The sequence below is a fragment of the Pantoea agglomerans genome (assembly GCF_021397715.1).
GTDB classification, from domain to species: Bacteria; Pseudomonadota; Gammaproteobacteria; order Enterobacterales; family Enterobacteriaceae; genus Pantoea; species Pantoea astica.
Genome location: NZ_CP090207.1, coordinates 2694665 through 2750969 on the forward strand (window position 1 = coordinate 2694665; position 56305 = coordinate 2750969).

Below are 56305 nucleotides of genomic sequence, written 5' to 3' on the forward strand. Positions count from 1 at the left end.
GTTCACAAAACCCCGGATGATTTTTCGCTGTAATCCCGACTCCACGGAGGGAGTCACTCTGCCTTTTTCTGGTATCTTCGCCCTTCGCCCGGTAACATCTGCCTCTCACTGTTTATCCTGACTTTCTCGCCCTTCGCGCGAGAGCAAAACAAAATAAGAGCCTGCAACCTTTTATGACCCAATCAAATGATGTCGCTGCAACGCCTGTTGTAGCGAGTGATATCAGTGTCGGCCGCGTACTGCGCTCACCGGCACTGCTGACCCGCGAATGCCTGGCCGGTGTGATCACCGCGCTGGCCCTGATCCCTGAAGTGATCTCCTTTTCCGTTATTGCTGGCGTTGACCCGAAAGTCAGCCTGGTTGCCTCAGTGGTGCTCTGTCTGACCCTGTCGATTCTCGGTGGACGTCCGGCGATGGTCACCGCTGCGGCCGGTTCGGTGGCGCTGGTCATCGGTCCGATGGTGCATCTGCATGGGGTTGAATATATTTTGCCGGCGGTAGTGATGGGCGGCGTGATTCAGATCCTGTTTGGGGTAGCCGGACTGGCGCGCATGATGCGCTACATTCCACGCTCGGTGATGCTGGGATTTGTGAACGCGCTGGGCGTGCTGATTTTCTTTGCGCAGGTTCCGCATGTCTGGGGACAATCTTCGCTGGTGTGGATCTTCTTTGCCGTGACGCTGGCCATCGTGCTGCTGCTGCCACGTCTGGTGAAAAGCGTCCCCTCACCGCTGGTTGCCATTGTCGTGGTGACCGCCGTTGCCCTGCTGATGGGCTATCGGATGCCGAACGTCGGTGATGAAGGACCAATGAGCCCCGGCCTGCCCGGTTTTAACAGCCTGATGGTGCCGCTGAATCTGCAAACCCTGCAGATTATCTGGCCTACCGCGCTGAGTATCGCTTTTGTCGGGCTGATGGAGTCGCTGCTGACCGCCAAGCTGGTTGATGATCTGACCGATACGCCTTCCAGCAAGCGGCGGGAATCCTGGGGTCTGGGCGTCGCCAATATTTTTGCCGGTTTTTATGGTGGCATCGCCGGTTGTGCCATGATTGGCCAGACCATCGTTAACGTGGAGCTGGGCAAGGCGCGCAGTCGGGTCTCGACGATTGCTGCCGGACTGGTGCTGCTGCTGCTGGTCACCGGCCTGAGCCAGATTATGGCGCAAATCCCCATGGTGGTGCTGGCGGGGATCATGATGGTGGTGGCGGTAAAAACCGTTAACTGGCACAGCCTGCAACCGGCAACCCTGAAACGCATGCCGTGGTCGGAAACGCTGATTATGCTATTAACGGTGGTGGTGACGGTCTGGACCGGAAACCTGGCGCTGGGCGTGCTGGCCGGAGTGATTGTCGCGATGATGCTGTTTGCCCGCCGTATTGCGCATGTCATTCACGCGGAGCGTCAACTGAGTGAAGATGGCGAGTCGGTACGTTATACGGTGCGGGGGCCCCTGTTTTTTGCCAGCAGTAACGATCTGTTTGAGCATTTTGATTATGCCCACGATCCGAAGAGCGTAATTATCGATTTAACTCATGCGCAAATCTGGGATGCGTCGAGCGTGGCGGCACTGGATGGCATTGAATATCGCTATCAGCGCTATGGCACAGAGGTCACCATTGTGGGACTGGATAACCGTAGCACTGACTTCCACCGCCGGTTGACCGGTAATTTCGGTTAGCCTTGCGGTTGCCCCTGACCGATCGGCTGTCTGATGGACAGCCGATCGGATTCAGGCCTGTTGCCGGCGCGCTTTGTAGCGGGCCACCATCGTCACCAGCGCCTGATAGATCAGACCGGCGTAGAGACTCATCAGAATCGCCATTGCTGGCTCTTTGCCCTGCTGCTGCCATGACATAAACCACATGAACACGCCCCACAGAACAGAGAACACCAGCCAGCCGCGGACGAACTTCACGATGCCATTCATAACCACTCCTCTTAAATGAAGCGCTACCTTAGCGGTGTTCGGCACAAAACGCATTGTTGTCATAGCTGAGTTGAGAGGCGCCTCAAATAAAACCGACCCCGATTTCGTTCTGGCGGGCGCAGCGTGGTGAGCCAGGTGATTCCCGGTCGCTTTTCTATACTCAATGCACCGTCTGAACTTTCAGGATATTTTGATGAAACGTTGCGCTTTATTACTGTCAGCTTTTGCCATTATCACCACCCTTTCCGCCTGCGCGCCTCCGTCGCCTGGCAGAGATGCGCCACCGCCGCCCTCACCGCCAGGCGGTCAGCAGCCGGTTGGAGCGCCCGGTGGCAGTGGACCGGTTGGGCAGCCACAATCCTGAACCGGTGCCACTGAGCACAGGCTATTCCGCCCGGTACGCGATGCTTCAGACGCCGGGCGTTCTAATGCCGATGGGCACATCCGCACTCAGACATTTCGCCCGGTCTCTGTTTGCCAAAATGGGAGTGGCGAATCTTTAACACGCCTTCACGCTCCTCGGCTTCTTCTGCTGCCACTGTTCCGAGCAGATGATTCAGCGCGTGGCTAATGCGCCAGCCGATATTGTCGGCCCAGGTGGTCAGATGCCAGGTAGAGGAGCGCGCTTCGTCAACATCGCCAAATCCCGCCACCGCAATGTGCGCACCCTGACCAAAATCACGGATCGCCTGCATGGCACCAAATGCCAGTAAATCACTTTCGCAGAAAAGCGCCTGAATGCGCTCGGCCGCGCGGGTCTGTTTCAGGTAACGGGTCACAGCCTGATAAGCCTGTTCGCGATCGCTGCCATCTGCCAGCAGTTCGACCGCAAGGGTGTGGTTCGCCGTCATCAGGCTGGCGTGATAGCCTTGCATTTGCGGCGATCTGCCTGGATGACGCTGCAGAGAGCCAAAACGCTGGTGCCCCTCAGCCAGCAACAGACGGCCCATCTCCTCGCCCGCCCGTCGGGCATCGTGCTGCACGTCCGGCTCAGCATCTGGCCGAATTACCGGCAGCGAGCTGGCCGCAAGCGCCTCATCCCATTGCCGATCACTTACCCCGTCGGACAATACCAGTAAACCGCGTAGCCCTAATGGTGCAGCCTGCGTTAACTGTGCGGTTAGCGTCTGTCCGGTGTCGGCGGGTAATAGCAGCATCAGCGCGCCGCGTGTGTTGAGCTGGCGCGCCAGTTCGTTGAGGACATTCTGATGACAGGGAGCGAGTAACGGGCTGGTGACTACGCCAATCATCATGGGAAATGCGGCTTCAGGCTGTCGGGAAGGGGAAAGCGTCATCATCAGTGTCCTGACTTCTCTGCGGCTAAGAACAATAGCCCCTACCATACTGGAAATAGCTGACTTTCAACAGGTTACAAAGCCAGAGCCAGGCCGCAAAAATGCGTGAAAAATAATGTAATGGGCGGGCAGCGACCAGAGGACCCAGGGAAGCCTGGCGGCATGTGATTTCGCCTTCAGGCGGGTCCGGCCGGCCATCAGCTGCACTCGGTGTTATTTCATCCCGAGAGATGCGTTTGCCGCTGAATACGTTTTGGCTGCTGAGAAAACGGATTTTTCAGTGCGTTAGCACTCGCATCAGAATAGTGACGCCAGATAAGAAATCTATTTCTCTGTCATCAGCACACCCTATTAATAAGCCAGCCGCCAGAATCAATTATTGGCGCGCTTTAATATCCGCATAATTCTGCACAACTCCCCACAATGCGACGCGATGCGAAAAAGAGAAGCCGTACGCGCATCGGTTATTATTGTCAGGCCGCTCCTGTCATAAGCATATTCCGCCGAAACGTTCCGGTCAGCACCGCTTTGATGGCACCCTGATTCAGCCTGCATCTGCACGGGAAAACGTAGCGCCTGACCCACAGTCAAGGCCAGGGCGTTTCAGCCGGTCAGTGCGGGAAGTGTGTTGGCGGCGGTCCGGCGGGCGACAGCAGGACCGGGCAGCAGGAGTTGAACCTGCATCGGCAACCCACCAGGAGTTGCAGTAATACCGTTATACCATGCCCGTAGGGTCACGTGCCGCGTGAAGGTTTTTTCTCTGGTATAGGTGCCTGCTGCTCTGTCTGCCCTGCCCCATAATCTGTCTGACGCGCATAGGCGGAATAGGGAAAACAGGACGCTATCGTCAGCGGATTTTTACACTGCGCGCAAACGGCGCCGTGGTGGCCCGACTCCGTTTCATCACAGGCGGTAAAGCGGAATTTTCTGCAGCCACATGAAGGACATTTAAAGGTTAGCATGCCGATTATTCCACTGGCTTTTACTGCCGCAATGATGCCTGATTAAATAAAGGGTAGTGCCCGCTAATTAGGCTGCAAGCGCAAGCGGTGACAATTTGATAAAACCGTGCAGGTCGTAAAAATTATTTACTGTGGCTTTTAATAAGTGATTATTCAGCTAGCCTTACTATCCAGCCTGTCGGGAAGACTATTCCGGCGCAGATGACTGTATTAAGCGAAGAGGTAAGTACCATGCCCTCAGGACAATTTTATATTATTGATCATCCCGAACTGACGTTCACCGCCAGTTACCATATTGATACCGTCAATGAAAAACCGTTTAAATCGCGTATGGTGCTTGAGATCCAGAAGCAACTGCAGCCGACAGAGGCGTTTGATACGGCCCGTATCGGTCAGGAGGTCACCTTTGTCTCTTCCAGCGGCGAAGCGCAGCGCCTCTATCTGATCAGTAACACTGACGATCGGCTGGTGTTCAGTTCCCGTGCCTGAAGGTGAGGCAGTTTTTACCGGGCATAATGGCAGTGGCGTCTGAACGGAAAAGTGGGCCGTATTGCAAATCGCAGGCACAAAAAAACCGCCTCTGAGGGGCGGTCATACGACACTGCTTATCATTGATTTTATTGGTAATTCGATATGGTGCCCGGGGCGGGACTTGAACCCGCACAGCCTTACAGCCGAGGGATTTTAAATCCCTTGTGTCTACCGATTTCACCACCCGGGCAGGGTGTAACTGGAGGCGCGTCCCGGAGTCGAACCGAGGTACACGGATTTGCAATCCGCTGCATAGCCACTCTGCCAACGCGCCTTAAACTGATGTGCCGTCAGGTTAACCTGACCTGCGAATCTGGAGCGGGAAACGAGACTCGAACTCGCGACCCCGACCTTGGCAAGGTCGTGCTCTACCAACTGAGCTATTCCCGCATTTTTCAGCAACTGCATCGAACTTGCTGATTTTATTTACCTTCTGGCAGACTGGCTGCCGTTCGATGCGATGCATTCTACTGACCTCACGCAATGAGTCAATAAAATTATCCTCACTGTGTGTCTGTTTGCTGCTTTTTGAATCGCATCGATCACGGTTCGAGCAGATCGCCGCGTGCAGCACTCAGATACTGGAACATCGACCAGAACGTCAGCACCGCTGCAATGTATAACGCCACCACGCCAATCCCGACCACGGTGCTGTCAGGACGCCACAGCAGGGCAAACAGTGACAGCATCTGGGCAGTGGTTTTCACTTTGCCAATCCATGAAACGGAGACGCTACTGCGTTTGCCAATCTCAGCCATCCACTCACGTAGCGCGGAGATGATAATTTCGCGGGCAATCATGGTGGCGGCAGGCAGGGTAATCCACCAGGCGTGGAAATATTCCGCCACCAGCACCAGCGCCATGGCCACCATCACTTTATCCGCTACCGGATCAAGAAAGGCACCAAAGCGCGTGGTCTGTTTCCAGCGGCGCGCCAGAAAGCCGTCAAACCAGTCGGTGACGGCGGCGAAAATGAAGATCAATGCGGTAGCCAGCGGCGCCCAGTGAAACGGCAGATAGAAAGCCAGCACAAAGAACGGGATGAGGACGACTCGGAACAGGGTGAGACACGTCGGAATGTTAAATTGCATATGCCGGTAACTGTCTGGAATGGGTAGAATTTAACGTATGTTCCTACATTGCCCCCCCCGTTTCAATGCTAGTGTTTCAACGAGTAGTATATTTTTTCTGCCAGCGCGTGTGAGATACCCGGTACATTGGCGATCTCTTCCACCGATGCATTCATCAGCGGTTGCAGGCCCCCCATATACTTGAGCAGTTGCTGACGCCGTTTCGGCCCTACCCCTTCGATGCTTTCCAGCGCACTGGTGTTCTTGACCTTAGCCCGTTTTTTGCGGTGGCCCGAAATTGCATGATTGTGAGCGTCGTCACGAATATGCTGGATGACATGCAGCGCAGGCGCATCCGGCGGCAGCGATACCCCCTCGCCTTCCGCTTCAAAGAACAGCGTTTCCAGACCGGCTTTACGATCGCTGCCTTTGGCGACACCCAATAGAATCGGGTGGGATTTATCCCAGGGCACATCCAGTTCGGCAAACACCTGTTTTGCCTGTGCCAGCTGCCCTTTCCCGCCATCGATCAGGATCACATCGGGGATCTTATCCTCTTCGATGGCTTTACCATAACGTCGGCGCAGCACCTGATTCATCGCCGCATAGTCATCGCCCGGCGTGATGCCGCTGATGTTATAGCGGCGGTAATCGGCACGCAGCGGACCGTTCTGATCAAACACCACGCAGGAAGCGATCGTCTGTTCGCCCATGGTGTGACTGATATCGAAACACTCCATGCGGGTAATTTTGTCGAGTTCAAGAAACTCTGCCAGCGCCGCCAGACGCTGATGAATGGTCGAGTGTTGCGACAGCCGGGTGGTTAACGCGGTTGCGGCGTTGGTCCGCGCCAGTTTCAGATAACGGGCACGGTCACCGCGCGGTTTACTCTGAATCGAGACGCGACGACCAGCCAGTTCACTCAGCGAGTCAGCCAGCAGTTCGCGCTCCGGCAGCGTAAAGTCGAGCAGGATATCGCCCGGTAAGGTGCGCGCTTCACTGCCCTGCAGATAGAACTGCCCGACAAAGGTTTGCACCACTTCGGCCAGATCGGTATCCGCCGGCACTTTCGGGAAGTAGCTGCGGCTGCCTAACACTTTGCCCTGACGAATAAACAGCACATGCAGACAGGCCATACCCGCCTCATAGGCTACGCCCATCACGTCCAGATCATCGCCCTGATTAGAGACAAACTGCTTCTCGGTAATCCGACGTACCGCCTGAATCTGATCGCGCAGGCGCGCCGCTTCTTCAAATCGCAGCCCGACGCTGGCCTCTTCCATCCGCTTCACCAGCAGATTCAGCACCTGGTCATCTTTGCCCGCCAGGAACAACCGCACATAATCGGTTTGCTGCGCGTACTCCTCTTCGCTCACCAGACCGGCAACGCACGGCCCAAGGCAACGCCCAATCTGGTATTGCAGACAGGGACGTGATCGGTTGCGATAGACGCTGTTTTCACACTGGCGGATCGGGAACACCTTTTGCAGCAGCGCTAAAGTTTCACGCACCGCATAGCCGTTGGGAAACGGACCGAAGTATTCCCCTTTGGCATGTTTCGCGCCGCGGTGCATCGCCAGACGTGGATGCGTATCCGCGCTCAGGAAGATGTAGGGATAGGATTTATCATCGCGCAGCAGTACGTTGTAGCGCGGCTGATAGAGCTTGATGTAGTTATGCTCAAGCAGCAGCGCTTCGGTTTCGGTGTGGGTTACGGTGACATCGATGTGCTGGATATTACTCACCAGCGCTTCGGTCTTGCGACTGCCGACCTGAGTGCGAAAATAGCTGGTCAGACGCTTTTTCAGATCTTTGGCTTTACCAACATAGATGACGTTGCCTGCGGCGTCATACATGCGGTAGACGCCAGGCTTGCTGGTCACCGTACTCAGAAAGGCTTTGGGGTTAAAAACGTCACTCACTACTGATTAACGGCTCCGCATTATAGAGGCCATGTCGAATGGCCAGATGCGTTAACTCTACGTCACCACTGATATTCAGCTTACTGAACATCCGATAACGGTAGCTGTTAACGGTTTTAGGACTGAGATTCAGCTGCTCGGAAATTTCCGTCACCTTTTGTCCTTTGGTGATCATCAGCATAATCTGCAATTCCCTTTCCGACAAACAGCTGAAAGGTGATTCAGCTTTCTGGGGCTCGATCTGACTCAACGCCATCTGCTGCGCGATGTCTGAGGCAATATAGCGCTGTCCGGCATTGACCGAGCGGATCGCATTAATCACTTCCTGTGGCGCGGCCCCTTTACTGAGGTAACCGGCGGCACCGGCCTGCATCACTTTGGCGGGCAGTGGATTCTCGGTATGAATGGTCAGCATGATGATTTTGATGTCAGGGTTGTAGCGCACGATTTTTCGTGTCGCCTCAAGTCCGCCGATACCAGGCATATTCATATCCATCAGCACTACATCAACCTGATTGGCGCGACACCACTTTGCTGCATCCTCGCCACAGTTAACTTCTCCAGCCACCACCAGACCTTTGACATCCTCCAGGATGCGGCGGATACCAGCACGGACCAGTTCATGGTCATCAACAAGAAGCACACTGATCAACGGGAAGACTCCAGAGGCTAAAAAAAGAGGAAGCGATTAACGATTTCAGGCGGTAATCATACCTGCTTTTACCTCAAAAGCACATCAACAAAGCAAAACTGTAGGTGGGATACCTGATTCAAAACGGCGGCGTTTGTTTTCCGGGTCGGGGTCTCACGCTGCCGTTGACTACCCTGACAATATTAAATTAAACTTTTTATTTTCAATAAGTTAAATTATTTGCCCGGCGACACCCACGCCTGGCGCATTGTGCTGGCAGGCCGTGGCAGAAGGCTATGATAACTTTCCGCGATTGATTAGCCCGGCTGGACTGAATGCCTTTTCGGATGGAAGCGAACCGGCTGCCTCAGCAACTTAACGGCCCTGTGGTATACTCACGCACTGCTGTACGGACTTGATTGCCGACACGTTGTTATTCACCAAGGAGAAAATCATGAGCGATGAAGATTTTGCCACTTCGCAGGAAGCGCGCAAATTATCGGATGAAATAGCGGGTCTGAAAATGATGATCACGCTGATTCTGAAAGGTATGGGTCAGGCGGATGCCGGAAAAGTCATTATCAATATGGAACGCTACGTGCAGACGCTGGGCGACAAGCCACAGGCAGAAGTGTTCAGCAACACCATTAAGCAGATCAAAGCGGCCTACCGCCAGTAAACATTTTGCCCCCAGCTGCGGGGGCAAATTATTTAGTTGTGCGACTGCCAGTTAACCGAAACACCCAGCGACGGCAGCACCTCTTCCGGACTGAAACGCCGGGTACCGCGATACTTCTCCGCCAATGCCGGCTGCACCACCGGAATGCGAATCGCGAACAGATTATCCTCTGACAGAATTAATCCCGGCGTCAGCGGTTCATACACCACCTGATGCTGCTCGAACATCTTCTCAAGCATCGGTGTCGCTGAACTGATGATGTACTCCATGCCATTCAGTTCTGCCAGCTGCACCGCGTGCCAGAGAATGTTCAATGGCAATTCAGGGTCCACTTCCAGCCGTGCTGAAAAGCGCGACATCTCCCACACTTTCTCATGGCTGAAGGGCAAGACAATGCCTTCACTTTGTTCAGGCTCGAACCACGGCATTAATCGCGCGCAGCCGCTGATTCCATCACGCGCATTCCAGGCGATCAGCCAGGTCACATCTGAACGATCGTAGCGATCATATTCCTGTCCCGGCGTGCTAAGACGGGGAGGAATCGACCATCCCTCGCCGCGCGCAAATACGCTATACCGGTAGCTGCCAAGTTCGGCGAGCAAAGAGGATGGCATATCCTTTAATTGCGTTTGAACTATTTTCATCATGCGCCTCTGACATCCCCATGTTTGCAATGATTTCTTTGCGCCAGCCTGGCAAAGCCCCGGCGCAGGGTAGACAACTGACCCGGACGAGGGAACTACTAAATTTAGTAGTTGCCTTTCATCTAAATCAGCCCGATCGCCGCTGCATAACAGGCAATCTGAGTTTTATTGGAAACATTGAAACGCTTTTGCATATTTTTCTGGTGAAAGTTAACGGTATGTTCAGAGATGGATAAAATAAGTGAAATTTCTACCGCCGTTTTTCCTTCGGTAGTCCATTTCAAAATTTCCAGCTCGCGCTGACTAAACTCTTTTTTTAGTACCACCATGGCATCATCGCTAAAGCGTTCCAGCGTATCCAGGCTTAGCTCCGCTAAAAAGTGTAGTTTGACTTCCAGTTCAATGCGGCGCTCGTCAATAGGAAGCGGCTGTTGCGATGATATAGATAATATACCAATGACGCGATTTGGTGCCATTGCAGAGCAAGAAAAACCGCTCTGTAAGCCGTGCTCACGCGCCTCATCCCACAGGTTACCGGCCTCAGTAAACTGCTCTCGCGCCCACACCATTCCTCTGCCCGGCCGCTGACAGCGTTCCAGCACCGGATCGACCGCGTAATAATTGTTCGCCTCATAATGCTTAACCCAGTATGCGGGATAGGTGCTGTGCAAATGAATGCGCGGCCGACTAAAAGGCACCGGATGCTGAATCAGAAAAGCAAAATAGTCGAAACCTAATGCTTCAGTAAATTGTTGCAATAACGTCTTCAGCTCAGATGAAAGCGTTAATGCCTGAAATTTTTCTTCCGTCTCACGCCGCCAGACGAAATAATTTTCGGTACTCATATTGCCTCGGCATTATTTTTACGCAGGTGTGCATTATTATTCATTTTGGTTATTCAGATAAAAAATAAATGTTCAGGAGTAAATTAATTGATTGTACAAACCGGCATCGCCGTAATAAACATGGCATTTAATTCTTCGAAGGCCGGGCTACGCCATAATCCCCTTTCCCCACTAATATGAGGCCGTACGAAGCAACTTTCAATCAAAGCCGAAGAATAAGATTTTTCTGATAGAATTTCAATCATTCTGTTTCAGTCCGTTTTTTCATCAAATTGAAAATGGCCACTGTACGCCTGAAAATTTATTCCCCGACCGCCAGGAACTGACGTGTAAACAGCGCGTTAATCACCATTTTAATAAGCGAAGCGGCAGATATTGGACTGCAACATATTTTTTAGCGGGAAATAAGCATTCATTACACTCTTTTTGGGTTGAGGCTACGCTTAATCTGCGGCAACCGGTGCTGAGTCCGCTCTGACAAGACGAAAACAGCCCGTGGCCCGCGCGATTCAACAGGTCATGGATTAACACGCCACGGGAGCATACGATGCTAAATCAGTGGGCTTTACTTTTTCTGGTCTCAGGCGCGTGCACCGCGCTGATGATTATCAAAGATATTTTACTTTATCGTCAGCCAGCGTCACTGATGAACCTGATCTGGCCGCTGACCGGTCTTTATCTGCCGTTTATCGGCTGGCTGGCCTGGTGGTATCTGGGACGCATTCCCCGTCATCAGCTAAAAGCAGCCCTGCTGATACGGCAGAAATCACCCCGCCACACCGGCTGGCAAGCCCTATTTATCGCCACCACCCTGTCAGCCAGCGCCTGTATTTTAGCGGAGGCGATAACCTTACCAATTATCACGCTGCTGAACTATCTTAAAATATCGCTGTTGATCTGGCAGCAGGCAGCGATTTCGTTACCGATCTCTTTACTGCTCCTGCTGCTGTTCCATTTTTTTACGCTGGGCCAACATGAAAAAAAATCATTCTGGCATAAGCTGTCGCTGGCATTTAAACGCAGCGCATTTCCCCTGCTAATCTATCAGGCGGGCATTTTTCTCTTTATGTCACTGGCCCTGAAATTTGTGCTGCATCAGCAGATTAATCCTTCCCTGAGCATTTTCTGGTTCATGCTGCAATTAGCGATGATCACTGGATTTGTTTTTTCCTGGCCAGCCAACCATTTCATTATTAAACGCGGTATTAATCCGGTTTTATGATTTATCGGCAATAACCGGCACCGCGCATACCCAGATGAAAGTGGGTCGCATGCGCGGCGTTATAATCGGGTCCCAGCGCGTTACCAAATACCTGACAGCCGCCTCGCCACAGCGTATGTAACAGCGCGGCTTTATCCGCTGGCTGTTGCCAGTGGCGACTGACATCAATCCGCTGGCCGTTAGCCAGCTGAAAACCGGTGACATCCCAGGCATCAGCCGTGGCATGTTCACTTAATCGCCCCTCGGACCGATGGTAAATATTGCGACAGGCGTAGCTGCCAACGTGGGTAATGCGTACCAGCGGGCTTTGCATCTGTTGCAGCGCCTGTTCGCGGCTGTGTAGCACATACATGGTGCTGGCTACCGCCATCGGACAGCTGGCCAGAAAGCTGCTGCTCAGGCTGACCGGGCCAAATGCCCGGATGCGCAGCGGATCGGCGATCGGGCAATTACCCCGCACCGGTGGTCGTTGGCTGAAGCTGACCCAGCCCGCCTGCTGCGCGCGCCGCATCACATCCAGACAGGCCGCCGGATTACCCGCCAGCCGTTTCATCTTGAGCTGCGTCATCCAGCCCGGCGGGTCGGTCACCGACAGCGGGATAAAGGGATTAAACTGCGGCGGCAGATGCTGTTTTAGCCAGGGTAAACTGACCCATCCCAGCGCAATCAACAGCAAAAACAGGATAAGCGTGCGCATAGTCCCTCTCGCAGCATGATGAATAACAAACAAAAAGTGTAGAAGCACAATCCCCGTCGCGCCCTCTGTCTGACACAACGTGATGAAAACTTACCCAGCCTGACGCAGAATTAAGCCGAACACGGCATTGCTACTGTCTGATTAAGCGGCAATGGTCACAATTGATCAAAAACCGTTACCGGCTTTAGCGCGTCTTCCACTATCTTATGCCAGCTTGCCTTCAGGCAGACTCACTTAATAACAGCCAGCAGAGCTGACACAACATCAAGAAAGGAAAGACTATTCTATGGTTGATCAATCTAAAGACGCGCCACTCACGCAGGAAGGTCCGGATAAACTCCGGCGTAACCTGCACAATCGTCATATTCAACTTATCGCTATTGGCGGCGCTATCGGCACCGGTCTGTTTATGGGTTCCGGTAAAACCATTAGCCTGGCGGGACCCTCGATCATTTTTGTCTATATGATCATCGGTTTTATGCTGTTCTTCGTGATGCGGGCAATGGGCGAACTGCTGCTCTCTAATCTCGAATACAAATCATTCAGTGATTTCGCGGCGGATCTGCTGGGGCCGTGGGCCGGCTATTTCACCGGCTGGACCTACTGGTTCTGCTGGGTAGTGACCGGCATTGCCGATGTGGTGGCCATCAGCGCCTACTTCCAGCTGTGGTTTCCGGGCTTCTCGATCTGGATGAGCGCCCTGCTGTGCGTGGTGGTTTTCCTGACGCTCAATATTGCGACGGTCAAACTGTTTGGCGAGATGGAGTTCTGGTTCGCGATTATTAAAATTGTGGCGATTGTGGCCCTGATCATTACCGGCATTGTGCTGGTATCGATGCATTATCCTTCACCTGGCGGCGGTACCGCCTCGCTGAGCAATATCTGGGATCATGGCGGGATGTTCCCTAAAGGGCTGAGCGGCTTTTTTGCTGGCTTCCAGATAGCGGTGTTTGCCTTCGTCGGGATTGAACTGGTCGGCACCGCAGCAGCAGAAACCCACGATCCGCACAAAGTACTGCCACGCGCGATTAACGCCATTCCGCTGCGGGTGATCATGTTTTACGTGCTGGCGCTGATGGTGATCATGGCTGTTACGCCGTGGACCCAGGTGATGGCCGATCGCAGCCCGTTTGTTGAGATGTTCGTGCTGATTGGTCTGCCCGCTGCCGCCAGTATCGTCAATTTTGTGGTGCTGACCTCGGCGGCATCCTCTGCCAACAGCGGCATTTTCTCCACCAGTCGTATGCTGTATGGCCTGTCGCAACAAGGTGTGGCCAGCCGCGCCTTTGGTCGTCTTTCTGCCCGCGCCGTTCCCACCACCGGACTGTTCTTCTCCTGCCTGTGCCTGCTGGCGGGTGTGGCGCTGATTTACCTGATCCCGGATGTGATGACGGTATTTACCCTGGTGACCACCGTTTCCGCCATTCTGTTTATGTTCGTCTGGACCATTATTCTCTGCAGCTATCTGGCCTACCGTAAAAAGTATCCAGAGCGTCACGCACAGTCTGGTTTTAAGATGCCAATGGGCAAGTTCATGTGCTGGGTCTGCATGGCATTCTTCGCGTTTGTGCTGGTGCTGTTGACCCTGCAGGAAGATACGCGCCAGGCGCTGATGGTGACACCGCTGTGGTTTGCCCTGCTGACGATGGGCTGGCTGTTGCGTCGTCGTCAGGCTCGCTAATCGCCGGTTGAATAGCAAAAAGCCCGGTCAGTGACCGTAAAGCTTGTCAGTTAAGCGGCAGGTGATAACGCAGCCTGGTGCCGCTCAGGGGCTGGCGGTCCTCGCGCCGCTGCGCGGTACCTTCACTTCATTCGTCTGCCTGACGGACCGCCGGGGATGGCACATCCTGTGCCGCCCCGCCTTTCGCCCGCGTCCTGCGGGCTCTCCTGGCAGACTCATTCTGTTCAGCGCTGCGGATTGCCTGCCCCTGAGCGACCCCAGCCTGCTCTGAAACTTCAGTGTGTGCTGTTAAAAAGGGCACGATAGTGGAGGCCTGGGCGCCTCTGCTGCTGAAAGGGCTATCCGCAGCGCTGAGGCGTGACGTTGGGCAAGAACGCCACGCCGGGAAGCGTGGAGAGTTCGGGGCCGGCCAGGGAGGGCCGATCCCCGAACGGTTCGTCGGCACGACGTCAAAGCCGAAGGCACCGCGTGAGCGGCGCGAGGACGGCCCGGCAGCAGCAGAGGTGCTCAGGCCCGCACTCCGGCACGCTCGCCCAGTAAAAAAGCGGCCACGTCTGACTGACAGCCTTTGTAAAGGTAACCTTAACTGACGAGCATCAGGTCACTGACCGGGCTTTTTTATAGCCGCTCCGCCAGTGTCCGGAATATCGCCCGTAAATCTGGCCGCTCAGAAGGCAGCCGCTGTGGCTGGGGATCGGGCTGCTGTGGAGTACCCAGACCAAAGGTAAAGGTGAAATTGTCGCCTTCCCCCATCCGCAGATCGGCAATGGTGATCTGGCCATCCTTTTCGGCCATCGCATAAAAACCGTGGCTGAACCAGGCGACCCGCTCGGCATACCAGTCGCCGCGTAGCGCATCGAACAGCTCGGGATGACGCGGACGCCACACCACCTGCAACGGACGCCGTGGCGACAGCAGCGACCAGTAAACTTCGCCATAACGATCCGGCGTCATCACCACGCTGCGCCACACCAGGGTGTTGAACGCGGTCGGCGTGACCAGCACTTTCTCGGTGGGAATCCCCTGCTGCACCAGCGACTGCTTAATCTGCGCGCCCGCCACGCTCTGAATCGCCACGCTCCATACCAGATAAAGCGTACTCAGCATCAACCCAAGCCGATTGCCGCGCAGCCCGGCGTCGCCTCGCCGCCAGAGCGCCACGCCCAGACCGATCAACAGCGGTAGCGTATAGAGCGGATCGACAATATAAATGCTGCCGATTGCGTAGGGATAATCGGTCAGTGGCAGGCCAAGCTGGGTGCCATACACCGTCATTAAATCGAGCAGCGGATGGGTAATCAGCGCCAGCCAGATGGCAGGCCACCATGCTGGCCATTTCACGCGCGGACGGAACAGTCCCGCTACCAGCCAGGCAATCAGCGGCGAAACCAGCGTGAGATAGAGCAGCGCATGGCTCTCGGTACGATGCAGCGTCATATTGCGGATGGCATCGCCATGATCAAGAAACACATCAAGATCGGGTAAGGTGCCGCTGACGCCGCCAACCAGCGCAGCCTGCCAGATCGGTACCCGTCGTCCCATCACTGCCACGCTGACCGTGGCGCCCAGTACCCATTGCGAAACAGAATCCATGACTTTACTCCGTCGCGAAGCGTGGATGTTACGCCAGTCAGCGCACCCGAATCCCTTCAATAATCATGCGCTGCACATTATTAACGGCCTGATCAAAAAACTCGGGATCGTTCAGCGTCTGGCCGGTAATCGCCTCAACCTGACTGGCAAAATCGGCGTAGTGCTGGGTCGTTGCCCACAGCATAAAGATCAGATGTTGCGGCTGTACGCCTGCCAGCCGGCCTTCGTCAATCCAGCGCTCGATAATCGCCGCTTTGTCATCCACCAGCTGTTTCAGATCGCCCGCCAGTTCGCCTTTCAGCAGTGGCGCGCCCTGCAACATCTCAAGGCAAAACAGCCGTGAGGCCTGCGGGTGATCGCGTGATACTTCCAGCTTCAGGCGAATATAGCGGCGGATCGCCACCAGCGGGTCCTGATCGTGTGCCAGCGCCCGCAGCGGCGCCAGCCAGACATCCAGAATCTGTTTCAGCACCGCCACATACAGCGCTTCTTTGGAGGGAAAATAGTAGAGCAGATTGGTTTTAGAGACGTCCGCCCGCTCCGCCACCTTATCGAGGCTGGTTCCATGAATGCCAAACTGGGAGAAAAACGTTAATGCCGCTTCCAGAATGGCAGCGCGCTTCGCGGCGACGGCACGCGAACGACGCGTAGGCTTTTTTTCATCGGTTTTCACACGGTTACCTCATCCCTCTTGTGTCAGCGCATCATAGCAAAGTGCTTCCGCCCTGCCCAATCCGCCGCCTGCACCTTTTTTGCCCAGCCTGCATGGAAAATGTGCAGCGAATTTTGACCAAACGGTCCGAAATGGACCATCTGCTCCGGTTACCTCTTTCGGGTTAATTTTAACTCATTGTTATTTAATGCATTAAAAAATGTGGCACGCAGTTTGCAAAATTGTGACTGAGCGCAGCCCCTCACGGATGAAGCAGGAAGCAGTGCCGCGCGTGAAATGCTTTCCCCCACCGCAAAGAGGTTTCACATGAAGATAGGCGTCTTTATTCCGATTGGTAACAATGGCTGGCTGATTTCCTCCCATGCGCCACAGTACAAACCGACCTTTGAACTGAACAAAGCGATCGTGCAGAAAGCGGAGCACTACCATTTCGATTTTGCGCTGTCGATGATCAAGCTGCGCGGCTTTGGCGGTAAGACCGAGTTCTGGGATCACAACCTGGAATCTTTCACTCTGATGGCGGGCCTGGCGGCGGTCACCTCGCGCATTGAGATATACGCAACGGCGGCCACGCTCACCCTGCCACCGGCGATCGTAGCGCGCATGGCGGCGACCATTGATTCGATCTCCAATGGCCGGTTCGGCGTCAATCTGGTTACCGGCTGGCAGAAGCCCGAATATGAGCAGATGGGATTGTGGCCAGGCGATGAATACTTCGGCAGCCGTTATGCTTATCTGACCGAATACGTTACCGTGCTGCGCGATCTGTGGGGTACCGGCAAATCTGACTTTAAAGGTGATTTCTTCACCATGAATGATTGTCGCGTCAGCCCGCAACCTCAGCGGCCGATGAAGGTGATCTGTGCTGGGCAGAGCGATGCCGGCATGGCCTTTTCCGCCCAGCACGCCGATTACAACTTCTGCTTTGGTAAAGGCGTGAATACCCCTACCGCATTCAGCGCCACCTCTATGCGCATGAAGCAGGCGGCAGAAAAAGCCGGGCGCGATGTCGGTTCCTATGTGCTGTTTATGATTATCGCCGCCGACAGCGATGAAGAAGCACGCGCCCGCTGGGAACACTATAAAGCCGGAGCCGATGAAGAGGCGCTTTCCTGGCTGACGACCCAAAGCCAGCAGGATACTAAATCGGGCAGCGACACCAATGTGCGCCAGATGGCCGATCCGACCTCAGCGGTCAACATCAATATGGGCACGCTGGTCGGCTCCTATGCCAGCGTGGCGCGGATGCTGGATGAGGTGGCGCAGGTCGATGGCACGCACGGCGTTCTGCTGACGTTTGATGATTTCCTGCAGGGCATCGAGGACTTTGGTCAGCATATCCAGCCGCTGATGCAGTGCCGCAGCGCTCTGCTGGATGCACAACAGGAGGTAGCGTGATGAGTACGGTTTATTGCGCTCATACCCCAGACGTACCGCAGGTAGAGTTGCCCGCGCGTCCCGAACCGATCGCCTTTCCGCCCAGCCAGAGCGCGCTGATTGTGGTGGATATGCAAAATGCCTATGCCACCCCAGGCGGTTATCTGGATCTGGCCGGTTTTGATGTCTCCGCGACTCAGCCGGTGATTGCAAAAATCGCCGAAGCGGTGACGGCCGCACGCGCTGCGGGTATCCAGATTATCTGGTTTCAGAACGGCTGGGATGCGGATTACGTCGAAGCTGGCGATGCCGGTTCACCCAACTTCCACAAGTCGAATGCCCTGAAAACCATGCGCAAACGCCCGGAGCTGCACGGCACGCTGCTGTCGAAAGGCAGCTGGGATTATGCGCTGGTGGATCAGCTGGTGCCGCAGCCGGGCGACATCGTGCTGCCGAAACCACGCTACAGCGGTTTCTTCAACACGCCACTCGACAGCATGCTGCGCAGCCGGGGTATTCGCCATCTGATCTTCACCGGCATTGCGACGAACGTCTGTGTCGAATCGACGCTGCGTGACGGTTTCTTCCTGGAGTACTTCGGCGTAGTGCTGGAAGACGCGACCTATCAGGCCGGCCCGCCTTTTGCGCAGCAGGCGGCGTTGTTCAATATCGAAACCTTTTTTGGCTGGGTGTCAGACGTCGCCACCTTCTGCGAGAGTCTGAAACCCGCGGACGCCCGTTAAGAATCGCGTAAAGGAGAAGCTGTTATGCCAAAAAGCGTCATTATTCCGCCGGGTACCACTACCCCTATCGCCCCCTTCGTGCCCGGTACGCTGGCCGACGGCGTGGTTTACGTTTCGGGTACGCTGCCGTTCGATGCTGATAATAACGTGGTGCACGTTGGCGATGCCGCCGCGCAAACCCGTCATGTGCTGGAAACCATTAAAAAGGTGATTGAAACCGCCGGTGGCAATATGGCGGATGTCACGTTCAACTCGATATTCATCACCGACTGGTCGAATTACGCGGCGGTGAACCAGGTTTACGCCGACTATTTTCCCGGCGATAAACCGGCGCGTTTCTGTATTCAGTGTGGGCTGGTGAAACCTGATGCGCTGATTGAGATCGCCAGCGTGGCGCACATCGGCAAACAGGAGGCCTGATGCAGCTGGATATTGTTGGCCTGCAGTCACCGGATGCCCCGACGCTGGTGCTCTCTTCCGGTCTGGGCGGTGTGGCGGGCTTCTGGCAGCCGCAGCTTGCGGCCCTGACCGCGCGCTATCGGGTGGTGCTCTACGATCAGCGCGGTACCGGCCGCAGCGCCGATACCCTGCCGGAAGGGTACAGCATGGCGATGATGGCGGCGGAACTGGCCGCCGCACTGGCGCAGCAGGGCATTCTGCGGTTCAGCCTGATCGGCCATGCGCTGGGCGGGCTGGTGGGCATGCAGCTGGCGCTGGACTATCCGGAGCGGGTTGAGCGGGTCGTGGTGATCAATGGCTGGCTGACGCTCCATCCTCATACCCGCCGCTGCTTTCAGGTGCGCCAGGATCTGTTGCTCAACGTCGGCGTGGAAGCCTTTGTGCGCGCCCAGCCGCTGTTTCTCTATCCGGCTGAATGGATGGCGCAGCATCAGACGCGGCTGGAACAGGAAGACAGTCATCACATTGACCATTTCCAGGGAATGGAGAACCTGATACGACGTCTGCATGCGCTGATGAGCGCAGATTTTAGCGCCCGCGCTGCGGCGATCCCTCAGCCGGTACTGGTGATCTGCAGTCAGGACGATTTGCTGGTGCCGTGGAGCTGTTCCGCGCAGCTGGCAGCGGCGCTGCCGAACGCCTCGCAGCAGGTCATGTCCTGGGGCGGCCATGCGATGAGCGTGACCGATGCCGATCACTTTAATGCCCTGCTGGTGCAGTGGCTGGATGATACCGATGACGTGCAGCCGCTGGCGCGCGTGACCGGATAACCCTTTTTTGCGGAGATCGCGATGAACCCGAATCACCTTGCCCCAGTGGTAGAGAAAACTGAATTTCGTAACGCGATGTCGCGGCTTGGCGCGGCGGTCAACATCATCACTACCGAAGGCCCGGCCGGACGTGCAGGCTTTACCGCCTCCGCCGTCTGCAGCGTCACGGACTCGCCGCCCACGCTGCTGGTCTGCCTCAACCGGTCCGCCTCGGTGTGGCCCGTCTTCGCTGAAAACCGGCAGCTCTGCGTTAATACCCTGGCGGCGGGCCATGAAGCCCTGTCTAACCTGTTCGGCGGCAAAACAGCGATGGCCGAGCGCTTTATTGCAGCCGAATGGTCAACGGCGGTGACCGGTTCGCCGGTGCTGAGCGGTGCCGTCGCCTCGTTTGACTGCCGGATCAGTCAGATTGTCAGCGTCGGAACGCACGACATTCTGTTCTGTGAGGTTCTGGCGCTGGTGCGCAACGATGATACGCACGGTCTGGCGTGGTTTGACCGCAGCTATCATCCCCTTATGCGGCAGGAAGCCTGTTAATCCGCCAGCTGTCGCAGGTCTGGTCCCGGCATTCATCACTTTCTGGAGTATACGATGGCACGTTCCTGGTTTCCGCAATGGCAGAAGAAGTCGGCACTGAGTGAAAACGGCATTATCGCACCGGATGAAACGCTGCCGATGGGGCAAACGCTGATTCTCGGTTTGCAACATGCGGTAGCGATGTTTGGCGCAACGGTGCTGATGCCGTTGCTGATGGGGCTGGACCCTAACCTGGCGATTCTGGTGTCGGGCATCGGCACCCTGCTGTTCTTTTTCATTACCGGCGGTCGGGTGCCCAGCTATCTTGGCTCCAGTGCCGCGTTTGTTGGCGTGGTGATTGCCGTGACCGGCTTCAGCGGCCAGGGGCTGAACCCCAATCTCAGCATGGCGCTGGGCGGCGTGATTGCCTGTGGCCTGATCTATACCCTGATCGGGCTGGTGGTGATGAAATCCGGTACCCGCTGGATTGAAAACCTGATGCCGCCGGTGGTGACAGGCGCAGTGGTGATGGCTATCGGGCTGAACCTGGCCCCGATCGCGGTGCATGGCGTATCCGGCTCCGGTTTTGACAGCTGGGTGGCGGTGATGACGGTGCTCTGTATTGGCGTGGTGGCGGTGTTTACCCACGGCATGATACAGCGCCTGCTGATCCTGATTGGGCTGATAGTGGCCTGGGCGCTCTATGCGCTGCTGACCAACGGACTGGGGCTGGGCAAACCAGTCGACTTCACTCTGCTGGCGCAGGCACCCTGGTTTGGCCTGCCTCACACCACCGCTCCCCGCTTTGATCTGCAGGCGATCGTGATGATCGCACCGGTGGCTATCATTCTGGTGGCGGAAAATCTCGGTCATCTGAAAGCGGTGGCGGGCATGACCGGACGTAACCTTGATCCGTATATGGGACGCGCGTTTGTCGGTGACGGCCTGGCGACGATGCTCTCCGGTTCGGTCGGCGGCAGCGGCGTCACCACCTATGCAGAAAATATCGGGGTGATGGCGGTCACTAAAGTCTACTCAACGCTGGCATTTGTTGCGGCGGCGATCATTGCGATTCTGGCGGGTTTCTCACCGAAGTTTGGTGCGCTGATCCATACCATTCCGGCGCCGGTAATTGGCGGCGCGTCGATTGTGGTGTTTGGACTGATTGCGGTGGCAGGCGCGCGCATCTGGGTACAAAATCACGTTGATTTCAGCCAGAACAGTAACCTGATTATGGTCGCCACCACGCTGGTGCTGGGTGCCGGTGACTTTGCGCTGAAGATAGGTTCATTTACCCTCGGCGGTATCGGCACGGCCACCTTCGGCGCCATTATCCTCAATGCGATCCTGCGCCGACGCGGCGCGGCGCTATCGGATAAACCGCTGGCGCGTCAGCAGGGCTAGCTACTCCTGCGATTCCTGCGGTGTGGTCGCTGGCTGCACCGCTTTCTTCCGTTTCAGCCGCAGTTCACTGACAATCACGCCACAGACAATTAATGCCCCGCCGAGCAGCGCCAGCGCGGGCAAGCGCTCACCCGCTATTCGTCCGACCACGCCCGCCCAGACCGGTTCGCCAGCGTAAATCACCGTCGCCCGCGTCGGGGAGACGCTACGCTGCGCCCAGTTCATGGTGACCTGAATTAAGGCGCTGGCGGCCCCGAGCCCCAGCGCGCTAAGCAGCAACGGCGTCGACAGCGCCGGCACCGTTTCACCATTGGGTATCATCAGCGCGAAAGCGCACAACGAGGCCACCGCCAGCTGAATCAGCGTGACACGGCGTACATCAACCTGGCCGGCATAACGGCTGATTAAGATGATCTCGGCGGCAATCGCCAGGGTGCTGAGCAGGGTTGCCAGTTCACCGGCGTTCAGGCTGATGCGGCCATCCTGCGGTCCGGCCACCAGCAGCAGGCCGGTAAACGCCAGCACGATGCCGAGCCACGACATCAACCCCGGCGGACGGCGTAAAAAAAGCCACTGCAGCAGCGGCACCACCGGCACATAGAGCGCGGTGAGAAACGCCGACTGGCTGCTGGAGATGGTCTGCATCCCCCAGGTCTGTAATCCGTAACCACCGGCAATCGACAGGCCAATCAGGGTGCCGGCTTTGATTTCCAGCCAGCTGATGGCGGCCAGATAACGGCGGAAAAACAGTGCCAGCAGCAGTGCCGCCGTGGCAAAGCGCAGCCCAACAAAGAAAAACGGACCGGAATGCTGCATCGCGCGGTGGACCACCAGAAAGGTACCGCCCCAGACCATCGTTATAAAGAGTAATACCAGTTCCTGGCGCGTGAGGCGCAGGGATAAACCGCGGAGTGCGTCCGACATATTTCACCTGATGATGTGTTCGGGCTTATTGTGCGGAGTGAACGGGGGAAAAGCAACGGCGTTAACCGCCGGTTTTACCGGCGGAACAGAGGGTTATTCATCGTCGCTTTTTTTACTGCTGCTGCGCCCGCCTTTCTCGCCGGCACGGGCAGCGCGTTGCGGATCGTTTTTGAAATTGCCGCCGCTATTTTTACCGCCTTTCCGTCCCGCTTCTGCAGCACGCTCACGGTTTTCGGCAAAATTACCTGAACCTCCACGATGTGATGCCATGGTCTACTCCTGTCGCGTAACGCGATAAATGAAGAAATGAAAGCAACCTGTGGCTGACGGCAATAGCACCGCGCCCAGCCATGCTTAAAGAATAGCCAATTTCTGTTTTCGCTACGGCGACAGTCACATTTCGCAACAGACTATTCACTGCAGGTTTGGTTAAACAACACACATTCTGTCGACTTACAACCGATTGCCTGCGGGTTTATTACCCAGCCGGCCCGCCTGCGAACGCGCATCGCCGACGTGAAACGAAAGCTCTTCTATACTTTTCAGGACGTCAAACCCACCTGGAGAGAATAATGGCTAAGATTCTGGTGCTCTACTACTCAATGTATGGACATGTCGAAACGATGGCGAAGGCTGTAGCGGAAGGCGCGCGTCGGGTGCCTGGAGCAGAAGTGGATATCCTGCGGGTACCGGAAACCATGGATGCCGATCGCTTTGCCCAGGTGGGCGGTAAAACCGAACAGGCGGCCGCAGAGGCGACGCCAGAAGTGCTGACGCAGTATGACGCGATTATCGTCGGCACCCCGACCCGCTTCGGCAATATGTCGGGGCAGATGCGCAACTTCTGGGATCGTACCGGCGGATTGTGGGCCTCCGGCGCACTGCATGGCAAGGTCGGCAGCGTCTTTACCTCAACCGGAACCGGCGGCGGTCAGGAACTGACGATTACCTCGGTCTGGACCACGCTGGCGCATCACGGCATGGTGATCGTCCCGATCGGTTATGGCACTCAGGAAATGTTTGATATTTCCCGCACCCGCGGCGGTACGCCCTATGGCGCCTCGACGCTGGCGGGCGGGGATGGATCGCGTCAGCCCACGGAAGAGGAACTGAATATCGCCCGCTATCAGGGTGAACACGTTGCCGGGCTGACCGTAAAACTGAAGGACTGATTTCATCGAAGGAGAACATTATGGCTACTGAACAAGCAAAAGCACATCACGTTGGCGAATGGGCCAGTCTGCGTCATACCTCGCCTGAAATCGCCGAGGCCATTTTTGAAGTGGCCAATTACGATGAGCGGCTTGCCGAAGAGATCTGGCGCCAGCAAGGCAGTGACGACGTACTGATTCGCGCCTTTGAAAAAACCGATAAAGATGTCCTGACCTGGGATGACAAAACAGTAGAACGTAAAAACGTGTAATTCAGGGGCGGGGGATCTCCCGCCTCGATTTTTTAACTGACCAAGGAGCACGCCATGTCTTCCTATCAAAGCATTAATCCCGCGAACAACCAGCTGCTGAAAAGCTGGCCCTCTCATGATGAGGCGGCCGTCAGCCATGCGCTGGAGGTCGCCGATCGCCTGTTCCACTCAGACTGGAGCAAAGGCGATATTCAGCCGCGTCTGCAGGTGTTGCACAAACTGGCTGATCTGATTGATAGCCGTGCGGAAGAGCTGGCCACCATTGCCAGTAAAGAGATGGGTAAACTGATTGGTCAGAGCCGGGGCGAAGTAAAAATCTGTTCGCAGATCGCGCGCTACTACGCCGAAAATGCCGAGCGTATCCTGAAGCCGCAGTCCTACCCCAGCGAACTGGGCGAAGCCTGGGTGGAGTATCACCCGATTGGCGTTCTGGTGGCGGTCGAGCCGTGGAACTTCCCTTACTACCAGCTGATGCGAGTGCTGGCTCCTAACCTGGCGCTGGGTAACCCGGTACTGGCGAAACATGCCAATATCGTCCCGCACTGTGCGGACGTGTTTGAAAAGCTGGTGCGTGAAGCCGGTGCGCCTGAAGGTGCCTGGACCAACCTCTTCATCTCAACCGATCAGGTGGCCGATCTTATCGCCGACGACCGGGTCCAGGGCGTAGCGCTGACCGGTTCTGAGCGTGCAGGCAGTGCGGTTGCGGAGCAGGCCGGTAAGCACCTGAAAAAATCGACCCTCGAACTGGGCGGCAACGATGTGTTCGTCGTGCTGGATGACGCCGATCTTGATGAAGCGGTACGCCAGGGCGTGCAGGCGCGCCTGAGTAACTGCGGGCAGGTTTGCACCGCGGCCAAACGCTTTATTCTGCATGAAAAAATTGCCGATCGTTTTATCAGCCAGTTCAGCGCAGCGCTGAGCGCTGTCACGCTGGGCGATCCGCTGGATGAAAAAACCACGCTGGGTCCACTTTCCTCCAGCGATGCGCGTGACCGTCTGGTGAAACAGGTGGATGAAGCCGTCGCGCATGGTGCCCAGCTGGTCACCGGCGGGAAAGCGGTTGCGGGCGTCGGCTGTTATTACCAGCCTACCCTGCTTACCGGCATTACGCCGGATAACCCGGCTTACTATCAGGAGTTTTTCGGTCCGGTTGCGCAGGTCTACGTGGTGGGTGACGATCAGGCTGCCGTCGCGCTGGCCAACGATTCGCACTACGGTTTAGGCGGATCGGTCTGGACCCGCGATATCGCCCGTGGCCGCAAGCTGGCTTCCGCGATTGAAACCGGCATGGTGTTTATCAACTCGCAAAGCGACACCTCGGCTGAACTGCCGTTTGGCGGGGTTAAACGTTCCGGCTACGGTCGTGAGCTCTCTGATCTCGGTATTAAAGAATTTGCCAATCAGAAGCTGGTGGTGGTTGCCGGTTAATCGGGCTTCGCCCATAAAAAAACCCCGTTTCGACGGGGTTTTTTATTTTACAGCGGCAGAAAGGGTTACTGTGCGGCTGTTGCCACAGATTTTTCACCGTCGTTTTGCGCGCTGCTGACGGACTGACTGGCTGCTGCGTTATCGGCTTTAGCTTTTTCAGCCGCGGCTTTCTCAGCGTCTGCTTTCTCTGCTTTGGCATTTTCTGCCGCCGCTTTGTCCGCTGCTGCCTTGTCGGCTTTAGCTTTTTCTGCTGCCGCTTTGTCGGCTTCCGCTTTCTCTGCTTTGGCCTTTTCTGCCGCTGCTTTGTCAGCTTCCGCTTTCTCTGCTTTGGCCTTTTCTGCCGCCGCTTTATCGGCTTCCGCTTTCTCTGCTTTGGCTTTCTCTGCGTCAGCTTTTTCTGTCTTCGCTTTGTCAGCCGCGGCTTTATCCGCTTCCGCTTTCTCTGCTTTGGCTTTATCCGCCGCGGCATTGTCGGCCTTCGCTTTGTCAGCCGGCTTGTCAGTCGGGTTGTTAGCCGCATCGCCAGTGGCCGGTGCCGCATCGCTATCAGGCTGAGCCGCGGCCGGTTTTGGCGCGGCTGCAGGCTGCATTGGCGTACCCTGCAGGGCAGCATTCAGCACTTGCGAGAACTGATCCCAGCTGCAATAGCCATTAGCATCGGCCTGACAACCGGTCAGTTGCAGAGTGACGCGCTTCGGCGGATTTTTCAGGCTCAGCACATCGGCATCACGCAGCTGATCGGCGCTCTGGTAGACATACTCAACTTTCAGCAGATCTTTATCATTTTTAGCATCGTGCCAGCGCTCAAATACCACCTGACCGCCAATCGGCGTTTTTTCATAGGTATCGGGCAGCTCATACGGCTTAACCTGCAACGCGCTCAGTAAGGAGGCGATGTTTGAATCGTGGCCCACCATCAGGGTCACTTTTGGCGCATTGGCCTTATCCTGATCGACTAACTGGCTACGGATGTAATCCACCAGCGGTGCCGCCACTTCACGGGCGATGGTCGGGCTGGTGAACAGCGTATCCTGATAACCATTTTTAATCGCCGACAGCTCTTTCCACTGCTCAGGCGTTTTGATCTGGCCCCACGCAACCTGATCCAGCGGGAAACCTTGATAATATTGCAGCGTAAAGGCGTCCATCAGCGAGTTACCCACTTTTAACGGGCCGCTGACGTTAGGTTCTTTGCCATTTTCAGCACTGAAGCTGTTCTGACCACTGCTGAGATCGCACTGCTTTTTGTTATTACAGGCGGGTGAAGACTTGTAATCGACGATCTTTTCCAGCCGCTGGAAAGCAGGCTTCAGCGACAGCTTTTCATTGGCTGCGGCCATATCAGCCAGGGCCTGCTTGTTAAAAGCCTCGCTGCCATCGGTGATCACCGGATTAAAGATCGGATCCATGGTTCCCATCGCATCCTGATGGGTGACGGCGACGTCACAGCCAGGGAAGGCACCATTGACAAAGAACTGGGCGGTCGCGACGGTCCGTTGCAGGCTATTGGCGTAAACGAAGACGTTATTGCTGTCAGGACAGCTGCCATTCTGCACCAGACCCTGCTGTGCCAGCCATTGACGGGTGTAGTTACCCATATAGATTTCCAGCACGCCACCTTTGGTGGTCAGCTGTCCACCGGGCACATCCCACTGCGGCCAGCTTTTTTTGGTCGACTGCTCCAGCACGCTGCCATTATCCGCCAGCGGCGCGCGCAGATTATGTCGACTTACCATCAGCACCTGTTGCAGCTGCATATCGCCATCAGCGGCGAAGGCCACCGTTGCGACGGGTAATGCGGCCAGCACTGATAATGCGCAAAGACTCAGTTTCTTGATCATTGTGCCTATTCCATTCATTCAGTAGAGAAACACTCTGGCTATCAACCGATTAGCTCGCCTCAGAGCGAAGTGCTAAACAGTGTAACCCAGCTCATCCAGGAAAATCGCCAGATGTTTACAAAAACAGTGAGTGGACTATAGCAGAGATGCACCGGGCAGATGAACGCTGCCGCCCTGTTCGGAAAGCTAAACGGGAGAATTTCGGAAATGCGGAAGGCGGATCGCAGAAACAGAACAGGCCAGCACGCTGTGCTGGCCTGTTCTGTAAAATGTGGCGGAGGAGGAGAGATTCGAACTCTCGGATGGTTTCCCATCGGCGGTTTTCAAGACCGCTGCCTTAAGCCGCTCGGCCACCCCTCCGTTTTGTAACATTACTGCATAAGCAAAATCATCATCAGACATTTTGCCGCTTTATCGCCTGAGCAGATAAAGTGGCGGAGGAGGAGAGATTCGAACTCTCGGATGGTTTCCCATCGGCGGTTTTCAAGACCGCTGCCTTAAGCCGCTCGGCCACCCCTCCGCAATGACGCGCACTATAAACATCCCGTTTGGCGATGTAAAGCATCGATCAATCCATTCGCCTGAAAAACAGTCAAATTGTGATTTTTCGATGTCAAAATCACCACTCTGCTCAAAGAATTAGCGGAATGACGCGTAAAGAAGGGTAAAACGCCTTTTCCCTCATTATGGCCCTGCGTATTCTCAGCGCATATCTGGTGTTCTGCTAAAAGGAGCGCAACATGGAAAGAATTGTCACTTCATCGCAGTCGTCACTGCTGACGACACATAAAGTTCTGCGTAATACCTATTTTCTGCTCGGCCTGACGCTCGCCTTCTCGGCGGTGACCGCTACCGCCAGCACGCTGCTGGCCCTGCCTGCGCCGGGACTGATCCTGATGCTGGTCGGCTTCTATGGTCTGATGTTCCTGACCTACCGTCTGGCTAATAGCCCGATGGGTATTCTTGCCGCTTTCGCCTTTACCGGCTTCCTGGGGTATTGCCTTGGGCCGATCCTCAGTTCGTTCCTGACCGCTGGCATGGGTGATGTGATCGCGCTGGCGCTGGGCGGCACTGCACTGGTGTTCTTCTGCTGCTCGGCCTATGTGCTGACCACCCGCCGTGATATGTCGTTCCTCGGCGGGATGATGATGGCAGGCTTTGTGGTGCTGCTGGTGGCGGTGATCGCTAACCTGTTCCTGCAACTGCCGGCGCTGCATCTGGCGATCAGTGCGCTGTTTATCCTGTTCTCAGCCGGAGCGATTTTGTGGGAAACCAGCAATATCATTCACGGCGGCGAAACTAACTATATCCGCGCCACGGTCAGCCTCTACGTTTCGCTGTACAACATCTTCATCAGCCTGCTGAGCATCCTCGGCTTCTCGCGCAGTAACTAACTGGCTGTCGCCGCTGATACCCAGACAAACCCCGCTTCGGCGGGGTTTTTGCTTTTCCTGTCGGGCGAATTTGGTAAACTGCGCCGACATTGTTCAGGAGAACCCAACGTGAATTTTAACGGTAACGAAATCGCCGTCGATGCCGAAGGCTATCTGAAGCATCGCGATGACTGGAGTGAGGCGCTGGCTGCCCATATCGCTGAGCAGGAAGGTATCCAGATGACCGACGCCCACTGGGAAGTGGTGCATTTCGTGCGCGCATTTTATCTCGAATACAACACCTCGCCAGCGGTGCGAATGCTGGTCAAGGCAATGGCACAGAAATATGGCGAAGAGAAAGGCAACAGCCGCTATCTGTTTCGTCTGTTTCCTGAAGGTCCAGCCAAACAGGCGACCAAAATCGCCGGTCTGCCAAAACCGGCCAAATGCTTATAGCCGGGAACTGCCGTTAGCCGGTGGTGAAACTGCGCGGCGGCTGAGCGGGATGGTGCGGCTCCACCAGCACCTTATCGACCCGGGCGCTGCGCGGTCCGCCTGCTTTCAGCCAGTTGATTAACGCATCCACCTGTTCAGGCTCACCGCAGGCCAGTACCTCAACGCTGCCATCCTCCAGATTACGCGCATGCCCCTGCAGGCCGAGCGTTTTTGCTTCGGCCTGGGTGCTGTAGCGGAAACCGACGCCCTGTACGCGACCGTGCACCCACGCTTTGACACAGGTTGCTGTCATAAGTTACTCCTGCTGCTGTTCGTTGCATTTTCCCGTTATCCACCGGACAATGGCGCCTCATTTTTTCAGGTAAGCATAGCAAACTATGACAGTCAGATTGATTCTCGCAAAGGGACGTGAAAAGTCCCTGCTCCGTCGCCATCCCTGGGTCTTTTCCGGTGCGGTTGCCCGCATGGAAGGCAAAGCACAGCTGGGCGAAACCATTGATGTTTGCGACAGTAACGGAAAATGGCTGGCCCGCGCCGCCTGGTCACCCCAGTCGCAGATTCGCGCCCGCGTCTGGAGCTGGCAAGCTGATGAATCCATCGACATCGCCTTTTTTGTCCGCCGTTTTGAACAGGCGCTGCAGTGGCGTGAATGGCTGGCGGTTCGCGATGGTCTGGACAGCTATCGATTGATTGCAGGTGAATCAGATGGATTACCTGGCGTCACCATCGATCGTTTTGGCAACTTTCTGGTGATGCAGCTGCTGTCTGCCGGTGCCGAATATCAGCGTCCGGCCATTATCTCGGCGCTACAGCAGTGCTTCCCTGGCTGCGCCATTTATGACCGCTCTGACGTTGCGGTGCGCAAGAAAGAGGGACTGGAGCTGGCGCAGGGCACCGTTACCGGTGAAATCCCGCCGCCGCTGCTGCCGATTACTGAGCATGGCATGAAGCTGCTGGTGGATATCCAGGGCGGCCATAAAACTGGCTATTACCTCGATCAGCGCGACAGCCGCCTGGCGACGCGCCGCTACGCACAGGACGCCCGCGTGCTCAACTGCTTCTCCTATACCGGCGGATTTGCGGTCTCTGCGCTAATGGGTGGCTGTAAAGAGGTGATCAGCGTGGATACCTCACAGGATGCGCTGGATGTGGCACGTCAGAACGTTGAGCTTAACCAGCTGGATGTGTCGCGCGCGCGGTTTGAACGTGATGACGTATTTAAGCTGCTGCGTCGTTATCGTGACGCCGGTGAAAAATTTGATCTGATCATCATGGACCCGCCAAAGTTCGTGGAGAACAAGAATCAGCTGATGGGCGCCTGCCGCGGTTACAAGGACATTAATATGCTGGCGATCCAGTTGCTTAATCCTGGCGGCATCCTGATGACATTCTCCTGTTCCGGTCTGATGGCAACCGATCTGTTCCAGAAGATCATTGCCGATGCCGCGCTGGATGCCGGACACGAGGTACAGTTCATCGAGCAGTTCCGCCAGGCAGCCGATCATCCGGTGATCGCCAGCTATCCGGAAGGACTCTATCTGAAAGGCTTCGCCTGCCGGATCATGTGACTTGAAAAATCTGCTCCCGACCCCATATTGGATAGAGAGCATTCTTTTCGGAGGTCACTATGATTGCCAGTAAATTTGGTATTGGTCAGCAGGTTCGTCATCGTTTGTCTGGTGTGCTGGGCGTTATCGTCGATGTCGATCCCGAATACTCGTTAGATGAGCCTAAAATTGAGGAAGTTGGCGCAGAAGAGAAGTTGCGCAGCGCGCCCTGGTATCATGTGGTGATGGAAGATGAGGAAGGCGATCAGGTGCATACCTATGTTGCTGAGATTCAGCTTGCCGGTGAAACCAGCGTTGAGCATCCGGAACAGCCGTCAATGGATGAACTGGCTGCGTCAGTGCGTCAGCAATTGCAATCCCCTCATTTGCGACATTAATCTGTGGCGGCACGGTTGGCCGCCACGCCTGTTTTGCTACCGCGTTAACCCCAGACGCGGGATTTCAATCTTCGGGCAGCGATCCATGATCACCGTAATGCCCGCATCCTGCGCCAGCACGGCGGCCTGCTCGTTAATCACCCCCAGCTGTAACCACAGCGTCTTCGCACCTGCAGCAATCGCTTCCTGCGCAACGCCCCAGGCCGCTTCCGAATTGCGAAACACATCCACCATATCGATTTTGCCGGGTACTTCGGCCAGGCTGGCGTAAGCCTGCTGTCCCAGTAGGGTTTTGCCCGCCAGTTTCGGGCTGACCGGAATCACCTCGTAACCCTGATCAAGTAGATACTTCATCACCCCATAACTCGGGCGTTCCGGGCGATCGCTTGCGCCAACTAAGGCGATGCGCCGGGTGCGTGTCAGCACCTCGCGAATTGTCTGATCGTTCATGCTTTTCTCCTTTCAGGCCAGCGTTGAGTGTAGATTGGCAGAGCGGTTAACGGGTATCCAGCCAGCGAAATTAATTGAACCGGCGCACGAATAAATATGTTTAAATGTAAATTAACTGCCATAATGTAAGAATTTGCTACACACCTTCCCTTGCGCCCTTTGGTACTGGAGTTGAAATGAAGCTGTCGCTGGCCGTCACGGGGTTATTAGCACTCCTCGTCTCGGCGTCCTGTTCTGCCATCACCCTAAAGCTCGATCCGCAGATTGATCTGTTAGTGCTGGATGGCCGGAAAATTTCGGGCTCGCTCCTCAAAGGTGCCGACAGCTTAGAGCTGGATCGCGGCCAGCATCAGTTCGTATTCCGGGTTGAAAAATTGCGCAACGATCGACCGGATAGGGTTCAACGCTACCAGTCCGTGCCGATGATCGTCACTTTCAACGCGGTGGCCAAAACCATCACCATTAAGCTGCCGTCGCTGGAAACCCAACGTGATCGGGTCCATTTTGATCGCAGCCTGAATTTCCAGTTGGTGGATGAGCGCGGCAAAGAGATTACCAGTATGCGTGACCATCTGCCGGCCAGCGCTAGCGCGGATATGGAAAAAGCGATGCTAAATTATAATCGTACCGGACAAATCGCTTCCGTGCCGCAGTTTGCCCGGTCAGTGAATGTAGCTCCCTCTTCCGCCCGGTTAACCGCCGATCTTGCCTGGACGACTCAGGCGGAGATGCCTTCACTGCATCGCTGGTTTCAGCGCTTTGATGAAGCAACCCGTCAGCAATTTATGACGCTGGTCAAAATGTTACGGACAAGTTGATAGAAAGGAAAGGCCAGGGGTAAACTCATGCCATCGATTCTGGCGCATGCGCTTATCAGGAAGCCTTTATGGAACAGACCGTTCGTACCCTCGGCATAAAAAAACATATCGCACTGGTTGCTCACGACCATTGCAAAGCCGCTTTACTCGACTGGGTTAAACAAAACCAGCCAGCCCTTGAACCGCACACGCTTTACGCCACCGGCACCACCGGTACACTGATCAATCGCCATACCGGATTAACCGTAAACGCCATGCTGAGCGGCCCGATGGGCGGCGACCAGCAGGTTGGCGCGATGATCTCCGAAGGCAAAATTGATGCGCTGATGTTCTTCTGGGACCCGCTGAATGCGGTGCCGCACGATCCGGACGTGAAAGCGCTGCTGCGTCTGGCGACCGTGTGGAACATCCCGGTCGCCACCAACCGTTCAACCGCCGACTTTATTATCCAGTCTCCGCTGTTTGCCCGCGAGGTCGACATTCTGATCCCCGACTACGCGCGCTATATGGCAGAACGGCTGAAATAACTCAGGCTTTGCGCAGCACCGGGACACCGAGTTCGCGGAACTGCGCGACGAATACCGACGGCTGCGCTTTATCGAACATCAGCCATACCTGCTGACGCGCTCGCGTCAGCGCCACATAGGCCAGACGTCGCTCTTCTGCGTCGGGAAAGGCTTCCGGCTGCGGTAACAGACCCTGTTCAATGATCGATTCGCGCGCCTCGGCGGGAAAACCCTCTTTGCCCTGCTGTAAGCCGAGCAAAATGACATAATCCGCCTGCTGTCCTTTACTGGCATGAATTGTCATAAAATCCAGATTGAGCTTTGGCCAGCGGGTCTTTGCCTTCTCCATCAGTTCAGGACGCAGATAGTGGTAACGCGCCAGCAGCAATATGCGCTCCTCCGGTTTCGCGTAGCCGCTAAGCTTGTTGAGGAGTCCCTCAAGCTGATCCTGCGGCAGCAGCGAAATCGATTTTTTATTGCCTTTGGTCAGGCTGTTGAGCGGTTTACGTAACTGCTGTGGGTTTTGCTGCACAAAACGATTGGCGATATCACCAATGCGATCGTTAAAGCGGTAGGTGGTATCGAGCACGCAGCGATCGCCTTCGCCGAAATAGTGATGAAACGCCGTGGTCAGCGTCATCTCTGCACCGCTAAAGCGGTAGATCGCCTGCCAGTCATCCCCAACCGCGAACAGCGAGGTGCGCTTATTCTGCTGACGTAACGCAGTAAGCAGTGCTGCCCGCTGCGGCGAGATATCCTGAAATTCATCGACCAGAATATGCTTCCACGGGCTGATGAACCGGCCCTTATCCAGAATCGCAATCGCCTGATGAATCAGGCCGGAGAAATCGACCGCCCCTTCCTCTTTCAGCGCGCTCTTCCAGGCTTTCAGCAGCGGAGCCATCAGTTTAATACGCTTACTGAACAGCTCACGGATCTCGTCAGGCACGTCGTCGATCATCGCTGCCTGCGCGCCGCCGTGCATCCGCATCAGACTCAGCCAGCGCTCCAGCCGGGTGGCCAGTCGGTTAGCCAGTTTGTCATCCTGCCAGAAAGCACCTTCCGGCAGATCCCATTCCAGCTCCTCACGCAGCCACTGCCGCCAGCCGTTCGCCTGGGCTTTTTTTTCGCTGCACTGCTGACGCCAGTGGTGGATCAGTAATTCGCGGCGGGCTTGCGGGTCACTCTCCAGCTTGCTGATCGCCGGCTGCTTATTACTGCCTTCACGAATAATGTGCAGGGCCAGCGAGTGAAAGGTTCGCGCCTGAATATCGCTGGCACCCAGTCGCGACTGGATGCGATGGTTCATCTCTTCTGCCGCCTGCCGGCCAAACGCCAGCAGCAGGATTTGATCGGCGCTGGCCAGCTTACGCTGCATCAGCCAGCCTGCCCGCGCTACCAGCACCGAGGTTTTACCGCTTCCGGCACCGGCCAGTACCAGCAGTGAGGCTTCGCCATTTACCACGGCTTCGCACTGCGAGGTATTGAGTGGTGTGCTTTCCACGCGGGCAAAGAAGTCGTGATAGCGCGTCAGGATGTCGGCGGTCCAGTCACGATTGCGCTGTTGCAGCGCCGTTTCGCCCTGCTCCAGCCAGCGCTGACAACATTCCCAGTCATCGCGACACTGCGCAAACTCGCCGAGTCGGGTGAGTGGCAAGGGTAAGGCATCAAACTGTTTCACGATCTTCGCTTTCAGCGCCAGCAGTTCGCCACGGTTTAACCAGCGATCCTGAGTAGTGAACGTTTCAATATCGCTGCGCAGCGCCTGTAACACCTCGCGACACACCTCACTCATCTCCAGGCTCCACTGCTGCCAGGATTGCAACAGATAGTGGTGAAAACGCTGCGTTTCCTGCCATTCTGTCCCATGCAGCCGGACCACTTTTTCATCCGCCAGCAAAAATTCCAGCTCTCCCCACACCAGCCCGCGCTTACAGGTAATATCCAGCAATTGATTGAAGGGGATCAGATACTCATGCTTATCGCCACTAACTTCCACGCCAGCCGCCATCAGACGGACCCGATTATAAGGATGCTGGGCAAGCCGTTTGCCCATGGAGGTTGCTTTCAGTTCCACGCCGACACCAACGTCAGAGAATAGGATTAGGGGGAGTTTACCTGTCAGACCCTTAGCGCTCCAGCCTTAAAACAGGCTAAACTTGGCGTCACATCTTGCGGAATGCAAAAGGAAAAAATGTCATGCGCACCGTATTAAACGTCCTTAATTTTGTTCTGGGTGGCTTTTTCACCACTCTGAGCTGGCTGTTTGCCACCTTAATCAGCATTGTGCTGGTCTTTACCCTGCCGCTGACCCGCTCCTGCTGGGAGATTACCCGATTGTCACTGTTACCCTTTGGTAATGAGGCGGTACACGTTGATGTCCTGCGCCCGGAGAGTAAAAGCCACATCATGAACACCGGCGGAACCCTGCTGAATATCTTCTGGCTGATCTTCTTCGGCTGGTGGCTCTGCCTGTCTCATATTTCGATCGGCATTGTGCAGTGCATCAGCATCATCGGCATTCCGGTGGGTATCGCCAACTTCAAAATTGCCGCCATTGCCCTGTGGCCGGTGGGACGCCGCGTGGTCTCCGTAGAAGAGGCGCGCGCCGCGCGCGAAGCCAATGCCCGTCGCTATTAGTATGATGTCGAAGAACCTGCCCGGCTGGCGGCAGTATCTGTTTAATAGTACCTGGCGCTACCTGCTGCGCATTCTGTTTGCGCTCGGCGGGTGTGCGGCCATTCCCTGGTGGCTGCAGCAGATTGAGTGGACCATCCCTCTGACACTGGGCGTGGTGGCTGCCGCACTGGCTGACCTTGACGATCGGCTCACCGGGCGTTTGAAGAATCTGCTGATCACCCTGCTCTGTTTTTGTATCGCTTCGGTGTCGGTTGAACTTCTGTTCCCCTATCCGCTGGCCTTTATGGCCGGGCTGGCGATATCGACCTGGTGCTTCATCCTGCTGGGTGCTCTCGGCCAGCGTTACGCCACCATCGCGTTTGGCGCGCTGCTGATTGCGGTCTACACCATGCTTGGCATTGGACTGTTCAGCCAATGGTATATGCAGCCGATGCTGCTGCTGGTAGGCGCACTCTGGTACAACCTGCTGACCCTGCTCGGTCATCTGATGTTTCCGGTCCGGCCGGTGCAGGAACAACTGGCGGGCAGTTTTTCCCACCTGGCGCGTTATCTGGATGCCAAAGCAAATCTGTTCGATCCGGATGCGGGCGAACAGGACGATGCCACCTTTATCGATGCCGCGATGGTTAACAGTCAGTTAGTGGCGCAGCTCAATCTGACCAAGACCACGCTGCAGAGTCGCCTGCGAGGCGATCGCGGTTCACGCGGCACCCGCCGCAGCCTGCACTACTACTTTGTGGCGCAGGACATCCACGAACGGGCCAGCTCCTCCCATCTGCAATATCATCTGCTGCGGGGCGACTGGCGCTACAACGAAATTCTGTTCCGGTTTCAGCGCCTGCTGAATATGCAGGCCCAGGCCTGTCGCCAGCTGGCACATTCGATCCTGATGCGGGAGAGATGGGTTCATGACAGCCGGTTTGAGCGGGCTTTTGAACGGCTGCAGAAGGCGATAGAACGGCTGGAGCAGCGTGAGCCGGAGGCGACCCATACCCGTGCGCTTTACTGGCTACTGCGCAACCTGCGGGCCATTGACGCGCAGCTGGCCTCGGTTGAATCAGAACAGACGCTGGCGGGTGAAGATCCCCAACACAGCGATAATCTGTTGTCGCGCGAGGGATTAAATGGCTGGAGCGATATCAGACTGCGTTTCAGTCGCCACCTTTCCCCCGCCTCCGCGCTGTTCCGTCATGCGGTGCGGATGTCAGTGGTGCTGTGTATCGGTTACGGTTTCATTCAGGTCACCGGCCTGGAACGGGGTTACTGGATACTTCTCACCAGCCTGTTCGTCTGTCAGCCCAACTACAATGCGACACAACGGCGGCTGGCGTTGCGTATTGGTGGCACGCTGGCGGGGATCGCGATTGGTCTGCCGGTGCTCTGGCTGGTCCCTTCTGTCGAGGGGCAGCTGATTCTGATTGTCATCAGCGGCGTACTGTTTTTCGCCTTCAGACAGGTACAGTATGCCCAGGCAACGCTGTTCATCACCCTGCTGGTGCTGCTCTGTTTCAACCTGCTGGGCGAAGGCTTTGAAGTGGCATTACCGCGCGTGGTCGATACGCTGCTGGGCTGTGGCCTGGCCTGGCTGGCCGTCGCCTTTATCTGGCCTGACTGGCGTTTTCGCCAGCTTCCGGCGGTGGCAGAACGGACCTTACAGGCCAACTGCCGCTATCTGGATGCCATTATGGAGCAGTACCATCAGGGCAAAGATAACCGCCTTGCTTATCGTATTGCCCGGCGGGATGCGCATAATGCCGATGCCGAGCTGGCCTCAGTGGTGTCGAACATGAGCAGCGAAAGCCGCACCAGTCAGACGATGCGTGAGTCCGCTTTCCAGTTGCTCTGCTCTAATCACTCATTCCTGAGCTATATCTCTGCGCTGGGTGCGCATCGCGATAAAATTGATGAGCCGCAACTGCTCGCCTTACTGGATGACACCGTCTGTTATGTCGAGGATGTGCTGCAAACGGACGTCGTCAGCGACCAGCAGGCGGAGGAGATGCGTCAACTCCTTACCCAGCGAATCGGCCAGCTGGCCGCCGATGCGGATACGCGCGCGCCACTGGTATTACAGCAACTCGGCTTGCTGGTGGCGCTGATGCCAGACGTGGCCCGCCTGCGCCGCACGCTAAATTCTCACTAACTTCCGCCGCTCTTTGGGTTCAGCGTCATCAGTACGGTGCGCTGAAACCAGGCATTCAGCTCCGCCCTGACCGACAGCGGCAGGGCCGCATAATGATGGCCTGATATCGCCCCCTGAAGCGCCAGCAACGTCTGCAATCCCACATGCTGGTTAACGGCTTTCAGCCTCAGCCAGCACTGCTTAGCGCCAATGTCATACAGATGCTGTACGTTAAGGATGCCCGCTTCATGCAACATCATCTCCAGGCGTACGCTGAGGTTAGGAAGATCTTTTAACCGGATGGATGACTGCTTATGATGCTGATCGAACTGAGCGGTCTCCAGCGACGCGGCTGATAATCTCAGCAGATGCGTCGGTTCCTGCCAGAGCGCGTCATCAACCCGATAGTAGTTCAGGCTGACCATCACGCCACGCTTGCGAAATACCAGTGGCTCCAGCGGACGCTGCGTAATGTATTCCCGCAGGGGTTCGCTGGCTCGCAGGTAGAGTGCATCATTGTTAACTAAAGCAAAAACCACCCGTTCCACGGCCAGCGCATAGCCGCCAAACTGGGTGCGTGACTCGATGGTTCCCAGCGGGGCCAGACGTTCCCGGGAGCGTTCGACAATCGGATTAACCTTTTTCATCACACCACCTCCATGTTATAGAAATATCTGAAATCACGTTTGCTTTCAGGCAATTAGAAGATAGGAAAAAGCCTTTGCAGGTTCAATGAATAATTAACGGTTCAGCTAACCTTGTGGTGTTTTTGCGAGGCGTTTTCAGAAATTTGGGTTGATCTTTATGCGGAACGACAGTACTGTATATTCATACAGCCCACTGCTGAGTGATTAACTTATGCGAACACAACATCCGAATAATGCACGCTATGCTCATCATTACGCTTCCTCTTCTGTCCCCGCTTCTCATCGTGGCTGGATCACCGAGTTACGCTATAGTGAGCAGCCTGGAATGATGCAGATGTTATTGTTGCCGCTGCTGCAGCAGTTGAGTCAGCAATCACGCTGGCAGTTGTGGTTAACGCCGGCACATAAACTGAATCGCGCCTGGCTGCAGCAATCCGGTTTGCCACTGGATAAAAGCATGCATATTGCTGATTCTGAGCGTCTGAACGCGGTTGAGGCGATGATTAAAGCGCTGCGGACTGGAAATTATAGTGTCGTTTTGGCATGGATTCCGTACGAACTGGATGAAGATGAGCGACGTCAACTGGAAAATGCGGCAGCGGAAGGTGATGCCCTGGGATTGATTTTACGGTCGAGTGGATCACCAGAAGCGCCTCTCGGACCACAAAATGCGCTAAAAATTCAGTCGGATTTGTTTCATTAAGTAAAAATCAGAAGTTTCTCAAGAACTATTTCTTATCTGTCGTCGCTAAACCACTGATTCTGTAAGTTCGAGCGTTGACAATGGTTTAGCAGTTTTTTTGGGTATTGAGCCACGACAATAACACCAGGCTAATTGTTAGAATTTGTGTATAAATCTCTGTTTTTTTACAGAAGCGCCTCACATCATACTTGTAAGTTTCCAATCTCGTTGTAGACTTTATCTCGCCAGGGTGCTCAATAACCTCCGTTTTTTTGCGGTAGAGTCATAAGCGAGCGTTTTGACCCGGCGAAGGATTAAACCAAGAGCAACCTTTTTGCTCATTGCCTATTTGGATGATAACGAGGCGCAAAATGAAAAAGACAGCTATCGCAATTGCAGTGGCACTGGCTGGCTTCGCTACCGTAGCGCAGGCCGCTCCGAAAGATGACACCTGGTACACCGGTGCTAAACTGGGCTGGTCTCAGTATCACGACACTGGTTACTACGGTAACGGTTACCAAAACAATGACGGTCCAACTCACGAAAGCCAGCTGGGTGCAGGTGCATTCGTTGGTTACCAGGCAAATCCATACCTGGGCTTCGAGCTGGGCTATGACTGGCTGGGTCGCATGCCTAACAAAGGCAACGTGACTAACGGCGCATTCAAAGCACAGGGCGTTCAGCTGGCAGCTAAACTGAGCTACCCAATCTATGACGATCTGGACGTGTACACTCGTCTGGGCGGCATGGTATGGCGTGCAGACGCAACCCAGACTAACCCAACTACTGGCCGCATCAGCGACCACGACACCGGCGTTTCTCCGCTGGCTGCCGTTGGTGTTGAGTATGCGCTGACCAAAAACTGGGCAACCCGTCTGGATTACCAGTGGGTTAACAACATCGGTGATGCACAGACCGTTGGTACCCGTCCGGACAACGGCATGCTGAGCGTAGGCGTTTCATACCGCTTCGGTCAGGATGAAGCTGCTCCAGCACCGGCTCCAGCACCAGCACCAGCGCCAGTTGTTGAAACCAAGCGTTTCACTCTGAAGTCTGACGTTCTGTTCACCTTCAACAAAGCTACCCTGAAGCCAGAAGGCCAGCAGGCTCTGGATCAGCTGTACAGCCAGCTGAGCTCAATGGATCCTAAAGATGGTTCCGTTGTGGTACTGGGCTTCACCGATCGCATCGGTTCAGAGCAGTACAACCAGAAACTGTCTGAGAAACGTGCTCAGTCAGTGGTAGATTACCTGGTATCTAAAGGTATTCCTTCTAACAAGATCTCTGCACGTGGCATGGGTGAATCTAACCCAGTTACCGGCAACACCTGTGACAGCGTGAAAGGCCGTAATGCCCTGATCGACTGCCTGGCGCCGGACCGTCGTGTAGAAATCGACGTTAAAGGCATCAAAGACGTTGTAACTCAGCCACAGGCTTAAGTTTACACGTAATAAAAAACCCCGCTAAGGCGGGGTTTTTTTATGTCATCGTTCCGGTCAGCGACCCTGCTCTGAGACGCTCTGCCAGCTAAAATGAGTGGCTCCTGAGAGCTGGCTTACTCTTTCTCTGAACCTGAGTTACCGAGAATCGCCTGTAAATCTTCCCGCAGACTCGACATCTGGGTAGCGTACTTCTCTTTGCGTTCAGCATCTTCAATTAACTGGACCACCGTCTCCGATAACGTACTGTTTCGCCGCTGCGCCAGTCCAGCCAGTCGTTGCCAGACCAGATACTCCAGATCGATAGACTTTTTACGCGTGTGCTGATGTTCAGCATTAAAGTGACGTTTGCGACGCGCACGGATGGTCTGTTTTAACCGGTTATCCAGATCCGGATGAATGTGCTCTGCAATCCATTCGTTGACCGTCACCGGATTATTTTCCATCGCCAGCAGTTTATCGACTGCCGCCTGCGCCGCACTTAACTCAAGGTGACGCGTGATCAGTTCACCTTCCCGATGTTTTTTCACCAGGTATTTCCATTTCCATCCACATTCAAGATTTTCGAGTTGCTGGTATTTCATCGGAATCTCATCGTGATCACGTAACGAGCTAAGAATAACAGCTTTTTTCCCGGATGCAGCAACGAAAAACATGCTGTCAATGTCACATCTTCAACAGGAAGTCTGCAGTGCTTAACAAGGGTGAATCCTGTATAATCTCGCTTTTCTTAAATCAGACAAATGCGATTATTTTGACCAGCACCCAACTTACGTGGCAAACCTTACAGCCGGATAGCGCGCAATACCAATCCGTTTTTTCCCGAATTGCTGATGAAGAAACCGATGCTCTGGCAGCGGTACAGCCCCGATTGCTGAATGCTCTGGCGCATTTACATCACCAGTCGCAGGGATTCCCGTTACTGCTGGTGCGTAGCCAGGAAAATCGCGACTACCTGGCACTGATTGCTCAGGCCGCGCAGCGCGTCATGGAGGAATCCACCACGCTGTATGGTGGCGATTACCATATCATGGCCGATAACGTCACGCTGCAGCCCCCTTCAGACCCTCAACGCCCTTTCACCAGTCAGGGTGGCATTCATTTCGCCGACTGGATTGAAACCGAACAGCTGTTTGGTTGTGTCCGCCAGTATAAAGATCGTATTCAGCTTGAGCCGGGTCTGATCCATCGCGCCAACGGTGGCACGCTGGTGCTCACGCTGCGCAGTTTTATGACCCAGCCAATTCTCTGGTTACGCCTGAAGAAATGTATTGAGCAAGGCTATGTTGAATGGACCTCGCAGGATGAGCGACGTCCCTTGCCGGTCGCGATACCGCCACTGCCGCTCCAGTTAAATCTGGTGCTGTGCGGCGATCGTGAAGCACTGGCCGACTTTCAGGAGCTCGATCCTGAAGCCCATGAAATGGCTATCTATACCGAATTTGAAGAGAACATTCAGATTCTGGATGAAGATGACATGCTTGCCTGGTGCCGCTGGACCGCCGATCTGGCACAACAGGCTGAGCTGCCGCTGCCGGAAACCGATTTCTGGCCAGAGCTGATTAAAGAAGGCGTACGCTACAGCGGCGATCAGGAGACGTTACCGCTCTGCCCGCGCTGGTTACAGCGTCAGATGCGTGAGTCCGCGCTGATGGGCGATAAAATCAATGCGGAAGCGCTGCGTGATGCGCTGGAAGCTCGCCTGTGGCGTGAAAATTATCTCAACGAGCGGATGCGCGATGAGATCCTGCTGAAACAGATCCTGATTGAGACTGAAGGTGAAGTGGTCGGTCAGATCAACGGCCTGTCGGTAGTGGAATATCCTGGCCATCCTCGCGCCTGGGGTGATCCATCGCGTATTACCTGTGTGGTGCATCCTGGCGACGGCGAGTTTACCGATGTTGAGCGCAAAGCCGAGCTGGGCGGTAACATTCATGCAAAAGGCATGATGATTATGCAGGCCTATCTGATTGCCGAGCTGGAACTGGATCAGCAACTGCCCTTCTCAGCTTCGCTGGTATTTGAACAGTCCTATTCTGAAGTGGACGGCGACAGCGCCTCGCTGGCTGAACTCTGTGCGCTGATCAGCGCGCTGGCTAACCAGCCGGTCAATCAGCAAATTGCCGTCACTGGCTCAGTCGATCAGTTCGGTAACGTGCAGCCGGTTGGCGGTCTGAACGAGAAAATCGAAGGCTTCTTTGATATCTGCCATCAGCGTGAACTGACCGGTCAGCAGGGCGTGATTATACCCGCCTGCAATGTGCGACACCTGAGTCTGAATCAGGCTGTGGTCAGTGCGGTTGAGCAAGGTCGCTTTCATATCTGGGCGATTGACCGTGCTGATGAAGCCCTGCCGCTGCTGACGGGCAAGGTCTGGGATACTGAGGATGGTGAAGGCGACACCCTGCTGCGCACCATTCAGGAACGCATTAGCCAACTGAACCAGCCGGACGCGCCGCACCGTCCCTGGGGACTGCGCTGGCTTAACTGGTTTAACCACCGTTAATCCGATTTGCTCAGCGTACAACTGTTCGCTAATATTCGTGATTCACTAAAAAAAGGCTTATTGTAAACATGGTAGATAAACGCGAATCCTATACCAAAGAAGACCTGATTCTGTCAGGTCGTGGTGAACTGTTTGGCGAAAATGGTCCGCCGCTTCCGTCAGGCAACATGTTGATGATGGACCGCGTGGTCAAGATGACCGAAGACGGCGGCAAATATGATAAAGGTTTTGTTGAAGCTGAACTGGATATCAATCCTGACCTCTGGTTCTTCGGCTGCCACTTCATTGGCGACCCGGTCATGCCTGGCTGCTTAGGCCTGGATGCGATGTGGCAACTGGTTGGTTTCTATCTTGGATGGCTGGGCGGCGAAGGTAAAGGTCGTGCGCTGGGCGTGGGTGAAGTGAAATTTACTGGTCAGGTCCTGCCTGAAGCGAAGAAAGTGACTTACCGTATCCATTTCAAACGCGTTATCAACCGCAAACTGGTCATGGGCGTTGCCGATGGCGAGGTGCTGGTCGACGGCAACCTGATCTATACGGCCAGCGATCTGAAAGTGGGCCTGTTCAAAGACACGGCGGCTTTCTAAACGTTTCCCCCAGAAACGAAAACCTCCGCGCGCAGCGGAGGTTATATTCCCTTTTCAGTGACATCCGGCTAGGCAGCGACCGACCTGTCCTCCATGGCTTGTCGCCAACCTCCCAACCAGTGAGACTTAGCGTCAATCATTTGATACGGACACATCTCTTTTGAGCGTCCAGTAATGCCTGCCTGATAACCACGTGAATGGGCGCGCTCAAGGCGGTCTCGTTTCTGTCTCTTCATACTCCGTGTCCCTCATGTAAGGTCTGTGGAATCTGGTGGAAAGAAAAAGGTGGTGAATTAATGTTCAACCACACTAATGTTCTACCCGCTACGCGCCCAAAGATCAATGCGCAATCTTCACGCCAATGTCATAAATGTGACCTCTGACCGACAAAATGATGCTTTTTTGTGATGCGGATGACAGCACTATCCCGCTGATTAAGCTAAGAAAAAAGCCCCTGTTTCTCGTCAATCGTGCTTAACGAAAAATCAGGGGCTTAGCTTATTTATTCATACTCTTCTTAATTTAACGCAACCGTACTGTTGGCAATCTGCTGTGCGGTTTGCTGCCAGCCCGCCGCCAGCGTTCTGACCAGCGCATCGTAGCCATCTTCATTCTGAGGCAGCGCCAGGTTAAATGCCTGCTTGGTCAGACGGCCCTGATGTTCCAGCGTCCACTCGCCACTGATCACTGCCTTGCCGTCATAGCGGCCCTGGAAGCCGGTGATGGTCACGTTGAGCGTGTCGTGCTGCGCACCCATCGGCGTACCCGCCACCAGTCGTCCTGGCAGAGCTTTGCTGAGGTTGGTAATCAGCGTCTGCTGCAGCTGCTGATCGAGCGGGCTGGCCCACAGATTATTGGCGGCAATAACATATTTCACGTCACTGGTCTGATAAACCAGCCCGTTACCCGCCAGATAATCCGGTACCGTCACCTGCTGCACCCACAACATCGGTTGCGCTTCATTCAGGCTGCTGCTGCTGACCTTCATCGGGGCGGCCCCGGAAGGCAGCTGATACCAGGTATTATCGATGGTGCTGCTGCACGCGCTCAGCAGCAGCGCGGCAGAGAGTATCATTCCTTTTTTCACTGTTTCGCCCTCTTAGGCTGGGGATCCTGTCCCGGTTTCGCCTCAAACACCAGCGCGTTGCTCTTAGTATTGAGCGTTTTCAGTACCGGCTGCAGTTCGCGCAGCACCTGATCGAGTCGCTGCATATCCCCGACCAGCTTGCTGTAAGCCGGCGAGCCTGGCTGCAGGCCTTTCATGCTACGGTTCAGCTCACGCAATGTCTGCTGCATATCTTCCGGCAGCGTTTTCATTGCCGGGCTGGCCGTGACTTTATTGACGTTATCGATGGTGCGTTGCAGATCACGCATCGTTTTCTGGCTCTCTTTCAGCGTGCCGGTCGCTTCATTAATCATACCGTTAAGTGGCAGGCCATTGATCTTATCCAGCGCCGCCATCAGCTTCTGCTGGATCTGGCTCAGACCACCGCTGACGGTCGGAATCACTTCGTAACCCGACACTTTTTGCGGCCCTTTATAGGCAGGAGCATTGTCGTAGAAGTCCAGATCAACATACAACGCGCCTGACAGCAGGTTGCCAGTTTTCAGCGTGGCGCGCAGCCCGCGCTTCTTACCATCCTGCAGATGCTGTTGCAGATCGAAGTTCTCACCCAGTCGGCTGATAAACCGATCCGGTTCGATACGAATCAATACCGGAACGCGGTAATCATTGTTCAGCGCCTGATCGAGGCCCGCTTTCATCAGCGGCGCTTCCGACACTGTACCCAGGCGAATGCCGCGGAATTCAACCGGTGCACCGGCCTGCAGGCCACGAATCGAGTCGGTAAAGAACAGCAGATAATCAATATGATTGGTATACAGCGAGTCCTGAATGCTGCGTTGATCATCAAACAGATGATAATCAGACTGATTCTTCGCCGCCTGGCCCAGATCCCAGCCATCCGGCACATCAAAGCTGACGCCGCCGCTGAACAGCGTGGTCAGCGACCCCATTTCCACCCGCATACCGGAAGCGGACATATCAACAGCAATGCCGCTATCCTTCCAGAAGCGGACATTGGTGGTTACCAGCCGATCGTACGGTGCCGCGATAAACAGCTGATAGGTCATCATGCGCTTATCAGTATCGAAGGTGCTGGTTTCCACCGTCCCGACGCGATAGCCACGGAACAGTACCGGATCGCCCGGGTTAAGCTGGCCAGCTTTTTTGCTGTCGAGGATGATGCGAATGCCTTTGGCATCCGGCGGCGCTAACGGTGGCGCATCCAGCAGGTTAAACTGCTCTGGCGCTTCACTTTTGGTACCCGGCTGTAATTCAATATAGGCACCCGACAGCAGGGTTCCCAACCCGCTGATACCTTCGCGACCAATCTGCGGCTTCACCACCCAGAAAACACTGTCTTTGTGCAACAGTTTTCCCATCCCGGCATTGAGGCGGGCCTTGATTTCAACGTGATGCAGATCGTCGCTCAGTACCGCGCTCTCCACCACGCCGACATCCACGCTGCGGCTTTTAATGGTGGTTTTGCCGGCTTCGATACCCTCGGCATTTTCGGTAATCAGGGTCACTTCCGGCCCCTGATGACTGAAGTGATAAAACAGAATCCATCCGCCGATTAACAGCGTGACGATGGGGACAATCCAGACCGGCGACCAGCGCTTGATCTGCTCCACCTTTGCGTGGCCGTGGTTAATTTCCGTCAAGGCGCGACTCCTTTACATTGTTTTCGCGTACACGATCCCAGGTTAATCGCGGGTCAAAGGTCATTGCAGCAATCATGGTCAGAATAACCACCAGCGCAAATAACACCGCGCCCCACGCGGGATAAACACTCATCAGTTGCCCCATACGCACCAGCGCAGAGAGCACGGCAATCACAAATACGTCGATCATCGACCAGCGGCCAACAAACTCGACCACTTCATAAATCAGGTGCATCTTGTGGCTATCATGCCGTCCGCGTCCGCCGGCATCCCAGCAGAGCCAGCCAATCGCCAGCATTTTCAGCGTCGGCACCATAATGCTGGCGATAAAGATCACCAGCGCCACCGGATAAGAACCGTCGCTCCAGAGTAAGATGACGCCCGCCATGATATTGGAGGGATACGCGCTCCCCAGCGTTTCTGTCACCATGATCGGCATCAGATTCGCGGGAATATAGAGAATGACGGAGGTCAGCAGCAGCGACAGCGTCCATTGCAGGCTGTGCTTACGGCGCGCAGAAGCGACCACTCCGCAGCGCGTACAATGACGCTGCGTGGCCGGCAAAATGGCAGTGCAGCAGGGACAGGAGCGTAAATCCTGCTGCAGGCCAGTGACACCGACCCGGGGAGGATGCGGCAGCGCCGGCATCGGCGCAATGTTCTGCCAGAGCTGACGCCGGTCAACGCACTGAAACGCCCGCAGCTGCAGCAGGCAGAACAGGCACCAAGGCCAGAAGCTGGTTTCCAGCCCGATGTCACCATAAGCCATCAGCTTAACGAAACTGACCAGCACCCCCGCCATAAATATTTCAGCCATACCCCAGTTGCGTAGCTGAAACAGAATGCGCGCCAGCCCCAGTTTCAGCCGGGTCGGTAACGGAACCGGATTCACCAGCAGCAGGATAGTGACCATGCAGAACGCCGGGATAGCCTGTACAAACAGCAGGAACAGGGTCGCCAGACTGCTGTAGTCTTCTGACACCATCACCTGCGGTATCTCGGCCAGGCTGATCTGACTGCTGAGCCCGGCCACTTTCATGGTGATAAACGGAAACAGATTGGCCAGCAGCAGCATAAACAGAGCCGCCAGCGCATAACCGGTTGGCCGTTTGCGTGGCTCGTGCCAGTTTGCCGTAAGAGAAGTGTGGCAGCGCGGGCATGAGGCACGGCTGCCAACGGGAATGTCCGGCAGCTTATTCATTAAATCGCATTGTGGACAGAGCATCCACGCGTCACTTTTATCTGCTGAACACATCCGTTATCCCTTGATCTACGCGCCGTTTTTCATTGATTCAAGCTCTTCCCAGCGCGCGAAAGCGGTTTCCAGTTCCTGCTCAGCCTGCGCCAGATTGTCCAGTACCGGTTGGGTCTGGTCGTGGGCCTGGCTGAAGAAATCCGGATGACTCATTTTCGCCTGCAGTTCACCAATGCGCGCTTCCAGCTGTTCCAGCTTTTGCGGCAACTGTTCCAGCTCACGCGCCAGGTTATAGCTTAGTTTGTTGGCGCTGCGTTTGGCAGTATCACTTTTCTCTGCCGCAGGTTTTGCCACACTGCCGCCGGTTTTGGCCGGAGCCGACGCTTTCTGCTGCTTGTAAGCCGCACGCTGTTGCTGGGCATCGTGATAGCCACCGACGAAGGTGCCAATCTCACCGTTGCCTTCAAAGATCCAGCACTCGGTTACCGTATTGTCGACAAACTGACGATCGTGGCTCACCAGCAGCACGGTGCCCTGATAGCCATCAATCAACTCTTCCAGCAGCTCCAGCGTTTCCACGTCGAGGTCGTTGGTCGGTTCATCGAGGATCATCAGGTTGCTGGGACGCAGGAACAGACGTGCCAGCAACAGGCGGTTACGCTCACCACCGGACAAGGCGCGCACCGGCGTCATGGCGCGTTTCGGATGGAACAGGAAGTCCTGCAGGTAACCCAGCACATGGCGCGGCTTGCCGTTGACCAGCACTTCCTGTTTACCTTCTGCCAGGTTATCCATGACGGTGCGATCCGGATCGAGTTCGGCGCGGTGCTGGTCGAAGTAGGCGACCTCCAGCTTGGTGCCGGAATGCACGCGACCATGATCGGCTTGCAACTGCTGCAACATCAGGCGCAGTAACGTGGTTTTACCGCAGCCATTCGGGCCGATCAGGGCAATTTTATCGCCACGCATCACCTGGGTAGAGAAGTCTTTCACCAGCACTTTGCCATCAACCGCATAGTCGACGTTTTCCAGCTCAAACACGATTTTGCCGGATCGGGAGGCTTCGCCCACCTGCATATTGGCTTTACCCATCACTTCGCGACGTTCTGAACGTTCACGACGCAACGCTTTCAGCGCACGCACACGGCCTTCATTACGGGTACGACGCGCTTTGATACCCTGGCGAATCCAGACCTCTTCCTGCGCCAGCTTGCGGTCAAATTCCGCGTTCTGCATCTCTTCAACGCGCAGCGCTTCCTCTTTCCCTTCCAGATAGAGATCATAATTGCCTGGCCAGGAGACCAGCTTGCCGCGGTCGAGATCGACAATTCGCGTCGCCATGTTGCGAATAAACGAACGGTCATGGGAGATAAAGACAATGCTGCCGCTGAAGTTCTTCAGGAACGTTTCCAGCCAGTCGATGGTTTCGATATCGAGGTGGTTGGTTGGCTCATCCAGCATCAGTACGCGCGGATTGCTGACCAGCGCACGGCCCAGCGCCGCTTTACGCAGCCAGCCGCCCGACAGCGAAGAGAGTTCGGTATCAGGCTCCAGACCAATCTGTTCCAGCACATCATTGATGCGGCTTTCCAGCTGCCACAAATTCTGATGGTCGAGAATGCTTTGCAGACGCGCCATCTCATTGAGGTTTTTATCGCTGGGGTCCTCCATCACCACATGGGAAATGGCGTGATAAGCCTTGAGATGTTCGGCCTGCTCTTCCACGCCTTCGGCGACGAAGTCATAAACGGAACCGGTAATATTGCGTGGCGGGTCCTGCTGCAGACGCGCAACAACTAAATCGGTTTCATAGACGATGCGACCATCATCCAGCGGTTGTTCGCCATTGATGATCTTCATCAGGGTCGATTTACCGGCACCGTTACGGCCCACCAGACAGACGCGTTCGTTCTCTTCGATGTGCAGTTCGGTATTGTCTAACAGCGGCGCATCGCTGAAGGAGAGATAAGCGCCGTGGATACTGATTAATGACATGTAAACTTATTCCTTACCGGCGTGAGTGATCAGCCAGCAGTTGTGAATTTGACGGTTACGCGCGAAGTCCTGCGACTGCGTTTTCTGGGTAATGTCCTGCGCCTGCAGACCCAACGCCTTCAGACCATCCATATCCATTTTGAAACCACGTTTGTTGTTGGAGAACATGATGGTGCCACCGCGGCGCAGCAGGCGCTTCAGGTTGCGCATCAGCATCATGTGATCGCGCTGGACATCGAAGCTCTCTTCCATTCGTTTTGAGTTTGAGAAGGTTGGCGGATCGATAAAGATCAGGTCAAAATTCTCATCACTTTCATTCAGCCAGCTCAGGCAATCAGCCTGCATCAGACGGTGCTGCCGCCCGGTCAGGCCATTGAGCCGTAAATTGCGCTCCGCCCACTCCAGATAGGTTCGCGACATATCTACCGTAGTGGTAGACCGCGCGCCGCCCAGACCAGCATGGACGCTGGCGGTGCCGGTGTAAGCGAACAGGTTGAGGAAATCTTTCCCCTGACTCATCTGACCCAGCATTTTGCGCGCAATACGGTGATCAAGGAACAGACCGGTGTCGAGATAATCGGTCAGATTGACCCAGAAGCGCGCATTAAACTCTTTCACTTCGAAATAGTCGCCCTTCTCGCCCAGCTTCTGATACTGCGCTTTACCTTTCTGGCGTTCACGCGTTTTCAGAATCAGACGGTCAGCGGGCAGTTCGAGCACGGTCAGCGTGGCGCTGATCACATCGAACAGACGCTGACGCGCTTTATTCGGATCGATGGTTTTCGGCGGTGCATATTCCTGGATAATGACCCAGTCAGCGTAACGATCGACCGCGACGTTATAATCTGGCAAATCGGCATCATAAATGCGGTAGCACTCAATGCCTTCCTGACGCGCCCACTTATCCAGCTTCTTCAGGTTTTTACGCAGACGGTTGGCATAATCTTCCGCGATCTGCCCGGCGCTCTCACCGCTGTTGACCGACAGCTGATAATTTTTCTGTACGCAATCCAGCGGGCCATTTTTTGCTTTGAACTGGCGATCGGCACGCAGTTGCAGACAGCTCAGCAGCTCCGGTGACGCGCTGAACAGCGACAGATTCCAGCCGCCAAAGTGCAGCTTCATCAGACGTCCGAGCTGGCTGTGCAGCGCAATCAGCGCTGGCTCGCTCTCCAGACGTTCACCGTAGGGCGGATTACTCAGCACCGTGCCGTGGATCAGCGGATCGACCGGATTGGTCAGCTTCAGCAAATCCTGCTGAGCGAAGGTAAAGAGTTCGAACACGCCAGCACGCCGGGCATTGGCCTGCGCCCACTCCAGCACCCGACCATTGTTGTCATAGCCAAAGAAGCGCGCCTGGGTTGCCGCCGTGCCGTTACGGGCGCGGTTCTGCGCCTCGGTTTTCACTTCCTGCCACAGCGCAGCGTTGAACTGACTCCACGCCGTGAAGCCCCAGTGCTTACGCAACAGGCCAGGCGCACGATCGCAGGCGATCAGCGCCGCTTCAATCAGCAGCGTACCTGAACCACACATTGGATCGATCAGCGGTGTGGTCGGCTGCCAGCCTGAGCGCAGCACAATCGCCGCTGCCAGGTTCTCTTTCAGCGGCGCCTGGCCGGTCTGCTGACGGTAGCCGCGCTGATGCAGCGCGCTGCCGCTCAGATCCAGCGCAATGCTGGCGCGATCGTCATTCAGCCAGACGTTGATGCGGATGTCCGCCTGTTCGCGATCCACATTCGGACGCTCCAGGTTCTGGCGGGTGAAGCTATCGACAATGGCGTCTTTCACTTTCAGCGCGCCGAACTGGCTGTTGCGAATCGAATCGTTGGTGCCGCTGAAGTGCACTACAAAGGTTTTATCACTGCCGAACATCGTCGGCCAGTCAACACTTTGCACGCCAAGGTAAAGATCCAGATCGCTGTAGACGCCAAACTCTCCCAGCGGCAGCAGGATACGTGAGGCTAAACGGCTCCACATCAGGCTTTGGTACATGACGCGCTCATCGGCCTGGTAGTGGACGCCGCCCTGCACCACTTGCAAATCCTGCGCGCCCAGCGCGTCCAGCTCACTTTTTAACAGCTCTTCGAGCCCACGCGCCGTGCTGGCAAACAGAGAATTCATATCGTCACTTTTTAACTCTTGAGAAAATTGTCGCGCATTATAGCGAATCGCAGACCTATGTCATAAAGTTAGCTACTTTTGTCGTGCGCGTCGGGTTCAAGGAGAACACCATGATTACGCTTTCCCGCTTATTTATTCATCCTGTGAAGTCAATGCGGGGACTGCAACTGTCACATGCGCAAGTGTCAGACAGTGGACTGGCGTTTGATCGCCTGTTTATGGTGACTGAACCTGATGGAACCTTTATTACCGCGCGGCAGTATCCGGAGATGGTCCGTTTTACGCCGGTTCTGTTACCTGATGGCCTGCTGCTGCAGGCGCCGGACGGCAGTCATATCCCCATCCGCTTCAGCGATTTCAGTCAGCAGGACCATCCGACCGAAGTCTGGGGTAATCATTTCACCGCCCGTATCGCGCCCGAGCCGATCAATCAGTGGCTAAGCCAGTTCTTTCCGCGCGAGGTGCAACTGCGCTGGGTCGGCCCGCAACCTACCCGACGGGTCAGACATTTTGAAACGGTCCCGCTCAGCTTTGCTGATGGTTTTCCTTTCTTGCTGGTCAACAGTGCGTCGTTACAGGATCTGCAACAGCGCTGCCCGGCCAGCGTACGTATGGAACAGTTTCGTCCGAACCTGGTGATCAGCGGTCCCGCCGCCTGGGAAGAAGACAGCTGGGCGGAACTGCAGATTGGCGAGGTGGTTTTTGAGGTCACCAAGCCCTGCAGCCGCTGTGTGTTTACCACCGTCAGCCCGGAAACCGGGCATAAACATCCGGCAGGCCAGCCGCTGGCAACATTACAACGCTTTCGCAGCGCGCAGGATGGCAGCGGCGATGTCGATTTTGGCCTGAATTTAATTGCCCGCAATTCGGGCGTGGTGCGGGCGGGCGATAACGTCACCGTGATTAAACGCCACACGCCGCGCGTCTACGGTGCCGGCGCGGTGGTTGAGACACTGGAACCGCAGCAACAGGCACCCTCAGCGGTGAAGATTACGTTTCAGGGCCAGACCTTTACCGGCGATAATCAGCAGGTCTTGCTGGAGCAGCTGGAGATGCAGGGTTTCCGCATCCCCTACTCCTGTCGGGCGGGTTTATGCGGCAGTTGTAAACTCAGGCTGGTAGCGGGCGAGGTTAAGGCGCTGAAGCAAAGCGCCATTCGTCAGGACGGCACGCTGTTAAGTTGCAGCTGTATCCCGGCTGGCGATGTGGAGCTGAACTGAAGTCAGACGGCGCGAGCGTAGCGCGGAATAATATCCTGACAGTAAGGTTGCAGGCGGTCGTTCATCACCTTGATGGCATCGCCGAGCACCATCGCTTTTCCCGCCAGGGTCAGGCCTGGCTGTGCCAGCAGGCATAGCGCGGCGTTATCACCGTTTTCAACCACCAGCAGACGCGCCTGTTCGCCATTTTCCGCCAGCGTCACCTGCACCATCTCACCCACGTTTGGCCGCATAGCGGGCGCATAAGAGGTGAAATGCCAGCTTTTCGGCATCAGCGGTTTCAGGAATCGCGACGCCACCAGCGCATTTAACACCAGTTCTGCGCGGTGCTGGCTGCTCAACTTACACTGGCGACAGGTCTCTTCAAAAGTGAAAAAGAGCGCAGCGTCATCAACACAAAAGCCGGATTGATTAAACGCGTCCGGAGTGAGCATTTTGCGCGAATAACGGGAACGAAAAAGCATACCGTCAGCCAGGTCGAGCATCATTCGGTCGTGGCTGGCGTCAAAATACCAACGCCAGTTATCATCAGGTTTGATTTTCATAGTGTGCCCTGTATTTACCGCTGCGCCAAAAATCACGCAGAATTCAGCGAAAAATGAAACATAAGGAAAAGCTGAAAATTCGTGCAACAGGCCAAAATATAAACGAGCCGGAAGGATAAATAAACCCCCCGGCCTGCGATAGTAAGAAATGTCTTAGAGATAAGTGACGATATCTTTAATTAATCCGGGTCCCTGATAAATAAAGCCTGAATAAATCTGGACTAGCGTCGCACCCGCAGCGATCTTTTCGCGTGCCGCCGTCAGTGAATCAATCCCGCCAACGCCAATGATCGGCAGCTGACCTTTCAGCTCCTGGGAGAGACGCTGAATCACCGCGGTACTGCGCGACTGGACCGGACGGCCGCTTAGCCCACCCGCTTCTTCCGCATATTTAAGACCACTGACCAGTGAACGATCCAGGGTGGTATTGGTAGCAATCACGCCATCTATCTGATGACGAACTAAACTGTCAGCGACCTGAATTAACTCATCTTCAGAAAGGTCGGGCGCAATTTTTACCGCCACCGGCACATATTTTAAGTGACGCTGTTCCAGCTCTTTTTGTTTTTGTTTGATTGAGGCCAGCAGATCGTCCAGTGCTTCGCCATATTGCAGTGAGCGTAAACCCGGCGTGTTCGGTGAGGAGATATTGATGGCGATATAACCGGCATGGGCATAGACCTTCTCCATGCAGATCAGATAATCCTCTTTGCCCTGCTCGACCGGCGTATCTTTATTTTTGCCGATATTAATCCCCAGCACGCCCGTAAATCGCGCTTTTTTCACGTTCTCGACCAGGTGATCGACACCAAGATTGTTGAACCCCATGCGATTAATAATGCCGCCCGCTTCGACTAAACGAAACATCCGCGGTTTGTCATTTCCCGGCTGGGCGCGCGGCGTGACGGTGCCAACTTCAACAAAACCGAATCCCATGGCACCAAACGCGTCAATACATTCGGCGTTTTTATCCAGACCTGCCGCCAGGCCGAGGGCATTTTTAAAGGTTAATCCCATGCAGGTTACCGGACGTGACGGCAGTTTCTGGCGGAATAACCCTTCCAGCGGCGTGCCGCTCATAAAACGCAGTTGCTGAAAGGTGAGTTCGTGCGCGCGTTCGGGGTCGAGTTTAAACAGCGCCGGTCGGACGATAGGATAAAACATGCACTCTCCTGAAGGACGGAAGCAATCGTGAAAGTCGGTGCACGGGAAAATGTGCGCCAGAATGGTAAAGTGCTCTGGCGCAAAAGTAAATCGAACGGCGGGGATGCGGGAAAGTATCTGAACGGGAGTTGATCTTACCCCGCGGAATCGTTTACGGGGCTGATTGGGGCGTCAGCCGGAAACAGATATTCGCGCAGAATACCGCGACGCAGCATGATGCCGAAAATGCCAATGCAGACGAACGCTTCCGCCAGCACCATCGACCAGGCTGCGCCAATCGCGCCATATTGCCATGCCAGCAGACAGCAGAGCGGCACGTTAATCACTCCCGCCGCCATCATCACCATCATACGCTGGCGCGCCAGGCCATGTGGGATCAGGATCTGTAAGCCCGCCGGATAAGAGATATTGCCGAACAGGAAGCAGAGCACAAATACCCGCAGCACGTCAGCCGACGGCATAAAGGCTTTGCCCAGGAGCAGCGACACCACCTGATCGGCAAACAGCCAGGTAAATATCACGATCGACAGGCTGAGAGAGAAAGAGAGCAGCAGACTTTTGCGCGTCGCAGCGATTGCGGCACGCTTATCGCGCCCGAACAGGTGACTGACGCGCGGGAAAAAGGCGCTACCGATCTGTTCCGGCACCGAGTTGGCCGCTTTACGCAGGCGATCCGCCCCGTTGTAAATCCCCACCATATAGTGCGAGGTAAACGACGCGAGGATCACCACGTTAACGCTGTTAAACAGGTTGGCACCGGCAATGGCGATAAACACATCCATGCTGTCGGTGATGCGCTGTTTAATTTCGCGTGGCTCAAAGCGGTAACGGCCAATGACCTTCATCTCCAGCACAAACTTCAGCGTAATGGCGGCACTGATAATCGAAACCGCACCTGGAATCAGGGCAGCCAGCCAGGTATCAGCCGGGGTTTTGACCAGCAGAAAAGTCAGCGGGATGGCACAGAAGTTACCAAAGGTGGCGATCACCGCCGTTTTACCGAGCTTCTCAAATCCCTGCATCAGCCAGCCGAAGGAGAACAGCGAGCCGATCAGCGTGGTGCAGTTGGCGAGGATAATAAAGAACAGCGGATGCCAGGCGGGATTAAACCAGGTTGCCGTCAGCAGGGTGCCACTGGTGAGCACCAGCAGCATCAGTTTGGCATTAAAGGTTGACCAGAACAGCTGGCTGACCCGCGCTTTGTCATCACGATGGTGAGCAATATCTTTGGTGGTAAAGACATTGAATCCCCAGTCGGAGATGGTGCTGCAATAGAGCACACAGGCAATGGCCAGTGCCAGGGTCCCCATCTGCTCAACACCCAGAATACGGGCCAGATAGGGTAACGTCGCCAGCGGAAACAGAAACGAGGCGCCGCGGTACGCCAGCAGCGAGAAGATATTAACTATCAGACTTTTATCAAGAACTTTTGCCATGTCGCAACAACCTTATACACATTGCATGTCTCACCTTCTCATTTCGCTAAGGCATAAACAATATCGCTACACACTTTTCAGAATCAGGCTGCGCGGTTAATTTCCTTTTTTACTTTGTAACGCTGTAATGCAATAAACAGATCCGGCTGATTAAACAGCAACCACTCTTTAAAGTTCTGAGTTTTAACGTCTCGCCCCATAAAGCGAATCGCATTCCTGACATATTCTGGTACCGGCGTCTGGTTATACAGCGATAAATAGATCATCAGGCGGAAAGAGTGAGTTAAATAGGCTTTCTCCAGCGTGGCCCGCCATTCTGATTTAGCCTGGGAACTGCTCAGCGTATTGTAGGCATGCATAAAGGCATCATAACGCTGAAAGAAAAACTCATCACCTTTGGTACTGTTAGTAAGCGAACCGCTACGGATACGCTGTTTATAATAAACCTGACGACTGACCCACGCCTGCTGGCA

At 55.3% G+C, this 56305-nt stretch carries 56 protein-coding genes and 6 tRNA genes (2 of these 62 cut by a window edge); 28 read left to right on the forward strand and 34 right to left on the reverse strand.

What is annotated here, in order from left to right; translation table 11 throughout:
* On the forward strand, window positions 1–33 hold the 3' portion of the coding sequence (locus LZU96_RS12775; protein WP_094121332.1) for a biofilm/acid-resistance regulator YmgB/AriR. The gene continues 234 nt to the left of window position 1, outside the view; 33 of the gene's 267 nt are visible here — the last part of the coding sequence; its start codon lies off the left edge, out of view; its stop codon occupies window positions 31–33.
* Window positions 34–173: 140 nt separating this feature from the next.
* Entirely contained in the window at window positions 174–1679 is a 1506-nt protein-coding gene (locus LZU96_RS12780) for a SulP family inorganic anion transporter (RefSeq protein WP_233984665.1), read from the forward strand.
* Between the two features lie 51 nt (window positions 1680–1730).
* Here the strand turns inward: LZU96_RS12780 and LZU96_RS12785 are convergent, their stop codons facing one another.
* The 3 genes from LZU96_RS12785 to LZU96_RS12795 all read right to left on the reverse strand — a co-directional run bounded on the left by LZU96_RS12785 (window position 1731) and on the right by LZU96_RS12795 (window position 3953).
* Window positions 1731–1928, reverse strand: coding sequence for a DUF6404 family protein (locus LZU96_RS12785; RefSeq protein ID WP_233984666.1), 198 nt, complete (start codon window positions 1926–1928; stop codon window positions 1731–1733).
* A gap of 425 nt (window positions 1929–2353) precedes the next feature.
* Window positions 2354–3226 (reverse strand): substrate-binding domain-containing protein, encoded by an 873-nt coding sequence (locus LZU96_RS12790; RefSeq protein WP_233984667.1) that lies wholly within the window; start codon window positions 3224–3226, stop codon window positions 2354–2356.
* A 654-nt stretch (window positions 3227–3880) separates the two neighbouring features.
* Window positions 3881–3953, reverse strand: a tRNA-Thr gene (locus LZU96_RS12795).
* 463 nt (window positions 3954–4416) lie between these two features.
* Here LZU96_RS12795 and LZU96_RS12800 point away from each other — a divergent pair.
* Complete coding sequence (locus LZU96_RS12800; protein ID WP_233984668.1) at window positions 4417–4674, forward strand: hypothetical protein; 258 nt, start codon at window positions 4417–4419, stop codon at window positions 4672–4674.
* 145 nt (window positions 4675–4819) lie between these two features.
* On the opposite strand, the gene LZU96_RS12805 is transcribed toward LZU96_RS12800, so the two are convergent.
* The 6 genes from LZU96_RS12805 to uvrY all read right to left on the reverse strand — a co-directional run bounded on the left by LZU96_RS12805 (window position 4820) and on the right by uvrY (window position 8360).
* Window positions 4820–4906, reverse strand: a tRNA-Leu gene (locus LZU96_RS12805).
* A 10-nt stretch (window positions 4907–4916) separates the two neighbouring features.
* Window positions 4917–4990 (reverse strand) — tRNA-Cys (locus LZU96_RS12810).
* 40 nt (window positions 4991–5030) lie between these two features.
* Window positions 5031–5106, reverse strand: a tRNA-Gly gene (locus LZU96_RS12815).
* A 152-nt stretch (window positions 5107–5258) separates the two neighbouring features.
* The gene (gene pgsA / locus LZU96_RS12820) at window positions 5259–5807 is read right to left on the reverse strand and encodes a CDP-diacylglycerol--glycerol-3-phosphate 3-phosphatidyltransferase (protein ID WP_031376084.1); all 549 of its coding nucleotides are present in this window, start codon (window positions 5805–5807) and stop codon (window positions 5259–5261) included.
* Window positions 5808–5875: 68 nt separating this feature from the next.
* Window positions 5876–7708 carry an excinuclease ABC subunit UvrC gene (gene uvrC, locus LZU96_RS12825; RefSeq protein ID WP_233984669.1) on the reverse strand — a complete coding sequence of 611 codons (1833 nt, stop codon included), beginning with the start codon at window positions 7706–7708 and terminating at the stop codon, window positions 5876–5878.
* Entirely contained in the window at window positions 7701–8360 is a 660-nt protein-coding gene (uvrY, locus tag LZU96_RS12830) for a UvrY/SirA/GacA family response regulator transcription factor (protein WP_094121817.1), read from the reverse strand. The genes uvrC and uvrY overlap by 8 nt, the downstream gene beginning before the upstream one ends.
* A 433-nt stretch (window positions 8361–8793) precedes the next feature.
* Between uvrY and LZU96_RS12835 the strand changes: the two genes are divergently transcribed.
* Complete coding sequence (locus LZU96_RS12835) at window positions 8794–9018, forward strand: DUF2594 family protein (protein ID WP_094121818.1); 225 nt, start codon at window positions 8794–8796, stop codon at window positions 9016–9018.
* A gap of 32 nt (window positions 9019–9050) precedes the next feature.
* Here the strand turns inward: LZU96_RS12835 and LZU96_RS12840 are convergent, their stop codons facing one another.
* A complete protein-coding gene (locus tag LZU96_RS12840; RefSeq protein WP_233988201.1) occupies window positions 9051–9662 on the reverse strand; it encodes an acyl-homoserine-lactone synthase in 612 nt (203 codons plus the stop codon).
* Window positions 9663–9784: 122 nt separating this feature from the next.
* On the reverse strand, window positions 9785–10507 hold the full coding sequence (sdiA, locus tag LZU96_RS12845; protein ID WP_233984670.1) for a transcriptional regulator SdiA: 723 nt from the start codon (window positions 10505–10507) through the stop codon (window positions 9785–9787).
* A gap of 547 nt (window positions 10508–11054) precedes the next feature.
* Here sdiA and LZU96_RS12850 point away from each other — a divergent pair.
* Window positions 11055–11729 carry a DUF4396 domain-containing protein gene (locus LZU96_RS12850; RefSeq protein WP_233984671.1) on the forward strand — a complete coding sequence of 225 codons (675 nt, stop codon included), beginning with the start codon at window positions 11055–11057 and terminating at the stop codon, window positions 11727–11729.
* Between the two features lies 1 nt (window position 11730).
* On the opposite strand, the gene LZU96_RS12855 is transcribed toward LZU96_RS12850, so the two are convergent.
* Entirely contained in the window at window positions 11731–12426 is a 696-nt protein-coding gene (locus LZU96_RS12855) for an extensin family protein (protein WP_233984672.1), read from the reverse strand.
* Window positions 12427–12712: 286 nt separating this feature from the next.
* Here LZU96_RS12855 and cycA point away from each other — a divergent pair, with 286 nt between their 5' ends.
* Window positions 12713–14107: a D-serine/D-alanine/glycine transporter gene (gene cycA, locus LZU96_RS12860; protein WP_233984673.1), complete on the forward strand. Its 1395-nt coding sequence runs from the start codon at window positions 12713–12715 to the stop codon at window positions 14105–14107.
* A gap of 618 nt (window positions 14108–14725) precedes the next feature.
* On the opposite strand, the gene LZU96_RS12865 is transcribed toward cycA, so the two are convergent.
* Entirely contained in the window at window positions 14726–15700 is a 975-nt protein-coding gene (locus LZU96_RS12865; protein WP_233984674.1) for a metal-dependent hydrolase, read from the reverse strand.
* 37 nt (window positions 15701–15737) lie between these two features.
* A complete protein-coding gene (gene rutR / locus LZU96_RS12870; protein WP_233984675.1) occupies window positions 15738–16373 on the reverse strand; it encodes an HTH-type transcriptional regulator RutR in 636 nt (211 codons plus the stop codon).
* A gap of 306 nt (window positions 16374–16679) precedes the next feature.
* Here rutR and rutA point away from each other — a divergent pair, with 306 nt between their 5' ends.
* From rutA to rutG, 6 genes are read left to right on the forward strand one after another with little or no spacing between them, the layout of a single operon-like run.
* Window positions 16680–17771: a pyrimidine utilization protein A gene (rutA, locus tag LZU96_RS12875; protein ID WP_233984676.1), complete on the forward strand. Its 1092-nt coding sequence runs from the start codon at window positions 16680–16682 to the stop codon at window positions 17769–17771.
* Window positions 17771–18493, forward strand: coding sequence for a pyrimidine utilization protein B (gene rutB, locus LZU96_RS12880; RefSeq protein ID WP_233984677.1), 723 nt, complete (start codon window positions 17771–17773; stop codon window positions 18491–18493). Before rutA ends, rutB begins: the two co-directional genes overlap by 1 nt.
* A gap of 24 nt (window positions 18494–18517) precedes the next feature.
* Window positions 18518–18913: a pyrimidine utilization protein C gene (gene rutC / locus LZU96_RS12885; protein ID WP_233984678.1), complete on the forward strand. Its 396-nt coding sequence runs from the start codon at window positions 18518–18520 to the stop codon at window positions 18911–18913.
* Window positions 18913–19722 carry a pyrimidine utilization protein D gene (rutD, locus tag LZU96_RS12890; protein WP_233984679.1) on the forward strand — a complete coding sequence of 270 codons (810 nt, stop codon included), beginning with the start codon at window positions 18913–18915 and terminating at the stop codon, window positions 19720–19722. Before rutC ends, rutD begins: the two co-directional genes overlap by 1 nt.
* A gap of 21 nt (window positions 19723–19743) precedes the next feature.
* Window positions 19744–20259, forward strand: coding sequence for an NADH-dependent FMN reductase RutF (gene rutF, locus LZU96_RS12895; RefSeq protein ID WP_233984680.1), 516 nt, complete (start codon window positions 19744–19746; stop codon window positions 20257–20259).
* A gap of 54 nt (window positions 20260–20313) precedes the next feature.
* Entirely contained in the window at window positions 20314–21642 is a 1329-nt protein-coding gene (rutG, locus tag LZU96_RS12900) for a pyrimidine utilization transport protein G (protein WP_233984681.1), read from the forward strand.
* Here rutG and LZU96_RS12905 read toward each other — a convergent pair whose 3' ends face one another.
* The gene (locus LZU96_RS12905; protein WP_233984682.1) at window positions 21643–22566 is read right to left on the reverse strand and encodes a DMT family transporter; all 924 of its coding nucleotides are present in this window, start codon (window positions 22564–22566) and stop codon (window positions 21643–21645) included.
* A gap of 93 nt (window positions 22567–22659) precedes the next feature.
* Window positions 22660–22836 carry a general stress protein gene (locus LZU96_RS12910; protein WP_233984683.1) on the reverse strand — a complete coding sequence of 59 codons (177 nt, stop codon included), beginning with the start codon at window positions 22834–22836 and terminating at the stop codon, window positions 22660–22662.
* 302 nt (window positions 22837–23138) lie between these two features.
* Between LZU96_RS12910 and wrbA the strand changes: the two genes are divergently transcribed.
* Genes wrbA through LZU96_RS12925 form a run of 3 tightly spaced genes read left to right on the forward strand, consistent with a single transcriptional unit; the run spans window position 23139 to window position 25417 of the window.
* The gene (gene wrbA / locus LZU96_RS12915) at window positions 23139–23738 is read left to right on the forward strand and encodes an NAD(P)H:quinone oxidoreductase (protein WP_233984684.1); all 600 of its coding nucleotides are present in this window, start codon (window positions 23139–23141) and stop codon (window positions 23736–23738) included.
* A 20-nt stretch (window positions 23739–23758) separates the two neighbouring features.
* Window positions 23759–23989 carry a YccJ family protein gene (locus LZU96_RS12920; RefSeq protein ID WP_031376101.1) on the forward strand — a complete coding sequence of 77 codons (231 nt, stop codon included), beginning with the start codon at window positions 23759–23761 and terminating at the stop codon, window positions 23987–23989.
* A 54-nt stretch (window positions 23990–24043) separates the two neighbouring features.
* Window positions 24044–25417, forward strand: coding sequence for an NAD-dependent succinate-semialdehyde dehydrogenase (locus LZU96_RS12925; protein WP_233984685.1), 1374 nt, complete (start codon window positions 24044–24046; stop codon window positions 25415–25417).
* Window positions 25418–25482: 65 nt separating this feature from the next.
* On the opposite strand, the gene agp is transcribed toward LZU96_RS12925, so the two are convergent.
* The 3 genes from agp to LZU96_RS12940 all read right to left on the reverse strand — a co-directional run bounded on the left by agp (window position 25483) and on the right by LZU96_RS12940 (window position 27778).
* Window positions 25483–27258: a bifunctional glucose-1-phosphatase/inositol phosphatase gene (agp, locus tag LZU96_RS12930; RefSeq protein ID WP_233984686.1), complete on the reverse strand. Its 1776-nt coding sequence runs from the start codon at window positions 27256–27258 to the stop codon at window positions 25483–25485.
* 272 nt (window positions 27259–27530) lie between these two features.
* A tRNA-Ser gene (locus LZU96_RS12935) sits at window positions 27531–27618 on the reverse strand.
* Window positions 27619–27690: 72 nt separating this feature from the next.
* Window positions 27691–27778 (reverse strand) — tRNA-Ser (locus tag LZU96_RS12940).
* A 220-nt stretch (window positions 27779–27998) separates the two neighbouring features.
* Here LZU96_RS12940 and yccA point away from each other — a divergent pair.
* Complete coding sequence (yccA, locus tag LZU96_RS12945) at window positions 27999–28652, forward strand: FtsH protease modulator YccA (RefSeq protein WP_031376104.1); 654 nt, start codon at window positions 27999–28001, stop codon at window positions 28650–28652.
* A gap of 108 nt (window positions 28653–28760) precedes the next feature.
* A complete protein-coding gene (gene tusE / locus LZU96_RS12950; protein WP_233984687.1) occupies window positions 28761–29087 on the forward strand; it encodes a sulfurtransferase TusE in 327 nt (108 codons plus the stop codon).
* Window positions 29088–29100: 13 nt separating this feature from the next.
* On the opposite strand, the gene yccX is transcribed toward tusE, so the two are convergent.
* The gene (yccX, locus tag LZU96_RS12955) at window positions 29101–29379 is read right to left on the reverse strand and encodes an acylphosphatase (protein WP_233984688.1); all 279 of its coding nucleotides are present in this window, start codon (window positions 29377–29379) and stop codon (window positions 29101–29103) included.
* 85 nt (window positions 29380–29464) lie between these two features.
* On the opposite strand from yccX, the gene rlmI reads away from it, so the two are divergent.
* Together rlmI and hspQ are read left to right on the forward strand one after the other, a co-directional pair.
* On the forward strand, window positions 29465–30655 hold the full coding sequence (gene rlmI / locus LZU96_RS12960; protein ID WP_233984689.1) for a 23S rRNA (cytosine(1962)-C(5))-methyltransferase RlmI: 1191 nt from the start codon (window positions 29465–29467) through the stop codon (window positions 30653–30655).
* Between the two features lie 59 nt (window positions 30656–30714).
* Window positions 30715–31032 (forward strand): heat shock protein HspQ, encoded by a 318-nt coding sequence (hspQ, locus tag LZU96_RS12965; protein ID WP_094120097.1) that lies wholly within the window; start codon window positions 30715–30717, stop codon window positions 31030–31032.
* A gap of 36 nt (window positions 31033–31068) precedes the next feature.
* Here hspQ and LZU96_RS12970 read toward each other — a convergent pair whose 3' ends face one another.
* Window positions 31069–31482, reverse strand: a complete 414-nt coding sequence (locus LZU96_RS12970; RefSeq protein WP_233984690.1) for a CoA-binding protein — start codon at window positions 31480–31482, stop codon at window positions 31069–31071.
* Between the two features lie 176 nt (window positions 31483–31658).
* Here LZU96_RS12970 and LZU96_RS12975 point away from each other — a divergent pair, with 176 nt between their 5' ends.
* Window positions 31659–32300, forward strand: coding sequence for a DUF2057 family protein (locus LZU96_RS12975; RefSeq protein WP_233984691.1), 642 nt, complete (start codon window positions 31659–31661; stop codon window positions 32298–32300).
* Window positions 32301–32368: 68 nt separating this feature from the next.
* A complete protein-coding gene (gene mgsA, locus LZU96_RS12980; protein WP_233984692.1) occupies window positions 32369–32827 on the forward strand; it encodes a methylglyoxal synthase in 459 nt (152 codons plus the stop codon).
* Between the two features lies 1 nt (window position 32828).
* On the opposite strand, the gene helD is transcribed toward mgsA, so the two are convergent.
* Complete coding sequence (gene helD, locus LZU96_RS12985; protein ID WP_233984693.1) at window positions 32829–34883, reverse strand: DNA helicase IV; 2055 nt, start codon at window positions 34881–34883, stop codon at window positions 32829–32831.
* A 122-nt stretch (window positions 34884–35005) separates the two neighbouring features.
* Between helD and LZU96_RS12990 the strand changes: the two genes are divergently transcribed.
* Together LZU96_RS12990 and yccS are read left to right on the forward strand one after the other, a co-directional pair.
* On the forward strand, window positions 35006–35446 hold the full coding sequence (locus LZU96_RS12990; RefSeq protein WP_233984694.1) for a YccF domain-containing protein: 441 nt from the start codon (window positions 35006–35008) through the stop codon (window positions 35444–35446).
* Window positions 35430–37589 carry a YccS family putative transporter gene (gene yccS / locus LZU96_RS12995; protein WP_233984695.1) on the forward strand — a complete coding sequence of 720 codons (2160 nt, stop codon included), beginning with the start codon at window positions 35430–35432 and terminating at the stop codon, window positions 37587–37589. The genes LZU96_RS12990 and yccS overlap by 17 nt, the downstream gene beginning before the upstream one ends.
* Here the strand turns inward: yccS and LZU96_RS13000 are convergent.
* Entirely contained in the window at window positions 37586–38215 is a 630-nt protein-coding gene (locus tag LZU96_RS13000; protein WP_233984696.1) for a TfoX/Sxy family DNA transformation protein, read from the reverse strand. The two genes, yccS and LZU96_RS13000, sit on opposite strands and share 4 nt — an antisense overlap.
* A gap of 211 nt (window positions 38216–38426) precedes the next feature.
* Here LZU96_RS13000 and sulA point away from each other — a divergent pair, with 211 nt between their 5' ends.
* The gene (gene sulA / locus LZU96_RS13005; protein WP_233984697.1) at window positions 38427–38918 is read left to right on the forward strand and encodes an SOS-induced cell division inhibitor SulA; all 492 of its coding nucleotides are present in this window, start codon (window positions 38427–38429) and stop codon (window positions 38916–38918) included.
* A gap of 350 nt (window positions 38919–39268) precedes the next feature.
* Window positions 39269–40336 (forward strand): porin OmpA, encoded by a 1068-nt coding sequence (gene ompA / locus LZU96_RS13010; RefSeq protein WP_094120105.1) that lies wholly within the window; start codon window positions 39269–39271, stop codon window positions 40334–40336.
* Between the two features lie 116 nt (window positions 40337–40452).
* Here the strand turns inward: ompA and matP are convergent, their stop codons facing one another.
* Window positions 40453–40920 carry a macrodomain Ter protein MatP gene (gene matP, locus LZU96_RS13015; RefSeq protein ID WP_143807274.1) on the reverse strand — a complete coding sequence of 156 codons (468 nt, stop codon included), beginning with the start codon at window positions 40918–40920 and terminating at the stop codon, window positions 40453–40455.
* A 53-nt stretch (window positions 40921–40973) separates the two neighbouring features.
* On the opposite strand from matP, the gene LZU96_RS13020 reads away from it, so the two are divergent.
* Both LZU96_RS13020 and fabA read left to right on the forward strand, forming a co-directional pair.
* Window positions 40974–42842 carry an AAA family ATPase gene (locus tag LZU96_RS13020; protein ID WP_233984698.1) on the forward strand — a complete coding sequence of 623 codons (1869 nt, stop codon included), beginning with the start codon at window positions 40974–40976 and terminating at the stop codon, window positions 42840–42842.
* Window positions 42843–42910: 68 nt separating this feature from the next.
* Window positions 42911–43429 carry a bifunctional 3-hydroxydecanoyl-ACP dehydratase/trans-2-decenoyl-ACP isomerase gene (fabA, locus tag LZU96_RS13025; RefSeq protein WP_008925876.1) on the forward strand — a complete coding sequence of 173 codons (519 nt, stop codon included), beginning with the start codon at window positions 42911–42913 and terminating at the stop codon, window positions 43427–43429.
* A gap of 68 nt (window positions 43430–43497) precedes the next feature.
* Here the strand turns inward: fabA and rmf are convergent, their stop codons facing one another.
* The 6 genes from rmf to rlmKL all read right to left on the reverse strand — a co-directional run bounded on the left by rmf (window position 43498) and on the right by rlmKL (window position 51467).
* Entirely contained in the window at window positions 43498–43665 is a 168-nt protein-coding gene (gene rmf, locus LZU96_RS13030; RefSeq protein ID WP_072050988.1) for a ribosome modulation factor, read from the reverse strand.
* A gap of 281 nt (window positions 43666–43946) precedes the next feature.
* Window positions 43947–44516, reverse strand: a complete 570-nt coding sequence (pqiC, locus tag LZU96_RS13035) for a membrane integrity-associated transporter subunit PqiC (protein ID WP_233984699.1) — start codon at window positions 44514–44516, stop codon at window positions 43947–43949.
* Window positions 44513–46156 (reverse strand): intermembrane transport protein PqiB, encoded by a 1644-nt coding sequence (gene pqiB / locus LZU96_RS13040; protein ID WP_233984700.1) that lies wholly within the window; start codon window positions 46154–46156, stop codon window positions 44513–44515. Before pqiB ends, pqiC begins: the two co-directional genes overlap by 4 nt.
* Window positions 46143–47411 carry a membrane integrity-associated transporter subunit PqiA gene (gene pqiA, locus LZU96_RS13045; RefSeq protein ID WP_233984701.1) on the reverse strand — a complete coding sequence of 423 codons (1269 nt, stop codon included), beginning with the start codon at window positions 47409–47411 and terminating at the stop codon, window positions 46143–46145. The genes pqiB and pqiA overlap by 14 nt, the downstream gene beginning before the upstream one ends.
* Before the next feature lie 15 nt (window positions 47412–47426).
* The gene (locus tag LZU96_RS13050) at window positions 47427–49346 is read right to left on the reverse strand and encodes an ABC transporter ATP-binding protein (RefSeq protein WP_233984702.1); all 1920 of its coding nucleotides are present in this window, start codon (window positions 49344–49346) and stop codon (window positions 47427–47429) included.
* Window positions 49347–49352: 6 nt separating this feature from the next.
* On the reverse strand, window positions 49353–51467 hold the full coding sequence (rlmKL, locus tag LZU96_RS13055) for a bifunctional 23S rRNA (guanine(2069)-N(7))-methyltransferase RlmK/23S rRNA (guanine(2445)-N(2))-methyltransferase RlmL (protein WP_233984703.1): 2115 nt from the start codon (window positions 51465–51467) through the stop codon (window positions 49353–49355).
* Between the two features lie 110 nt (window positions 51468–51577).
* Here rlmKL and LZU96_RS13060 point away from each other — a divergent pair, with 110 nt between their 5' ends.
* Window positions 51578–52687 (forward strand): YcbX family protein, encoded by a 1110-nt coding sequence (locus LZU96_RS13060; protein ID WP_233984704.1) that lies wholly within the window; start codon window positions 51578–51580, stop codon window positions 52685–52687.
* 2 nt (window positions 52688–52689) lie between these two features.
* Here the strand turns inward: LZU96_RS13060 and LZU96_RS13065 are convergent, their stop codons facing one another.
* The 4 genes from LZU96_RS13065 to LZU96_RS13080 form a co-directional block, all read right to left on the reverse strand.
* The gene (locus LZU96_RS13065; protein WP_233984705.1) at window positions 52690–53232 is read right to left on the reverse strand and encodes a cell division protein ZapC; all 543 of its coding nucleotides are present in this window, start codon (window positions 53230–53232) and stop codon (window positions 52690–52692) included.
* Window positions 53233–53385: 153 nt separating this feature from the next.
* Window positions 53386–54396, reverse strand: coding sequence for a quinone-dependent dihydroorotate dehydrogenase (pyrD, locus tag LZU96_RS13070; RefSeq protein ID WP_233984706.1), 1011 nt, complete (start codon window positions 54394–54396; stop codon window positions 53386–53388).
* Window positions 54397–54530: 134 nt separating this feature from the next.
* Entirely contained in the window at window positions 54531–55832 is a 1302-nt protein-coding gene (locus LZU96_RS13075) for a flippase (RefSeq protein ID WP_233984707.1), read from the reverse strand.
* 83 nt (window positions 55833–55915) lie between these two features.
* Window positions 55916–56305, reverse strand: the 3' portion of a protein-coding gene (locus LZU96_RS13080) for a glycosyltransferase family 2 protein (RefSeq protein WP_233984708.1). The gene runs 591 nt beyond the window's last position; the window shows 390 of its 981 coding nt (coding positions 592–981); its start codon lies beyond the right edge, outside the window — the gene reads right to left on this strand; its stop codon occupies window positions 55916–55918.

Excerpts from the sequence above, each read along its gene's own strand:
- rutF (WP_233984680.1), top strand. The coding sequence starts at position 19,744 with ATGAACCCGAATCACCTTGCCCCAGTGGTAGAGAAAACTGAATTTCGT.
- ompA (WP_094120105.1), top strand. The coding sequence starts at position 39,269 with ATGAAAAAGACAGCTATCGCAATTGCAGTGGCACTGGCTGGCTTCGCT.
- LZU96_RS12790 (WP_233984667.1), bottom strand. The coding sequence starts at position 3,226 with ATGATGACGCTTTCCCCTTCCCGACAGCCTGAAGCCGCATTTCCCATG.
- LZU96_RS12975 (WP_233984691.1), top strand. The coding sequence starts at position 31,659 with ATGAAGCTGTCGCTGGCCGTCACGGGGTTATTAGCACTCCTCGTCTCG.
- LZU96_RS13050 (WP_233984702.1), bottom strand. The coding sequence starts at position 49,346 with ATGTCATTAATCAGTATCCACGGCGCTTATCTCTCCTTCAGCGATGCG.
- fabA (WP_008925876.1), top strand. The coding sequence starts at position 42,911 with ATGGTAGATAAACGCGAATCCTATACCAAAGAAGACCTGATTCTGTCA.
- pyrD (WP_233984706.1), bottom strand. The coding sequence starts at position 54,396 with ATGTTTTATCCTATCGTCCGACCGGCGCTGTTTAAACTCGACCCCGAA.
- LZU96_RS12905 (WP_233984682.1), bottom strand. The coding sequence starts at position 22,566 with ATGTCGGACGCACTCCGCGGTTTATCCCTGCGCCTCACGCGCCAGGAA.
- LZU96_RS12835 (WP_094121818.1), top strand. The coding sequence starts at position 8,794 with ATGAGCGATGAAGATTTTGCCACTTCGCAGGAAGCGCGCAAATTATCG.
- LZU96_RS13020 (WP_233984698.1), top strand. The coding sequence starts at position 40,974 with ATGCAGCAACGAAAAACATGCTGTCAATGTCACATCTTCAACAGGAAG.
- rlmI (WP_233984689.1), top strand. The coding sequence starts at position 29,465 with ATGACAGTCAGATTGATTCTCGCAAAGGGACGTGAAAAGTCCCTGCTC.
- agp (WP_233984686.1), bottom strand. The coding sequence starts at position 27,258 with ATGATCAAGAAACTGAGTCTTTGCGCATTATCAGTGCTGGCCGCATTA.
- LZU96_RS12800 (WP_233984668.1), top strand. The coding sequence starts at position 4,417 with ATGCCCTCAGGACAATTTTATATTATTGATCATCCCGAACTGACGTTC.
- rmf (WP_072050988.1), bottom strand. The coding sequence starts at position 43,665 with ATGAAGAGACAGAAACGAGACCGCCTTGAGCGCGCCCATTCACGTGGT.
- LZU96_RS13060 (WP_233984704.1), top strand. The coding sequence starts at position 51,578 with ATGATTACGCTTTCCCGCTTATTTATTCATCCTGTGAAGTCAATGCGG.
- LZU96_RS12970 (WP_233984690.1), bottom strand. The coding sequence starts at position 31,482 with ATGAACGATCAGACAATTCGCGAGGTGCTGACACGCACCCGGCGCATC.
- yccA (WP_031376104.1), top strand. The coding sequence starts at position 27,999 with ATGGAAAGAATTGTCACTTCATCGCAGTCGTCACTGCTGACGACACAT.
- LZU96_RS13065 (WP_233984705.1), bottom strand. The coding sequence starts at position 53,232 with ATGAAAATCAAACCTGATGATAACTGGCGTTGGTATTTTGACGCCAGC.
- rutG (WP_233984681.1), top strand. The coding sequence starts at position 20,314 with ATGGCACGTTCCTGGTTTCCGCAATGGCAGAAGAAGTCGGCACTGAGT.
- LZU96_RS13075 (WP_233984707.1), bottom strand. The coding sequence starts at position 55,832 with ATGGCAAAAGTTCTTGATAAAAGTCTGATAGTTAATATCTTCTCGCTG.
- rlmKL (WP_233984703.1), bottom strand. The coding sequence starts at position 51,467 with ATGAATTCTCTGTTTGCCAGCACGGCGCGTGGGCTCGAAGAGCTGTTA.
- pqiA (WP_233984701.1), bottom strand. The coding sequence starts at position 47,411 with ATGTGTTCAGCAGATAAAAGTGACGCGTGGATGCTCTGTCCACAATGC.
- LZU96_RS12920 (WP_031376101.1), top strand. The coding sequence starts at position 23,759 with ATGGCTACTGAACAAGCAAAAGCACATCACGTTGGCGAATGGGCCAGT.
- sdiA (WP_233984670.1), bottom strand. The coding sequence starts at position 10,507 with ATGAGTACCGAAAATTATTTCGTCTGGCGGCGTGAGACGGAAGAAAAA.
- matP (WP_143807274.1), bottom strand. The coding sequence starts at position 40,920 with ATGAAATACCAGCAACTCGAAAATCTTGAATGTGGATGGAAATGGAAA.
- rutD (WP_233984679.1), top strand. The coding sequence starts at position 18,913 with ATGCAGCTGGATATTGTTGGCCTGCAGTCACCGGATGCCCCGACGCTG.
- rutC (WP_233984678.1), top strand. The coding sequence starts at position 18,518 with ATGCCAAAAAGCGTCATTATTCCGCCGGGTACCACTACCCCTATCGCC.
- hspQ (WP_094120097.1), top strand. The coding sequence starts at position 30,715 with ATGATTGCCAGTAAATTTGGTATTGGTCAGCAGGTTCGTCATCGTTTG.
- yccS (WP_233984695.1), top strand. The coding sequence starts at position 35,430 with ATGCCCGTCGCTATTAGTATGATGTCGAAGAACCTGCCCGGCTGGCGG.
- LZU96_RS12925 (WP_233984685.1), top strand. The coding sequence starts at position 24,044 with ATGTCTTCCTATCAAAGCATTAATCCCGCGAACAACCAGCTGCTGAAA.
- pgsA (WP_031376084.1), bottom strand. The coding sequence starts at position 5,807 with ATGCAATTTAACATTCCGACGTGTCTCACCCTGTTCCGAGTCGTCCTC.
- LZU96_RS12855 (WP_233984672.1), bottom strand. The coding sequence starts at position 12,426 with ATGCGCACGCTTATCCTGTTTTTGCTGTTGATTGCGCTGGGATGGGTC.
- mgsA (WP_233984692.1), top strand. The coding sequence starts at position 32,369 with ATGGAACAGACCGTTCGTACCCTCGGCATAAAAAAACATATCGCACTG.
- cycA (WP_233984673.1), top strand. The coding sequence starts at position 12,713 with ATGGTTGATCAATCTAAAGACGCGCCACTCACGCAGGAAGGTCCGGAT.
- sulA (WP_233984697.1), top strand. The coding sequence starts at position 38,427 with ATGCGAACACAACATCCGAATAATGCACGCTATGCTCATCATTACGCT.
- LZU96_RS12865 (WP_233984674.1), bottom strand. The coding sequence starts at position 15,700 with ATGGATTCTGTTTCGCAATGGGTACTGGGCGCCACGGTCAGCGTGGCA.
- LZU96_RS12785 (WP_233984666.1), bottom strand. The coding sequence starts at position 1,928 with ATGAATGGCATCGTGAAGTTCGTCCGCGGCTGGCTGGTGTTCTCTGTT.
- LZU96_RS12990 (WP_233984694.1), top strand. The coding sequence starts at position 35,006 with ATGCGCACCGTATTAAACGTCCTTAATTTTGTTCTGGGTGGCTTTTTC.
- wrbA (WP_233984684.1), top strand. The coding sequence starts at position 23,139 with ATGGCTAAGATTCTGGTGCTCTACTACTCAATGTATGGACATGTCGAA.
- LZU96_RS12910 (WP_233984683.1), bottom strand. The coding sequence starts at position 22,836 with ATGGCATCACATCGTGGAGGTTCAGGTAATTTTGCCGAAAACCGTGAG.
- rutB (WP_233984677.1), top strand. The coding sequence starts at position 17,771 with ATGAGTACGGTTTATTGCGCTCATACCCCAGACGTACCGCAGGTAGAG.
- LZU96_RS12850 (WP_233984671.1), top strand. The coding sequence starts at position 11,055 with ATGCTAAATCAGTGGGCTTTACTTTTTCTGGTCTCAGGCGCGTGCACC.
- LZU96_RS13000 (WP_233984696.1), bottom strand. The coding sequence starts at position 38,215 with ATGAAAAAGGTTAATCCGATTGTCGAACGCTCCCGGGAACGTCTGGCC.
- LZU96_RS12780 (WP_233984665.1), top strand. The coding sequence starts at position 174 with ATGACCCAATCAAATGATGTCGCTGCAACGCCTGTTGTAGCGAGTGAT.
- LZU96_RS12840 (WP_233988201.1), bottom strand. The coding sequence starts at position 9,662 with ATGAAAATAGTTCAAACGCAATTAAAGGATATGCCATCCTCTTTGCTC.
- rutA (WP_233984676.1), top strand. The coding sequence starts at position 16,680 with ATGAAGATAGGCGTCTTTATTCCGATTGGTAACAATGGCTGGCTGATT.
- yccX (WP_233984688.1), bottom strand. The coding sequence starts at position 29,379 with ATGACAGCAACCTGTGTCAAAGCGTGGGTGCACGGTCGCGTACAGGGC.